General features: G+C 39.0%; 49 protein-coding genes (1 of these 49 running past the window's edge). 27 read left to right on the forward strand and 22 right to left on the reverse strand.

What is annotated here, in order from left to right; all coding sequences use genetic code 11:
• Window positions 1-26: 26 nt before the first annotated feature.
• Window positions 27-2,822 carry a bifunctional [glutamate--ammonia ligase]-adenylyl-L-tyrosine phosphorylase/[glutamate--ammonia-ligase] adenylyltransferase gene (glnE, locus tag H5087_RS05215; protein ID WP_182671385.1) on the reverse strand — a complete coding sequence of 932 codons (2,796 nt, stop codon included), beginning with the start codon at window positions 2,820-2,822 and terminating at the stop codon, window positions 27-29.
• Window positions 2,823-2,899: 77 nt separating this feature from the next.
• Between glnE and H5087_RS05220 the strand changes: the two genes are divergently transcribed.
• The 6 genes from H5087_RS05220 (at window position 2,900) to ruvX (ending at window position 7,328) form a co-directional block, all read left to right on the forward strand.
• Window positions 2,900-3,793 carry a hypothetical protein gene (locus H5087_RS05220; protein ID WP_002961952.1) on the forward strand — a complete coding sequence of 298 codons (894 nt, stop codon included), beginning with the start codon at window positions 2,900-2,902 and terminating at the stop codon, window positions 3,791-3,793.
• A 65-nt stretch (window positions 3,794-3,858) separates the two neighbouring features.
• Complete coding sequence (locus H5087_RS05225) at window positions 3,859-4,359, forward strand: hypothetical protein (protein WP_182671386.1); 501 nt, start codon at window positions 3,859-3,861, stop codon at window positions 4,357-4,359.
• Window positions 4,360-4,428: 69 nt separating this feature from the next.
• Window positions 4,429-5,163, forward strand: coding sequence for a 16S rRNA (uracil(1498)-N(3))-methyltransferase (gene rsmE, locus H5087_RS05230; protein WP_002961950.1), 735 nt, complete (start codon window positions 4,429-4,431; stop codon window positions 5,161-5,163).
• Between the two features lie 54 nt (window positions 5,164-5,217).
• Window positions 5,218-6,168 (forward strand): glutathione synthase, encoded by a 951-nt coding sequence (gene gshB / locus H5087_RS05235; protein WP_154903711.1) that lies wholly within the window; start codon window positions 5,218-5,220, stop codon window positions 6,166-6,168.
• 115 nt (window positions 6,169-6,283) lie between these two features.
• Complete coding sequence (locus H5087_RS05240) at window positions 6,284-6,841, forward strand: YqgE/AlgH family protein (protein ID WP_002961948.1); 558 nt, start codon at window positions 6,284-6,286, stop codon at window positions 6,839-6,841.
• Between the two features lie 37 nt (window positions 6,842-6,878).
• Window positions 6,879-7,328 (forward strand): Holliday junction resolvase RuvX, encoded by a 450-nt coding sequence (ruvX, locus tag H5087_RS05245; RefSeq protein WP_002961947.1) that lies wholly within the window; start codon window positions 6,879-6,881, stop codon window positions 7,326-7,328.
• Between the two features lie 236 nt (window positions 7,329-7,564).
• On the opposite strand, the gene H5087_RS05250 is transcribed toward ruvX, so the two are convergent.
• Together H5087_RS05250 and H5087_RS05255 are read right to left on the reverse strand one after the other, a co-directional pair.
• Entirely contained in the window at window positions 7,565-8,701 is a 1,137-nt protein-coding gene (locus tag H5087_RS05250) for a PilT/PilU family type 4a pilus ATPase (protein ID WP_002961946.1), read from the reverse strand.
• A 9-nt stretch (window positions 8,702-8,710) separates the two neighbouring features.
• Window positions 8,711-9,751: a type IV pilus twitching motility protein PilT gene (locus H5087_RS05255; protein WP_039488318.1), complete on the reverse strand. Its 1,041-nt coding sequence runs from the start codon at window positions 9,749-9,751 to the stop codon at window positions 8,711-8,713.
• A 2-nt stretch (window positions 9,752-9,753) separates the two neighbouring features.
• Between H5087_RS05255 and H5087_RS05260 the strand changes: the two genes are divergently transcribed.
• The 8 genes from H5087_RS05260 to H5087_RS05295 all read left to right on the forward strand — a co-directional run bounded on the left by H5087_RS05260 (window position 9,754) and on the right by H5087_RS05295 (window position 16,781).
• Window positions 9,754-10,467 carry a YggS family pyridoxal phosphate-dependent enzyme gene (locus H5087_RS05260; RefSeq protein ID WP_182671387.1) on the forward strand — a complete coding sequence of 238 codons (714 nt, stop codon included), beginning with the start codon at window positions 9,754-9,756 and terminating at the stop codon, window positions 10,465-10,467.
• 17 nt (window positions 10,468-10,484) lie between these two features.
• The gene (gene proC, locus H5087_RS05265) at window positions 10,485-11,306 is read left to right on the forward strand and encodes a pyrroline-5-carboxylate reductase (protein WP_039488316.1); all 822 of its coding nucleotides are present in this window, start codon (window positions 10,485-10,487) and stop codon (window positions 11,304-11,306) included.
• A gap of 26 nt (window positions 11,307-11,332) precedes the next feature.
• The gene (locus H5087_RS05270) at window positions 11,333-11,866 is read left to right on the forward strand and encodes a YggT family protein (RefSeq protein WP_002962568.1); all 534 of its coding nucleotides are present in this window, start codon (window positions 11,333-11,335) and stop codon (window positions 11,864-11,866) included.
• A gap of 60 nt (window positions 11,867-11,926) precedes the next feature.
• Complete coding sequence (locus tag H5087_RS05275; RefSeq protein WP_182671388.1) at window positions 11,927-12,370, forward strand: DUF4426 domain-containing protein; 444 nt, start codon at window positions 11,927-11,929, stop codon at window positions 12,368-12,370.
• Between the two features lie 4 nt (window positions 12,371-12,374).
• Window positions 12,375-12,974 (forward strand): XTP/dITP diphosphatase, encoded by a 600-nt coding sequence (locus H5087_RS05280; protein WP_182671389.1) that lies wholly within the window; start codon window positions 12,375-12,377, stop codon window positions 12,972-12,974.
• Entirely contained in the window at window positions 12,971-14,107 is a 1,137-nt protein-coding gene (gene hemW / locus H5087_RS05285; RefSeq protein ID WP_002962575.1) for a radical SAM family heme chaperone HemW, read from the forward strand. The genes H5087_RS05280 and hemW overlap by 4 nt, the downstream gene beginning before the upstream one ends.
• 79 nt (window positions 14,108-14,186) lie before the next feature.
• The gene (locus tag H5087_RS05290) at window positions 14,187-16,022 is read left to right on the forward strand and encodes a DUF885 family protein (protein WP_182671390.1); all 1,836 of its coding nucleotides are present in this window, start codon (window positions 14,187-14,189) and stop codon (window positions 16,020-16,022) included.
• 90 nt (window positions 16,023-16,112) lie between these two features.
• Window positions 16,113-16,781, forward strand: a complete 669-nt coding sequence (locus tag H5087_RS05295; protein ID WP_182671391.1) for a hypothetical protein — start codon at window positions 16,113-16,115, stop codon at window positions 16,779-16,781.
• Here the strand turns inward: H5087_RS05295 and H5087_RS05300 are convergent.
• On the reverse strand, window positions 16,764-17,207 hold the full coding sequence (locus tag H5087_RS05300; RefSeq protein WP_182671392.1) for a hypothetical protein: 444 nt from the start codon (window positions 17,205-17,207) through the stop codon (window positions 16,764-16,766). The two genes, H5087_RS05295 and H5087_RS05300, sit on opposite strands and share 18 nt — an antisense overlap.
• 8 nt (window positions 17,208-17,215) lie before the next feature.
• Window positions 17,216-17,932 (reverse strand): SIMPL domain-containing protein, encoded by a 717-nt coding sequence (locus H5087_RS05305; RefSeq protein ID WP_182671393.1) that lies wholly within the window; start codon window positions 17,930-17,932, stop codon window positions 17,216-17,218.
• A gap of 114 nt (window positions 17,933-18,046) precedes the next feature.
• Between H5087_RS05305 and H5087_RS05310 the strand changes: the two genes are divergently transcribed.
• Window positions 18,047-20,716, forward strand: a complete 2,670-nt coding sequence (locus H5087_RS05310) for a bifunctional acetate--CoA ligase family protein/GNAT family N-acetyltransferase (protein ID WP_182671394.1) — start codon at window positions 18,047-18,049, stop codon at window positions 20,714-20,716.
• Entirely contained in the window at window positions 20,716-21,669 is a 954-nt protein-coding gene (locus tag H5087_RS05315; RefSeq protein ID WP_182671395.1) for an ion transporter, read from the forward strand. The genes H5087_RS05310 and H5087_RS05315 overlap by 1 nt, the downstream gene beginning before the upstream one ends.
• Before the next feature lie 16 nt (window positions 21,670-21,685).
• Here H5087_RS05315 and H5087_RS05320 read toward each other — a convergent pair whose 3' ends face one another.
• The 3 genes from H5087_RS05320 to H5087_RS05330 are packed head-to-tail and all read right to left on the reverse strand — an operon-like array spanning window position 21,686 to window position 26,833.
• A complete protein-coding gene (locus H5087_RS05320; protein ID WP_182671396.1) occupies window positions 21,686-26,188 on the reverse strand; it encodes an EAL domain-containing protein in 4,503 nt (1,500 codons plus the stop codon).
• A 25-nt stretch (window positions 26,189-26,213) separates the two neighbouring features.
• Entirely contained in the window at window positions 26,214-26,615 is a 402-nt protein-coding gene (locus H5087_RS05325) for a GNAT family N-acetyltransferase (RefSeq protein WP_024596205.1), read from the reverse strand.
• A 14-nt stretch (window positions 26,616-26,629) separates the two neighbouring features.
• Window positions 26,630-26,833, reverse strand: a complete 204-nt coding sequence (locus H5087_RS05330) for a DUF3283 family protein (protein ID WP_002962585.1) — start codon at window positions 26,831-26,833, stop codon at window positions 26,630-26,632.
• Window positions 26,834-26,952: 119 nt separating this feature from the next.
• Here H5087_RS05330 and H5087_RS05335 point away from each other — a divergent pair, with 119 nt between their 5' ends.
• On the forward strand, window positions 26,953-27,651 hold the full coding sequence (locus tag H5087_RS05335; RefSeq protein ID WP_182671397.1) for an ABC transporter substrate-binding protein: 699 nt from the start codon (window positions 26,953-26,955) through the stop codon (window positions 27,649-27,651).
• Here the strand turns inward: H5087_RS05335 and H5087_RS05340 are convergent.
• Both H5087_RS05340 and H5087_RS05345 read right to left on the reverse strand, forming a co-directional pair.
• A complete protein-coding gene (locus H5087_RS05340; protein WP_008170756.1) occupies window positions 27,648-27,893 on the reverse strand; it encodes a DUF1289 domain-containing protein in 246 nt (81 codons plus the stop codon). The genes H5087_RS05335 and H5087_RS05340 overlap by 4 nt on opposite strands.
• Before the next feature lie 105 nt (window positions 27,894-27,998).
• Window positions 27,999-29,132: a 1-acyl-sn-glycerol-3-phosphate acyltransferase gene (locus H5087_RS05345; RefSeq protein ID WP_154903727.1), complete on the reverse strand. Its 1,134-nt coding sequence runs from the start codon at window positions 29,130-29,132 to the stop codon at window positions 27,999-28,001.
• 389 nt (window positions 29,133-29,521) lie between these two features.
• On the opposite strand from H5087_RS05345, the gene H5087_RS05350 reads away from it, so the two are divergent.
• A complete protein-coding gene (locus H5087_RS05350) occupies window positions 29,522-30,466 on the forward strand; it encodes a D-2-hydroxyacid dehydrogenase (RefSeq protein WP_182671398.1) in 945 nt (314 codons plus the stop codon).
• Window positions 30,467-30,651: 185 nt separating this feature from the next.
• Window positions 30,652-31,032 carry a DUF3192 domain-containing protein gene (locus tag H5087_RS05355; protein WP_024596200.1) on the forward strand — a complete coding sequence of 127 codons (381 nt, stop codon included), beginning with the start codon at window positions 30,652-30,654 and terminating at the stop codon, window positions 31,030-31,032.
• Window positions 31,033-31,099: 67 nt separating this feature from the next.
• Here H5087_RS05355 and H5087_RS05360 read toward each other — a convergent pair whose 3' ends face one another.
• Genes H5087_RS05360 through H5087_RS05370 form a run of 3 tightly spaced genes read right to left on the reverse strand, consistent with a single transcriptional unit; the run spans window position 31,100 to window position 37,241 of the window.
• Window positions 31,100-31,999: a diguanylate cyclase gene (locus tag H5087_RS05360; protein WP_039488304.1), complete on the reverse strand. Its 900-nt coding sequence runs from the start codon at window positions 31,997-31,999 to the stop codon at window positions 31,100-31,102.
• Window positions 31,983-35,792 carry a PAS domain-containing hybrid sensor histidine kinase/response regulator gene (locus tag H5087_RS05365; protein WP_182671399.1) on the reverse strand — a complete coding sequence of 1,270 codons (3,810 nt, stop codon included), beginning with the start codon at window positions 35,790-35,792 and terminating at the stop codon, window positions 31,983-31,985. The genes H5087_RS05360 and H5087_RS05365 overlap by 17 nt, the downstream gene beginning before the upstream one ends.
• A gap of 51 nt (window positions 35,793-35,843) precedes the next feature.
• Window positions 35,844-37,241, reverse strand: coding sequence for a PhoH family protein (locus tag H5087_RS05370; RefSeq protein WP_182671400.1), 1,398 nt, complete (start codon window positions 37,239-37,241; stop codon window positions 35,844-35,846).
• A gap of 305 nt (window positions 37,242-37,546) precedes the next feature.
• Here H5087_RS05370 and rapA point away from each other — a divergent pair, with 305 nt between their 5' ends.
• Complete coding sequence (gene rapA, locus H5087_RS05375) at window positions 37,547-40,441, forward strand: RNA polymerase-associated protein RapA (RefSeq protein ID WP_024595181.1); 2,895 nt, start codon at window positions 37,547-37,549, stop codon at window positions 40,439-40,441.
• A gap of 319 nt (window positions 40,442-40,760) precedes the next feature.
• Complete coding sequence (locus H5087_RS05380) at window positions 40,761-41,534, forward strand: YggN family protein (protein WP_024595182.1); 774 nt, start codon at window positions 40,761-40,763, stop codon at window positions 41,532-41,534.
• Window positions 41,535-41,632: 98 nt separating this feature from the next.
• On the opposite strand, the gene H5087_RS05385 is transcribed toward H5087_RS05380, so the two are convergent.
• Window positions 41,633-44,062 carry a zinc-dependent metalloprotease gene (locus H5087_RS05385; protein WP_182671401.1) on the reverse strand — a complete coding sequence of 810 codons (2,430 nt, stop codon included), beginning with the start codon at window positions 44,060-44,062 and terminating at the stop codon, window positions 41,633-41,635.
• 154 nt (window positions 44,063-44,216) lie between these two features.
• Between H5087_RS05385 and H5087_RS05390 the strand changes: the two genes are divergently transcribed.
• Window positions 44,217-45,185: a class 1 fructose-bisphosphatase gene (locus H5087_RS05390; RefSeq protein WP_154903726.1), complete on the forward strand. Its 969-nt coding sequence runs from the start codon at window positions 44,217-44,219 to the stop codon at window positions 45,183-45,185.
• A gap of 95 nt (window positions 45,186-45,280) precedes the next feature.
• Here H5087_RS05390 and H5087_RS05395 read toward each other — a convergent pair whose 3' ends face one another.
• Window positions 45,281-45,607 (reverse strand): hypothetical protein, encoded by a 327-nt coding sequence (locus tag H5087_RS05395; RefSeq protein WP_039488300.1) that lies wholly within the window; start codon window positions 45,605-45,607, stop codon window positions 45,281-45,283.
• Window positions 45,608-45,650: 43 nt separating this feature from the next.
• Between H5087_RS05395 and H5087_RS05400 the strand changes: the two genes are divergently transcribed.
• Window positions 45,651-46,010 carry a DUF5522 domain-containing protein gene (locus H5087_RS05400; protein ID WP_182671402.1) on the forward strand — a complete coding sequence of 120 codons (360 nt, stop codon included), beginning with the start codon at window positions 45,651-45,653 and terminating at the stop codon, window positions 46,008-46,010.
• A gap of 450 nt (window positions 46,011-46,460) precedes the next feature.
• Here H5087_RS05400 and H5087_RS05405 read toward each other — a convergent pair whose 3' ends face one another.
• The 7 genes from H5087_RS05405 to H5087_RS05435 all read right to left on the reverse strand — a co-directional run bounded on the left by H5087_RS05405 (window position 46,461) and on the right by H5087_RS05435 (window position 54,001).
• Window positions 46,461-47,294 (reverse strand): sulfurtransferase, encoded by an 834-nt coding sequence (locus H5087_RS05405; protein WP_182671403.1) that lies wholly within the window; start codon window positions 47,292-47,294, stop codon window positions 46,461-46,463.
• Window positions 47,294-48,388, reverse strand: a complete 1,095-nt coding sequence (locus H5087_RS05410; RefSeq protein WP_259397742.1) for a capsular biosynthesis protein — start codon at window positions 48,386-48,388, stop codon at window positions 47,294-47,296. Before H5087_RS05410 ends, H5087_RS05405 begins: the two co-directional genes overlap by 1 nt.
• A gap of 177 nt (window positions 48,389-48,565) precedes the next feature.
• Window positions 48,566-48,985, reverse strand: a complete 420-nt coding sequence (locus tag H5087_RS05415; protein ID WP_182671405.1) for a group 1 truncated hemoglobin — start codon at window positions 48,983-48,985, stop codon at window positions 48,566-48,568.
• Window positions 48,985-49,818 carry a DUF3034 family protein gene (locus H5087_RS05420; RefSeq protein WP_182671406.1) on the reverse strand — a complete coding sequence of 278 codons (834 nt, stop codon included), beginning with the start codon at window positions 49,816-49,818 and terminating at the stop codon, window positions 48,985-48,987. The genes H5087_RS05415 and H5087_RS05420 overlap by 1 nt, the downstream gene beginning before the upstream one ends.
• Window positions 49,805-52,120, reverse strand: a complete 2,316-nt coding sequence (locus tag H5087_RS05425; protein ID WP_182671407.1) for an EAL domain-containing protein — start codon at window positions 52,118-52,120, stop codon at window positions 49,805-49,807. Before H5087_RS05425 ends, H5087_RS05420 begins: the two co-directional genes overlap by 14 nt.
• The gene (locus tag H5087_RS05430) at window positions 52,113-52,775 is read right to left on the reverse strand and encodes a methylamine utilization protein (protein ID WP_154903584.1); all 663 of its coding nucleotides are present in this window, start codon (window positions 52,773-52,775) and stop codon (window positions 52,113-52,115) included. Before H5087_RS05430 ends, H5087_RS05425 begins: the two co-directional genes overlap by 8 nt.
• A 122-nt stretch (window positions 52,776-52,897) precedes the next feature.
• Window positions 52,898-54,001: a phosphoribosylaminoimidazolesuccinocarboxamide synthase gene (locus H5087_RS05435; RefSeq protein WP_182671408.1), complete on the reverse strand. Its 1,104-nt coding sequence runs from the start codon at window positions 53,999-54,001 to the stop codon at window positions 52,898-52,900.
• 178 nt (window positions 54,002-54,179) lie between these two features.
• Here H5087_RS05435 and H5087_RS05440 point away from each other — a divergent pair, with 178 nt between their 5' ends.
• The 4 genes in view from H5087_RS05440 to H5087_RS05455 are tightly spaced (at most 17 nt apart) and all read left to right on the forward strand, a layout consistent with a single transcriptional unit that may run on beyond the window.
• Window positions 54,180-55,250 (forward strand): CDP-glycerol glycerophosphotransferase family protein, encoded by a 1,071-nt coding sequence (locus H5087_RS05440; protein WP_154903586.1) that lies wholly within the window; start codon window positions 54,180-54,182, stop codon window positions 55,248-55,250.
• 7 nt (window positions 55,251-55,257) lie between these two features.
• Window positions 55,258-55,956, forward strand: coding sequence for an ABC transporter ATP-binding protein (locus tag H5087_RS05445; protein WP_182671409.1), 699 nt, complete (start codon window positions 55,258-55,260; stop codon window positions 55,954-55,956).
• On the forward strand, window positions 55,953-57,206 hold the full coding sequence (locus H5087_RS05450; protein WP_182671410.1) for an ABC transporter permease: 1,254 nt from the start codon (window positions 55,953-55,955) through the stop codon (window positions 57,204-57,206). The genes H5087_RS05445 and H5087_RS05450 overlap by 4 nt, the downstream gene beginning before the upstream one ends.
• A 17-nt stretch (window positions 57,207-57,223) precedes the next feature.
• Window positions 57,224-57,671, forward strand: partial view of a DUF3299 domain-containing protein gene (locus H5087_RS05455; protein WP_039488291.1) — the 5' portion only. 53 nt of this gene lie beyond the right edge of the window; only the first 448 of its 501 coding nucleotides appear in the window; the start codon lies at window positions 57,224-57,226; its stop codon lies off the right edge, out of view.

Raw genomic sequence — 57,671 nt, forward strand, 5'->3', positions numbered from 1 at the left:
GGTTTTTCAATTCAATTCAATTCAATTCAATTCAATTCAAAAATACTATTCCAAATATTAGTTACGTTAGTAATATCTTGTAAAAACGTTTCTCGCGGGATCAATTTGCCTTTTTGCTCCAAGCTCAACACGTGATAACACGAGCGGTAATCAATATACGCTTTTATCAACTGCTGCTTTTGCTCTTTAGTAATACAACCTATATTTGCCGCATCCGTTAATATTCTTACGTTGTCTGAGTAAACTGTAAGCTGTTCAAACTCGTTTGCGTGTTTAAGTACTAAATATTGCGTAATAAACTCAATATCAGCCATGCCACCAACATCTTGTTTTAAATCAAATTGATCAATATTTCCCTTCGCTAGATGGTCGCGCATTTTTTCGCGCATTTTTATTACATCAGCTTTTAGCACGGTATCATCGCGCTGCTGGCAAAGTATATTTTTACGAATTTGTGAAAAACGATCTATCAGATCGTTTTGACCTAAAATTAATCGAGCCCGAACAAGTGCTTGATGCTCCCACGTCCATGCTTGAGTTTGCTGATAGTGATTAAAGCTCTCTAAATTGATAGCCAATAAACCAGAGGCTCCTTCAGGACGTAATCGCGTATCAAGCTCGTATAAAATGCCCGATGCAGTACGGGTATTAAATAAATGCATTAAGCGCTGAGCGAGCTTTAAATAAAACTGACGAGAATCTATCGGTTTTTCACCATTAGTTAGGCTTGAGCCATCATGATTATGCACAAACACCAAATCTAGATCTGAGTCGTACCCGACTTCTAAACCACCTGTTTTACCATATGCAATAACAGCAAAACCTTTATTTTCATCATCGGTGCCTGGGGGCATCCCAAAGCGCTTAACAGTGTTATGCCATGCAATATTAACGGCTTGGTCAACAATCGCCTCTGCCAGTACGGTTAAATGATCGCTTACTTTCATTACGTCAAGAACACCGGTTGCATCGGCGGCAGCAATTCGTAATTGATGAGTTTGCTTAAATTGCCTAAGCGACTCCATTTGCAGTTCTAAATCGTCATGCTCTATTCGTAAAAAATACTGTCTTATTTCATCTTTATACGCTGTGAGCGGGGTCGGCTTATAAAGAACTGCGGGGTCTATTAGTTCATCAAGTAATATGGGGTAGCGAGAAATATGCTCCCCTATCCATTTGCTATGACAACACAGTAAAACAAGTTGCTTTAATGCACCTTGGTTTTCGTAAAGCAATTCTAAATAGGCAGTACGCGAAATTATCTTATTAAAAATTTGGCAAACCATTGTGAAAGCTGCTGCACTGGCATTAAAGTCATTTAATTGATTTAGTAAAACAGGCATTAACTTATCAAGAGTGTCACGCCCTCGGTTACCTATATTTACCTTAGACAGCCTTAATTTAAAATCGTTAAGGGGTGCTTGCCATTCATCTCTGGCCTCTTTTAAAAAGCTCACATCACCATGATCCCAAGCACTAATAAATGCGCCTTCACAGGTATCAAGTGGCACGGTTTCCTCGCCAATCACAAGTGCAAACTCACCGTTAACTTGTTTCATCACCTTTTCTATAGTGTTTAAAGTGGCAGAAAAATCAGCTTGTTCTAATAATAAATTTAAGCGTTGCTGATTCAATTCATCATCGGGGAGTGTTTGCGTTTGCTGATCGTCAAATATTTGAAGGTACTGCTCAACTTTACGTAAATAAAGGTAATTGCGCTTAAGCTCGCTTGCTTCTTGCTCATCTATAACTTGGTTAAGTGCCAACTCATTTAATGCTTTGAGTAAAGATTGGGTTTGTAAATTAGCCTCTCGCCCACCTCTTACCATTTGCAGGGCTTGCACTATAAATTCAACTTCACGAATACCACCAGCGCCTAGTTTTATATTATTAGTTAAGCGTTTACGGCGAACCTCTTGTGCAATCATTAACTTCATTTTACGCAAGGATTCAATCACCGAAAAATCTATATACCGGCGGTAAACAAACGGCTTTAAAAGCTTAATAAATTCATCCCAATACTTATTAGGAGTGCCAATTAAGCGCCCTTTTAACATGGCGTAGCGTTCCCAGTCGCGCCCTTGTTCTTGGTAGTAATCTTCAATGGCATTAAAGCTCATAACCAAAGGGCCGCTTTCGCCAAACGGGCGTAGGCGCATATCAACTCTAAATACTTGCCCATCACCGGTGGCTTGGTTAAGTGCTGCAATCAGTTTTTGTGCAACTTTGGTATAAAACACTTGGGCCTCAAGGCTTCTGCGGCCACCTTGGGTTTTTGTGCTGCGCGGATACGCAAAAATAAGATCAATATCAGAGGAATAATTTAGCTCCTGTCCGCCAAGCTTCCCCATCCCCAATACCATTAGCGGCATTGCTTGGTTTTGCTCATCAAGCGGTTCACCATTTACTTTTGCCACCTGTGCATGCGCCCATTGGTTGGCGCTATTAATTAGCATGTCAGCCAGTTGGCTTATATAATTAATACTATCGGCAATGGGGTTATTACAGCATAAATCTAAAAAGGCGACTTTAAGCCAGTACTTTTCACGATATTGACGAAGTACTTTATGGCACTGTGCTTCATCAAGGTCAGCTAAATTCAGGTTTTTAAAAGGAGAATCTATTACTCTATTTTGTATTTCGTCTTTGCATAATAGCCAGGTATTTAAATCAGGTTGTGACTCTAAACTGCGCCAAGCAAAGTCGCTTAATGCTAATAACCTTACAACTTCACTTTGTTTACTTTGCTGCGGGTATAACTGTTCAAAGCGCATCAAGCCAAGTTTTTGTAATTGAATAGGAAGTTGCTTTACGTTACTCATCAATCCTCTCTTTTATATCATCAATAACCGTACTAGAATGATTAAAACCTAGAAAGGTTAACTTAATTAGGATCACCATGTCATATTTGTCTTTATCTAACACTAGTTTTATTGCGATTGCCATTAGTTTTGCAGTTATTTGCATAACTATTTTTTGTTTACGAGTTGTCACTCAAATCAAAGCAAAACAAGCGCTTAAAGATGAGTTAGCGCAACACGACAACTTTGCCATGGGTATTAGTTTTGCATCTGAAATATCGGTTGTTATAGCCACTATAGCCTTTTTATTTGACGAAATAAGCGTAAGCACTGCACAGTCAAACCCGTTAAAAGTGTTAATTATTATTGTTCTCTTATTCACTTTTATAAAAGTGGGCCATTTAATTCACAGAAAATGGATACTCCACAGATTTAATGAAGAAGCTGCCATACTAAAACAAAATGTATGTGCTGCATTGGTAGACTCAGGAATGTTAATCGCTAACTGTATTATTGCTCTGGGCTTGTACACGTGGACGCACACCCAAGGGTTTAGCAACTTACTTATTGCTTGCGTTAGCTTTTTTACACTTCAGGGGATGTTTGCACTTGATAGCAAAATACGAGAACACCGTTTTGCAAAAGCAAACCAAGGTGCGTCACTACAAAGTAACTTTAACCTAGAAAATACATCTATTGGTATAAGATATGCTGGAAAATCAATTGGCTTAGCGTTGGCTGTATATGCTGGTTTATCTAGCGCAGCATTTCAAAACGGTAAAATGGTTGAAAACATATTTACACTTGTAATGCATTGCGGTGTAATGTGGATACTACTTTACGGCTTAACGTATGTGATAAAAGTTATCTCTTTACCAAATATTGATACGGCTCTTGAAATAGACCATCAAGATAATATTGGGGTAGCATGCATAGAATTTGCTGTTTTTTGTGCTATAGGTTATTTACTTATTAGTATGTTTTCTCTTTAGACCTTTTTTACTGAAAATACAGCAATTAAAACGTCTGCATTTAAGTAATAATGGTAATTACTTAGATGCAACAAGGTCCTAGCTCTATGCCGCCTGAAATAACGAACTATTTGTTAATTGACATAGACAACGAATTTAGCCGCGCATTTGCCGAATACTATGTAAATAGTAATGGCATAACAAAAGCGAGTACACTTATTGCTGCAGGGAGTAATACCGGCCAATTAGTAAAAATGATGTTTGACGAGCTTATTAAAGACTATAGTTATTGCGATCTTGAAAACGAAATAAGCGTTTCTGAGTTAATTAATTATTTAAAAGATCATCACGATTTACACGGAGTCCTTTTCAATAGCACCGATTATTTACTCGCAAGTGATAAGCAGCGCTTTATTTATAACTCCTTGCATAAAGAACGCTTTTTAATAAATCTTGATGATACAGGCTATACACTCAGCCGGGTTACCGACGAGACGTTAACGGAACCTTCGCAAAATTATCACGATATAGCGCACACCCCACAAGATTTAATAGATCTCGCCGAACAACTTAATAAAAATAAATAATTGCGCACAGCCCCCAGCTTACTTACCATAGCAATATATATTTTTACGCTATGTAGTAAGTGACGCCCTATGCGAGTTCCTCATATTTATCAAACATCGAGTATTGCCCTAAACACCCCTGTAACTTTAGATGACGATGCTGCAGGGCATATTGGCAGAGTGCTGCGCATGAAAGTAGGCGAGCATGTATCTATTTTTAATGGCGAAGGTGGCGAATACCTTAGTGAAATAATTGAGGTAACAAAAAAAACAGTCGTCGTAATGCCATTAGAACTTAACCCTCACGATGTAGAATCTCCACTTAAAATTCATTTAGGTCAGTGTGTATCCCGTGGTGATAAAATGGATTTTACAATTCAAAAGTCAGTTGAACTAGGTATTACCGAAATCACCCCTATTTTTAGTCAGCGCTGTGGGGTGAAACTAATGGGCGATCGTCTTGAGAAAAAACACCAACAATGGCAAAAAATTGCAATTGCAGCGGCTGAGCAGTCAGGGCGTAATTTTGTGCCAATTATTCACCCACCTATAGATTTAAAACAATGGCTTGCACAACAAACCGATGCAATTAAGCTCACTCTTCACCCTCGTGCTGAGCACAGCATTAAAACCATTACGGTACCTAAAGATGGCGTACGCTTTTTAGTAGGCCCAGAAGGTGGCTTTACCGACGATGAAATGGCACTAACCAAACAACTAGAATTTGTAGATATTCGCTTAGGCCCGCGCGTTTTACGAACGGAAACAGCCGCTTTAACGGTCTTAAGTGCATTACAACTTCAATTTGGCGATTTAGCTAATTGAAATAACTAAAAGCACCCTCATATAAACAGTAACATTTATAGTAAGGCACAGCGCATGGCAATTAAGTTAGGTATTATTTCAGATCCTATTAGTGGATTTAACATCAAAAAAGACACCGGTTTTGCAATGATGATGCAAGCGCAAGAACGTGGCTACGAAATTTATTATATGGAGATGGACGATTTATCTCTTCGTAAAGGCAAGTCGTACGCTACAGCGTCTAAAGCGCAAGTGTTTAATAATGCAGAAAAATGGTATGAGCTTGAAGAAAAAGCCACTATAGCCCTTGCCGATCTTGACGTAATTTTAATGCGTAAAGACCCTCCTTTTGATACTGAATACATTTACGCGACGTATATTTTAGAGCGTGCTGAACAAGAAGGTACGTTAATAATTAACAAGCCACAAAGCCTTCGCGATGCTAACGAAAAGCTGTTTACAGCATGGTTTAGCGAGCATACGCCTGACACACTTGTTACACGTAGCCAAAAACAAATTCGTGAATTTTTAGCACAGCATAAAGACATTATTTTAAAGCCGCTTGATGGCATGGGTGGCGCATCGATTTTTCGCATCAGAGAAGACGATGCCAACATTGGTGTAATTTGTGAAACGTTAACCGAGCACGGCAGCCGCTTCGCAATGGTGCAAAATTACATTCCAGAGATCAAACAAGGCGATAAGCGCGTACTAGTAGTTGATGGCGAAGTTATTCCATATTGTTTAGCGCGTATACCACAAAATGGTGAAACACGCGGTAATTTGGCTGCAGGCGGTCGAGGTGAAGCCCGTCCACTTAGCGAATCAGATTTAAAAATAGCGCAAGCTGTTGCACCAACGCTCAAAGAAAAAGGCTTAATATTTGTAGGTTTAGATATTATTGGCGATAAATTAACTGAAATTAACGTAACTGCACCAACGTGCGTACGCGAAATTGAAGCTGCTTATGATATTTCTATCACAGGTATTTTATTTGATGCAATTGAGCGTAAATTAGGTAAGTAATTACCACAATAAAAAGCCCATTAGTTTAAGCCTTTCATGCAATTAATGGGCTTTTTATGTCAATTTAAATAACTATGCCATACTCAAAGTTCATTAACTAAAAAGGGTGAAATCTATGCAGTCATTAGAAAATCATTTTTTAATCGCGATGCCGTCAATGCAAGACCCTTTTTTTAAACGTGCTGTTACCTATATTTGTGAGCACAATGAAGATGGGGCTATGGGCTTGGTAATAAACCAACCTATTGATGTTACTGTTGGCGAACTTTTAGATAAAATAGAAATTGATAACGACAAAACGCAAAACGCAGCAAAAGTAAGTGTGTTTGCAGGTGGACCCGTTAAAACTGACCGTGGTTTTGTACTGCACTCTCCCCAATCGGGTTATTCAGCAAGTCAAAAACTCAGTAGCGATATTATGATCACTACCTCAAAAGACGTTCTAGCAAACTTAACCACTGCACAAGCACCAGAGCAGTTTATTATTACACTTGGTTATTCAGGGTGGGAGCAAGGACAACTCGAACAAGAGTTACTTGATAACAGCTGGTTGATCATAGAAGCCGATCCGAAGATCATTTTTGATACCCCCGTTGAAAAACGATGGGAAAAAGCAGTTTCAATGTTGGGCTTTGATATTAGCCAACTCAGCCCTGAAGCTGGTCACGCATAATAGTAACTAACCCTTAGCAAACTTAAACAAGATACACATGACAAAAAAATCGCTTAAGCCGCAAGGCGAACGCACTGTAATGGGCTTTGACTTTGGCACCAAAAGTATTGGTATTGCTATTGGGCAAGAGTTAACCGGCAGTGCGTCTAGCCTTAAGGCTGTAAAAGCACAAGATGGTATTCCTAATTGGGACCATATCGCCGTACAAGTAGCCGAGTGGCAGCCTGACTTAATGGTTGTTGGTTTACCACTAAATATGGATGGAACATCACAAGAGGTTACCTTTAAAGCAAAAAAGTTTGCCAACAGATTGCATAATCATTATGGCATTCCTGTGCAAACACAAGATGAGCGTTTAACAACAGCGGACGCTAAAGCGCGACTTTTTGAAAGTGGCGGCTATAAAAACTTAGGTAAAGGTAACGTAGATAATATGTCTGCGGTTATTATTTTAGAAAGCTTTTTTGAATCTAGTTACGGTGAATAAGCCTGCTATATAATACCAATCTGCTTATATATGGGGTCTATTTAACGTTAAGAAAATTACGCTAGAACTAGGCAAAAGTTTTTATATCTAGTTGTTCTAAATAAAAAATTTTTAACGACGTTATAGTGCAATTTAATTCGTTAAATTGATCAAAGATTTATGCAGGTTGGTATAAACAACCCTTTATACAAATAAAAAAAGCGCCAATTGGCGCTTTTTCATTAATTACTTTTAAATTATTGATCGCTATTTTTATCATCAAGGCCATCAATAGTAACGCCCTGTAAAAAGCCCGCACCTTGTTGTTCGTTATTGCGCAGTTTTATCATTAAGCGTAAATCATTTGGCGAGTCAGCATGGTGCAGTGCATCAGCGTAGTTAATTCGCTGCTGTCTGTACAACTCAAATAACGCTTGGTCAAAGGTTTGCATGCCCATTTCTTTCGACTTAGCCATTGCCTCTTTAATTCCGCCAATATCACCATTTTTAATCAGCTCAGCGACCATTGGTGAGTTAAGCAATATTTCAATAGCTGCAACACGGCTTTCACCATCAGCAGTTGGCACTAGTTGCTGAGCAACAATGGCGCGTAAGTTAAGTGCTAAGTCGTACTTAAGCTTATCGTGTTTTTCTTTTGGTACTAAATGCATAATACGGTCAATCGCTTGGTTCGCATTATTAGCATGTAGTGTCGCAACACATAGGTGCCCGGTTTCAGCAAAGCTTAGGGCGTATTCCATGGTTTCTTGCGATCGAATTTCACCAATCAAAATAACATCTGGAGCTTGGCGTAATGAGCTTTTAAGTGCCGACTCAAAGCTTTCTGTATCAAGCCCTACTTCGCGCTGAGTAATAATACTTTTACGATGCTCATGAACGAACTCAATCGGATCTTCAATGGTCAGTATATGACCTCGTTGATTACGGTTTCGATAACCAATAAGTGCAGCTAGTGAGGTCGATTTACCCGTACCTGTACCACCTACAAATAAGACAAGACCGCGTTTAGACATAATTACATCTGTCAGTGTAGACGGCAGACCTAAATCACTCACATCAGGAATTTGCGTCACAATACGGCGAATAACCATACCTGCTCTATCGCGCTGCCAAAAAGCAGAAATACGAAAACGCCCTTCGTCGGTAGCAATCGCAAAGTTACATTCTTTCGTTGTATGAAACTCTGCTTTTTGCTTTTCGCTCATTGCAGATTCTACTAACTCAAGCGATTGCTCATCAGTCAGTCTATCGTCACTGAGAGCTATTAGCTCGCCGTTTATTTTTGCACTTACAGGTAACTGACTCGATACAAATAGGTCAGAACCCTTTTTCTCAATCATTATGAGTAAAAAGTCGTTTAAAGATAAAGCCATAATAATTTCTTACCCACCAAATTGTGTTTTGTCTTGCGCTTTTTCTTTCGCTGCCGCATTTGTAACAATACCGTGATTAACTAAATTAGTTAAACACTGATCCATTGTTTGCATGCCCACAGACGCACCGGTTTGAATAGACGAATACATTTGTGCAATTTTATCTTCACGAATTAAGTTACGAATAGCAGGAACTGCAATCATAATTTCGTGTGCTGCAACTCGCCCACCACCAATTTTTTTAAGCAGCGTTTGTGAAATTACCGCACGTAAAGATTCAGATAACATTGAGCGCACCATAGCTTTTTCTTCACCTGGGAATACATCAATAATACGGTCAATAGTTTTTGGTGCAGATGTTGTATGTAGCGTGCCAAACACTAAGTGACCCGTTTCGGCAGCGGTCATTGCAAGACGAATTGTTTCTAAATCTCGTAACTCACCCACAAGTATTACATCAGGGTCTTCACGCAATGCACTACGTAGCGCGTTTGAAAAGCTATGTGTATCGCGGTGAACTTCACGTTGGTTAATTAAACTTAATTTATTATCGTGAACAAACTCGATTGGATCTTCTATTGTTAGAATATGGTGATGTTTATTTTGATTTATATAATCGACCATAGCGGCAAGTGTTGTTGATTTACCAGAACCCGTTGGCCCTGTTACTAACACGAGTCCACGTGGGGTATCAGAGATTGTTTTAAAAATATCTGGCGCACCTAAATCATCAAGCGTTAACACTTCACTTGGTATGGTACGAAATACCGCAGCAGGCCCGCGATTAGAGTTAAACGCATTCACACGAAAACGTGCTAAATTAGGCACTTCAAACGAAAAATCCACTTCGAGGTTTTGTTCGTAGTCCTTGCGTTGATTATCGTTCATAATATCGTAAACCAGACTGTTTACGTCTTTGTCTGCAAGGGCTGGTATATTAATGCGGCGAACATCACCGTCTACGCGTATCATAGGTGAAACACCCGACGATAAATGTAAATCGGATGCTTTGTGTTGCACACTAAACGCTAATAATTCGGTAATATCCATTTATGACTCCACAACTAACTGATAAATATATGGTTACAATAGCAGAACGACTCACATCCGCCTACGCTAGAATTGCAGACGCGGCAAAAAACACACAGCGAAACACTAACGAAGTTACTCTACTAGCAGTGTCTAAAACTAAACCAAGCGAAGATATTATTGCAGCTTATGAGCATGGTCAGCGCGAATTTGGTGAATCTTATGTTCAAGAGGCTATAGATAAAATAGCTCAACTACAGTCATATAGCGACATCATTTGGCATTTCATTGGCCCTATTCAATCAAATAAAAGTGCATTAGTAGCTGCTAACTTTGATTGGGTGCAAAGTGTTGATCGCATAAAAATAGCAAAGCGATTAGATTCCCAGCGCCCAGACGATAAACCACCTCTTAATATACTTATTCAAGTAAATATAAGTAATGAGGAAGCAAAGTCAGGTTGCCGCCGTGATGAAATAGATGAACTTGCCAATTTTATTAACCAATGTGAGCACTTAACACTTCGAGGTTTAATGGCAATTCCCGCTAAAAGCGACAGACTGGATACGCAAATTCAATCTTTTGAGCAATTACAAACTTGCTTTGATAAACTAAAGACCCAATATCCTCAAGTAGATACTTTGTCGATGGGTATGAGTAACGATGTTGAAGCTGCCATTAGCGCAGGCTCAACCATGGTAAGGATCGGCACAGACATTTTTGGAACACGAACTTAAAAGGTGATAACAGATTTATGTCAGATAAAAAAATCGCATTTATAGGCACAGGTAATATGAGCTACGCCATTATTGGTGGCATGGTAAAAAACGGCTTTAACGCAAGTAACATAATTGCGACTAACCGCAACCAAGAAAAGCTTGAAAAGGTAGCATTTGATTTCAAGGTGCAAACCACCAGTGACAATAACGAAGCCCTGCGCGATGCTGATGTAATTGTTTTGTCTGTTAAACCACAAATGATGGGCGATTTATGTAAATCGTTTCAAGAGTCAGGCGTAGATTTTAGCGATAAACTGTTTATTTCTGTTGCTGCGGGCTTAACTGTAAAGCGTTTGCGTGAAATGCTAGGCCAAGACGTTAAAATGGTACGTTGCATGCCAAACACGCCATCTTTATTAGGTCGCGGAGTATCAGGTTTATATGGTGCGGGCGAAACACCAAGCGAACACGAATTTGTACAACAAGTTTTTGAATGTACGGGCATTGTTGTATGGGTGGAAAAAGAGTCACAAATTAACGATATTATTGCTGTAACCGGCTCATCACCTGCTTACTTTTTCTTATTTATGGAAGCCATAGAAGAAAAAGCTAAAGCGCTGGGCTTTAACGATGAAGACGCTCGTCGCCTGGTACAACAAACAGCCCTTGGCGCTGCCGAAATGGCACTTAGCCAGCCTGATATTAGTATTTCGCAACTACGTTCAAACGTAACATCTAAAGGCGGCACTACTCACGCAGCTGTTGAGCACTTAAAAGATGAAGGCTTAACTAAAACCGTTGGCGATGCAATGGATGCGTGTATTGCGCGTGCAGAGCAAATGGAAAAAGAACTTTAAAACCACTTTTTATTGAAGGTTACACTATGAATGCCATGCAATTTTTAATCAGTACCCTGTTTGATTTGTTTTTAATGGTGGTATTACTGCGCTTTTGGCTGCAGTGGGCAAAAGCCGACTTTTACAATCCAATGAGCCAGTTTGTGGTTAAAGCCACTTCGTTTGCGGTAAAACCACTGCGTAAAATCATTCCGGGGTTTGGCGGACTTGATCTAGCATCTCTGTTGCTGGCATTTATAGTGGCTGTAGCCAAAATTAGTACTTTAATGCTTGTTATATATAATGCGTGGGCAATACAGCCTGTGCTTATTCAAGCACTTATAACGGTACTAAAAGAAGGCCTTAATTTAGTATTTTGGGTACTTATTATTCGCGCTATTTTAAGTTGGGTTAGCCAAGGCTATAACCCTATAGAAGCGGTTTTCCACCAGCTTACTGAACCAATGCTAAAACCAATTCGTAAAATATTGCCATCAATGGGTGGCTTAGATTTATCAGTTTTAGTGCTTATTATTGGTATTCAGTTTTTGCAAATGCTGCTTATGGATTTTTTAGTCTAATATGGATTTTTTAATTAGAGGCCCAAAGGCCTCTTTTTTATATGTTTTGAGGAATACATAATGAACCGTTTAATTAAGTTTTGTTTTATTGCTTATTTAGCATTTGCATTTAACGCGCAAAGCGAAGAAATGCAGGGCGCACAATACAAGGAGCTTGGCCCTTGGCAAGTCCATTACATCGCCTTTCCTTCTACTTTTATTCAGCCAAAAATAGCAAAAGCATACAACCTTGAGCGCAGTGGCTACAAAGGGGTTGTAAACATTTCTATATTAAAAAATGATGCCGATAAAACAGCACAAACGGCAAAGCTTACAGGCACAGCTAAAAACCTACTTGGCAACAAACAAACACTTACTTTTAAAGAAGTAAAAGAAGGTGAGTCAATTTATTACCTTGCCCAAGTTGATTACACCAACGAAGAGATTTTACGCTTTGAGATTGAGATACAACAAAATAATCAATTTCAAAAATTACAGTTTCAGCAAAAATTTTACGTAGATTAATAACATGACCAAAACTTTAGTACTTGCTACAGATAACCCTGGCAAAGTAAAAGAGCTAGCTAACATGCTAAGCTCTCTGAATATTAATGTAGTTCCACAGAGCGATTTTAACGTAGGTGAAGTTGCCGAAACCGGCACTACCTTTGTTGAAAATGCCATTATTAAAGCGCGCCATGCCGCTAAAATTACTGGTATGCCTGCTATTGCCGATGACTCAGGTTTAGAAGTTGATGGCTTAAATGGCGCGCCCGGTGTTTACTCAGCCCGTTTTGCAGGCCCAGGTGCCAGCGATCAAGATAACATTGATAAGTTACTTGTAGATTTAGGTGATAACCCTATTCGCAGTGCACGCTTTTGGTGTGTACTGGTGTTAATGCGCCACGCAGACGACCCTACTCCGCTTATTTGTAGTGCTAGTTGGGAGGGCGAAATTACGCTCACTCAAAATGGCAATGGTGGATTTGGTTACGATCCTGTGTTTTTTGTAGCAGAGAAAAATTGTACGAGTGCTGAGCTTACAAAAGAGCAAAAAAATGCAGTGAGTCATCGCGGACAAGCGCTGCAAAAATTATTACTAGAACTACAGCAAAAAGGCGGCCTGTGAACCTTCCACCACTGAGCTTATATGTGCACGTGCCTTGGTGCGTACAAAAATGCCCGTACTGCGATTTTAATAGCCACGGACAAAAAGGTGAAATACCTGAAGCTGAATATGTTCAACACTTAATTGATGACTTAAAAGCAGATTTGCACTTAGTGCAAGGACGTAAAATTCACAGCATTTTTATTGGTGGCGGCACTCCGAGCCTATTAACTGGTGCAGCTTATACCCGTTTATTAAATGAAGTCGACAACCTAATTGGGCTTGAAGAACACTGCGAAATAACCCTTGAAGCCAACCCTGGTACAGTAGAAACAGGTCGCTTTAAAGATTACGTAAAAGCAGGCATTAACCGTATTTCTATTGGCGTGCAAAGCATGCAAAACGACAAGTTAAAAGCACTTGGTCGGATTCATGGCAGTGACGAGGCAAACTATGCAGCGCAACAAGCTAAGGAAGCCGGTTTAAATAGCTTTAACCTTGATTTAATGCATGGCTTACCTGGGCAAACACTTGATGATGCACTGAGTGATTTAAAACAAATAATAGCGCTCGATCCACCGCATATATCTTGGTATCAACTAACTATTGAACCCAATACTCAGTTTGCTTCAAAACCCCCTACCTTGCCACAAGATGAAACACTGTGGGACATTCAAGAACAAGGGGTTGAGCTACTCGCGCAAGCAGGTTACGTGCAATACGAAATATCAGGCTATGCAAAACCGGGCTATCAATGCCAACATAACTTAAATTATTGGCGTTTTGGCGATTATCTCGGTATTGGCTGCGGCGCACATGGTAAGGTTACTGATGCAAATACAGGGCTTATAACGCGTACCGAAAAGGTTAAACATCCACGCGGCTATATGGATTTAATTAAACCGTATATGTATAAAAGCTGGCATGTAGAGCAAGACGATTTAGCGTTTGAATTTTTTATGAATCGCTTTCGCCTTGTTGAGCCTTGCCCAATTAATGATTTTAATAAACTAACAACACTGCCGCTGCAAAGTCAGCAAAGTGCATTAAACCAGGCAATAAATAAAGGTTTATTGACTCAAACAGACAGCCATTGGCAGGTAACCTTAAAAGGTCATCGCTTTTTAAATGACCTGCTAGAATTGTTTGTGTAGCGCTAAGGCACTGCACAACAATATAAAACTAATAAATATAAATCACCCTAATGGGTTTCTAACAACAAAAGGGAAAACAATGCGTAAACTCACTTTTATTGCGGCCGCAGTAAGCGTTGCACTACTTGCTGGTTGCCAGCAAACAACACAACAATCTACTTCAGCCCCTATTGCACAAGCAGTTCAATCACAACAAAGTGAAATAGACAAAGCCAATGCATTTTTTGAAGATACATTTAACCGCGATGTAATGAGCAGCCCTGTATATCAAACATACATGGGGATTAAGCAAGATTACGATAAATGGGACGATGGCAGCGAAGAAAGAAAGCTTAAAGATTTAGCACAAACAAAAGCTGACCTAGTTGCATTAAAAGCAATTAATCGTGATCTATTAGATGATGCAACAAAAGTTAGCTACGACTTAAAAAAACAGGATCTTGAAAGCTCAATTGCTGACTTTAAATGGCGCTACCATAATTACCCTGTGAACCAGATGTTTGGTACGCATTCTATGATCCCTGCGTTTTTAATTAATCAGCACTCAATTAGTAATGTAAAAGAAGCTAAAGACTACATTTCACGCCTAAATGGTGTAACTGGTGTTATTGATCAGCTTATCGTTGATTTAACTGTACGTGCAGAAAAAGGCATCATAGCCCCTAAATTTGTATTCCCGCATGTTATTGATTCAAGCAAAAACATTATTCACGGTGCACCGTTTGAAAAAGGCGATGATTCTACATTGCTTGCTGACTTTAAACGCAAAGTAACAGCGCTTGAAATTAGCCAAGACGAAAAAGACTCGTTAATCAGCGATGCATCAGATGCATTAAAATCGGCTGTTAAACCATCTTACTCTAAGCTAATTAATTACCTAGCGCAGCTTGAGAAACGTGCTGATGATCGCGATGGCGCATGGAAATTACCAGATGGCGAAGCGTTTTATAACAACGCACTTAAGCGCACTACAACAACAGATTTAACGGCTAAAGAAATTCATGCAATTGGTTTATCTGAAGTGACACGTATTCATGATGAAATGCGTGAAATTAAAGATAAAGTAGGCTTTAAAGGCGACTTAAAAGCGTTTATGCAGTTTATGAAAACTGACAAACAATTTTACTACCCTAATGATGCACAAGGTAAGCAACGCTACCTTGATGAAGCCACTGGACTTATTGATACAATGAAAACACGCTTAGATGAGTTATTCATTGTTAAACCAAAAGCTGATTTAAAAGTAAAAGCAGTTGAAGCATTCCGTGAAAAAGCAGCGGGCAAAGCATTTTACCAACAGCCAGCTCCAGATGGTTCACGCCCAGGTATTTACTACGCTAACCTTTATGACATGGAAGCTATGCCAACATATCAAATGGAAGCACTTGCTTACCACGAAGGTATTCCGGGTCACCACATGCAAATCGCTATTTCGCAAGAGCTAGAAGGCGTTCCTAAGTTCCGTAAATTTGGTGGTTACACAGCGTATATTGAAGGTTGGGGTTTATACTCAGAGTTCATTCCTAAAGAAATGGGCATGTACTCAGACCCTTACTCAGATTTTGGTCGTCTTTCAATGGAGCTATGGCGCGCATGTCGTCTAGTGGTTGATACGGGTATTCACGCGATGAAGTGGACTCGTCAAGAAGGTATTGATTACTACGTAAATAACACGCCTAATGCAACATCTGACGGTGTTAAAATGGTTGAGCGTCACATTGTAATGCCTTCACAAGCAACGGCTTATAAAGTGGGTATGCTTAAGATTTTAGAGCTTCGTGAAGACGCTAAAAAGCAACTGGGTGATAAGTTTGATATTCGCCAGTTCCACGACGTAGTACTTAAAAATGGTCCTGTACCACTAAATGTACTAGAGAACTTTGTTAATGAATGGGTAGCAAGCAAAAAAGCTTAAAACCAATTTAAACAATTGCTTTAAATATGAAAGGTCGCATTTGCGGCCTTTTTTGTTTTATAGTAGTAAAAAAAATTTTTGGAAATAATAATGGATTTAAGCATACAACTACTTAACGCGCGTATTTCAAAGCAACAGTTAAATGAGCTCGATAACGACTTTAAGCAGTTAAGCCCTGCTCAGCAAACTTTGCAGCTTAACCATTTATATGACAGCGCCCAACGATTGAGTGTTAAGTATGACTTTATGCAAAACATAGCAACGCGGATATTAAGCTCTAACACAGCGCCTTCTCCATTTATTAATCAACTCACTAATATTGACGCATTGAGCTTTTTTACCCCTGCGCTGAAAGTAAATAAAGGCTTTTTAGTACAAGATACACAAGAAAATAACGTACTGCACAATGTGTTTAAGCATGCCGATGCTACAAAGCTGCCATTTAACTATGTGCGCTCTTTGATGTTGTTTGAATCAAATGATGAGTTAGCTAAAGCGCTGGCGCAGCCCAACTCTCATGGCTTAACACCGGTTGCCTGCTACATAGCCTATGCAAATAAACCTAGCACACCGGTAAAGCATGAATTTTCAGCTTTGTTAGCATTAATGGAAATAGAGCAAAAACAAAACCCTAACGCAAAACAACAGCTTGCCAACGTAATAAAAGGGCAAAAAGTTAACGAGACCACAATTTTACTGAGCGCCGCTTACTTGCAACGCTCAACGGCGCAAGTTGCTCACTTAATCAAGGCGCTTTAATTCACTCACAACTTCTGTACGCACACTGTCTATGGCATGTGTAATAGATTGCGCAGCACTTTCGTGATCAACCATATTTGGCCAATTTGTTTGCCAGACCTTTTGTAAGTCTTTTGTTTTTAAATGTGCTTTATCAACGGCTAAGTAGCTTAAGTCATGAATTAAGTTAACTTTGACCCAGCCTTTTCTGGGGCTGCCATCTATTTTGTTATTATCGTAATGTGCTGCAAATACAATAAGCTCAAGCTCGGCTAGTTCTTGTAAAATTTGAAAGCTAGCAATGCGTGTATTGTTGTTATCTTCACTTGCCTCCATCCGCCATGCATTATAACTAAAGCCTATAAACGCAAATACTACGCTCGCTATAGCAGTAAAAAAATACGAACGGGGCGCCAGCACAAACTGACCATATTTAGACTCTGACATATTATTTCCTAGTCATTTAAGTAATATTCAACACTGGTTACCACTCTTATATTTTTTATTTGCGGTGTGTTTGAATCTCGATTACTGATACTAAATTGCCCTTGGCGAGCTGTTTTTATTTTGCCTAATTTTGAATTAGAGTCTTTAGCAAATTTATTAGCGACTTCACGCGCTTTTTCAGTTGCTTCTTGCACCATCGCAGGCTTTACGTCATTGAGGCCAGTAAAGATGTATTCAACTTTTGTTTCGTAGCTATCTTGCACTATTGCGATATCTTGTTTAGCAAGCTGGCTTACTTTACTCAGCGCGTTTTGCACTTTATCTGGCGCAGCAGAATAAACAATAATATTTGAGCGCACTATGTATCTAAATTGTTGATTTTCATTACTGTATTCACGTGCTTGCTTATCAATAACTGACTGGCTACCTATTGTTATTTCATCGTCGTCAAAACCATGGAGTTTTAAAAAAGCAGTTACCGCATCATTTTTTTTCTCAACTCGGCTTACTAATTTTTCAAGGTTATTGTCGGCATCACTAAATTGCAGAGGCCAAATTACCGTATCGGCTATTACTTCTCGCTCGGCCAATCCCTTAACCTGCACAGTACGTTCCATCCCTTTCACACTCAAAGCGGTACTTTTTAAAATAAACCCTAAGCTAATTAAGCCTATACTTAAACAAATAGCCGCTATAACAATGTAAAAACCGGGGTTTTTATTCACAATAATCTCCTTGATTGATATCAATAATAAGCATCGAGACGCTCGAAATAACACAGTAAACAGGGTACATTGAGACAATAAATAACGCAAAATTTAATCAGCCTAGGAAAAACCATGAGCCTTAAGCGTATAACCCAATTTTTTAACCCAAGCTCAGTGGCCATTATTGGCGCCTCTAACATATCAACTCGGGCTGGTTTTGTGGTTATGCGCAACTTACTTCAGGGCGGTTTTAAAGGGCCGATAATGCCTGTTACTCCAAGCCATAGCGCAGTACATGGCGTACTTGCTTACCCCTCTATTGCTGACTTACCAAAAGTACCTGACCTTGCTGTTATTTGTACTAACAAAAACACCTTAATTGATATTATTGAGCAGCTTGGAGAGCTTGGCTGTAAAACAGCTATTGTTATTGCCGATGGGCTGTCTGGGGAGCAAAAAAGCGCGCTTAAAGCATGCGCTCAAGCCAAGCAAGTTACTTTGCTTGGACCCAATTGCTTAGGCTTGCTGATCCCTCATATTGGGTTAAATGCGAGCTTTTCACATACCGTGGCAAGCCCAGGTAAAATAGCATTTGTATCGCAATCAGCAGCAGTATGCTCAACCATTTTAGATTGGGCTAAAAACAAAGAAATTGGCTTTTCATATTTTGTATCAGTAGGCGATTGCCTTGATATAAACTTCAATGAGCTACTCGACTTTTTAGGTCGTGATGCTAAAACAAAAGCTATTTTACTCTACATAGATAACATTGAAGATATTCGTGGCTTTATATCAGCAGCAAGAGCCGCGGCCTTTAGTAAACCTGTAATTGCGATTAAAACAGGTAAAACAACTGCAGGCGCACTTGCAGCCGAAATTCACACCGGCGGAAAGCAAAGCTCTGACGCTGTTTACGATGCGTTATTTCAACGAGCGGGTATGCTGCGTGTAAATGATTTACGAGAGCTATTTGCAGCGACACAAACACTCGCCATGCATCCAAAATTATTAAAAGTAGAACAACTGACAATTTTAACTAATGGTGGCGGCCCGGGTGTTATGGCTGTTGATGAGCTTATTCAAAGCTCCGGTAAATTAGCAGAACTAAGCATTGAAACCCGAAATGCGCTAAATAAAGTTATTCCGCAATCAGAAACCACCTCAAACCCTGTGGATATTTTTGGCGACTCAGCACCTGCGCGTTATAAGCAAGCATTAGAAATTTTACTGCACGCAAAAGAAGTTAAAAACTTACTGATTATCCATACTCCCTCAGCGCTTGCGCCCAGCGAAGACTACGCCAACATTATTGTAGAAACCTTACAAACATTACCTAAAATGGCACGCCCTTACGTTATAACTAACTTTATGGGTGAAGACGCATCTTACGCTGCCAGAAAAGTGTGCTCAAACAACGCAATACCCACTTATCGTACGCCTGAAGGGGCTGTTGGCGCATTTATGCACTTGGTAACGTATCGTCGTAACCAAAAGCATTTAACGCAAACACCTGAGTCGAACACTGATGACGCTAAAATAAATAAGGTGGCAGCTAGAACCCTTATTAATGAGTTTTTAGATGATGGACAAAGCTACTTACCTACCCATCAGGCAAGCCAAGTATTAAACCACTATGGTATTAAATGCATTCAAACTGAGGTCGCTTACACCCCAACAGAAGCCAAAGAGCAAGCCATTGAGCTTGGTTTTCCGGTCGCGCTGAAACTTATTAGCCCAAGTATTGCTTCGAAGTCTGAAGTAGGTGGTGTGGTACTTAACTTAAACGACGCCAACGAGGTTGAACAAACTGCTTTTGCGATGCTTATCCGTATTAAAAACACTTATCCGGATGCTGTTATTGAAGGGTTTTCATTACAAAAAATGGCGCCGCGAGCAGGCGCTAATGAGCTGCGAATTGCTATTAAAACCGAGCCTAATTTTGGCCCTGTTATATTATTAGGTGAAGCAGGCACTGGCCTTGAATATGCACAAGCCGCCGTTGCTCTACCTCCACTGAATATGAACTTAGCAAAGTATTTAATTGCTGCAGCGCACGACAAAGGCGTATTAAAGGAGCGCATACTCCCCGAAAAAGTTGATAAGTATCGTTTATGTGCACTGCTAACGCGTATTTCTCAGTTAGTTATTGATCAACCCGATATAAGCTCAATGGAACTAAATCCTATACTTGCCAGCAATGGGCAGTTTTTAGTTCTCGATGCCACTATGACACTTAACCGCTATCAAGCTCAGAGCAATCGTAAGCGCTTATCTATTCGTCCTTACCCTATTGACCTTGTTGAAGTGGTAACACTTAAAAATAACACTCAAGCTACGCTCAGACCGATAAAACCGGAAGATGAACAAGCTCATAAAGTATTTGACGAGTCACTTAACAAAGAAGACAGATATAAACGCTTTTTTGGCGAACTACCACAATTTAACCACGATCAACTCGCTAAAATGACGCAAATTGATTACGACCGTGAAATGGCGTTTATTGTTTGCCAACGCTTTGAAGGTAAAACTCGCACATTAGGTGTGTCTCGCGTCATTATGGACCCCGATAACCTGCATGCTGAGTTTGCCATTGTAGTACGCTCAGATTGCCAAGGTTTAGGGCTTGGTCGCATACTAATGAGTGCAGCAATTAACCACTGTAAACGTCAAGGTGTGGAATCGATTGAAGGCATAACCTTACCAGAGAATACAGGGATGATTGAGCTTGCCCGTAAGTTAGGTTTTAAAATTAGTCGCGACTTTGAAGAAGGCAGTATTAACATGGTACTTAAACTTAAATAATGAATGAACCACACACTTTAAGACAAAAAATGGCTTGCCTGTTTGAAGGTACAGGTCAATATCAACGTTCAGGGCATATTCTTGATATTGCGCTCATTAGCTTAATAATGATTAACGTTGTAGCCATTGTTATTGAGTCAATCCCAAGTGTGGTAGAGCAGTATTACAACGAATTCTTAGTTTTAGAAATTGTATCGGTCGCTATTTTTGCTATTGAATACTTAGCCAGGCTTTGGGCCTGTGTAGATAAAACACAATATGTAGCAATGGAAGGCTCAAACAGTAAACGCAGATTAAAGTATTTTTTATCACCACTTGCGTTAATCGACTTAATAGCGATTTTGCCAAGCTTAATGATGTTTTTATTTCCTCTCGATTTACGTTTTTTACGCATACTCAGATTATTAAGAGTATTTAAACTCACTCGCTACTCACGCGCCATGCAGCTACTTTTAAAAGCCTTTAACGATGAAGGTAGTTCATTAATGGCTGCTTTTTTTATAATGGCCGTTGTGCTTATTTTAGCTTCATGCGGAATTTATTTAATTGAGCACGATATACAACCCGATAAATTTGGCTCTATTCCTGCGGCTATGTGGTGGGCAATGGCAACACTGACGACCGTTGGTTATGGCGATGTAGTACCTATAACACCATTGGGTAAATTTTTCGGTGGCGTTATCACGCTACTGAGTATGGGTATGGTCGCTATTCCTACCGGATTACTCGCGTCTAGTTTTTCAGAACAGATACGTAAACGCCGTCAGTTTTTTGAAGACGCTGTGCACGAGTCAATTCAAGGTGGCACACTTAATGACACTCAACAAATACACCTAGAAGAGCTACGTCATAAGTTAGGCTTGAGTAAGCTAGAAGCTAATAAGGCCATTAAAACGCAGTTAAATGAGCATAACAGCCATATGTTTTGCAGGCACTGCGGTAAAAGACCCTAAATCAGTACGACTATTCTCAATTGAATATGTCACTCCAATCGCGATTAATAAGCGCGAGTACGTCGGTATTAGGTACCGGTTTACTAAATAAATACCCTTGGAAATGCTTGCACCCTCTCGCCTTTAAAAAAGCAAGTTGATGCGAGCTTTCTACGCCTTCAGCTACACACTCTTTGCCTAAACTATCAGCAAGGGCAAGTGTTGATTGGATAATAGCTTCATCGTCAGAATCTATGCCTATGTCTTGTACAAAGCTTCTATCTATTTTTAGTACATCAATAGGAAAACGTTTTAAATACGTAAGTGATGCGTAACCTGTACCAAAATCATCCATGTACAATCTACAACCCAACTTTTTAAGTTGTTCCATGCTATGCAGCGCTTCTTTTGAATCACGCATTAATATTGATTCGGTTATTTCAAAAACAATTGCCTCAGACGATACACCCGCTTTACTTAACGCTCTTCTAATTTCAGGAACAAGGTCTTTAAACTCAAAATCTAGTGCTGATAAGTTAATAGATAAATACAGGTTAGGTGAGGCTTTTCGCCACTCTTTTAACTCGAATAAAGCGCGCGCAAAGGTCTGCAGCATAATTTTTGTAATTAAGCCTATCCCCTCTGCAGCCAGCGAAAACTCTTGAGTTTGTACTAGTTTATTTTCGGGCCAACGCAGCAGCACTTCAAAGCCTTCTGTTTTTTGGCTCTTAGCATTAATAATAGGCTGATAGTAATTACAAAACTCTTCTTCTCGATACGCTCTAGTAAGCTGAGATTCAAGATGCAGCGCTCTTTGAACATGCTGGTTCATCTCTTGCTTATAAAACTGGTAGCGCCCTTCTAAAGAGTCTTTTGCATGATATAACGCTATGCTCGCAGCTTTTAAAAGTGCGGGGCCTTGCTCTGCGTCATCTGGCGATATCGACACACCAATACTTAAATTAACGTTTACAACTTGACCATTAATCGCAATATTTTGATTCACGCAATCCATCAACTTAGTACATATTATAAGTACTTGCTCTATCTGATGAATATCCTCTACTAACACAACAAACTCATCGCCACCAAATCGCGCAACACTATCCGATGGTCGCAAAGAGCACTTTAAGCGCTCAGCAACTTCTTTAATTAGCTCATCAGCCGCTTCGTGCCCTAATGAGTCATTAAAGTATTTAAAACGTTTAATATTGATATGTAACAAAGCCACTTTGCATCCATGCAGTTTTGCTTGTTCAAGGGCATGTTCAACGCGGTCATTAAATAATGTACGATTTGGCAGCCCAGTTAAGGCATCATAGTTGGCCAATAAGTGCAGCTCATTTTCAGCTGATTTTTGTGCGTTTATATCGGTTAAAATAATGACATAACTATTAAGGCGCTGCTCGTTATCGGCCACTGCACTTATTTTCACAAGTACATGACGCGATTCACCATTAGCTAGAACCACACTGTCTTCACACGAAAAATGCTCCCCAACAGATAGCTTTTGCATAATACGTAAATAATCAAAACGATTGCTGCGCGATATACCTAAATTTAAAGTCCGGCTAGATAACGACTCTGCGGAGAAATTAAAGGCGGTTTGCAGTGATTTATTAGAAGCCCGAATATTTAAGTTTTTATCGAGTATAAACACCCAATCACGTGTTTGCTCAAATGCTGCCGTAAATAGTAAAGCGTGTTCTTCAAACACCATCTCACGGGTCATATTTGTATAAGTACCCGCTACTTTTTGTGGAGTTTTATCATCCCACTCAACTACTTTTCCAAAGTCCTTATACCAGCGCCAATAGCCTTTTGCATGGCGCAGGCGGTAGGTACAATTAAAGTAACCTTTATCGGTAGATAAAAACTCAAGCCACTCTAAGCGAAATAGCTGTTTGTCCTGCGGATGAATTTTAGATAAATATTCATCAAGGCTTACAGTTTCATTTTCGTAGCTTAACTCACTGGCTAAGCGGGGTTGGTAAATGCTTGGGTTGCTCGACTCCCAATCCCAGACACCCGATTCGCTGCCTTCAAGTGCTAATTTTAAACGCGCTTCGCTTTCTTTACTTTCTTTATTTGCTGCCAATAAAATACGCTGAATTTTATTACGGCGCATAACCCACATAGCAACAAAACCAATAAACAGCATGGCGTAAAGCACCATAAAATAAGGTGCACGCCAAAGCGGATACTTTACTTTTATTTTTAAAATAGCAGGCGAGGTATATTCGCCAGTCAGGGGGTCTTTAGCCCAAACTTTTAATTGGTAATTACCTGGATTCAATTTTGGAAACAATACGCGGTTGTTATTTCGAGTATAACTTTTTTGTCCGTTATCGAGTTGATACTCATAAATAATGCGTTCTTGATTACTAAATGCCATAGCCGAAAATGCCACTTCAAGCCCAATATCATCATGGTTTAACACAACCTCGTTAAGAGGCTGTTTTAAATCAAGCGATAGTTCTCGTGACATTAAATCAACTCGCGTAATATTTACGTGATCAATAAGTGACTGGTAATTTTGGTTTTCCATTGGGTGAAAATAAGTAAAACCTTTTAAGCTACCATACGCAATATGGCCATCTTTAAGCTGTGCCATGGCGTTACTATTAAACTCAGCAGAGAGTAGCCCTTCTGACGTAGAAAATTGTTGAAAATGAAGTGTTTCTGGGTTTAATCGCCAAATGCCTTTATGGCTACTCATCCAGATCATGCCATCATCATCTAGCACCATATCGTAAAGCAATGTGCCTAATTTATTCTTCTCTAAATCGATTGTATGTACTAATTGATAAGTAGATGCGTCAAGGCCTATCAAGCCAAAATTAGAAAGTGATATCCACAATATATTGTTGTTATCAATTAAATAAGAAAGCACGCTAATGGCTACGTTTTCGTGCTGCTTTGGCACTTTGTAAATCAGTTTAAGTGCTAAATCACTTGGGTTTACTTGATATAAAATTCCAGCATTAAAAAATAGTGGTGAGTCTGGCTTATTGCTCAACGCGGGTAAAAAGCCATGAGCTAAAAAGGGTTCAAATTGGTCAAACTGGCCACCCAGACGCGTTATTACTTGAGAATCAATATTGTATATAAATACCCCATGATCTGAGTGCACAAAGTATAGATCGCCATTTGGCATGAGTGTAACGCCATGCACTCTACCAGTAATCAGCTCTTGATCAGCAGGGTTATGCACTTTTGGTTCGCTAACTTGATGCGTTACAGGGTCAAAAATAAATAAACCACGGTTTGTATAAAGCCATAAATTATCTTTATAGGGCGTTATTTCATATACGGTAAACTCAGTGGTGAGTAAGTCGACTTTGTAGTCTTTTAAATAAGCTTTACCAATATTTGTTTTTAAATCAACCTCGGTAATACCGTTATGCGTTGCAAGCCAAAGCTTGTCTTTATATTCGGTAATCCCCCAGATAGAGTGATGTGATAAACCATCCCCTCCGAGCAAAGTGCCATCGACATTATTAAAATGATAGCTGTCGTGAGATAAGTAAAACGCTCCATCAGTCTTAGTCGCAACCCATGTACCACCCGATTTATCTTTAGCCATATCAATAATACTGGTATCGGCAAGTGTGTACTTACTTTTGGCTATTCGAGTATTTTTAATCATCTCTTTTGTGTTTAAATCAAATTTAAACAAGCCTTTGTCGGTAGCTAAATCTATTGTTCCGTGTTCGTTTACTATGCTCCAAACATTTAAGTCACTTAGTAATACTTTACTTTTAAAAGGTAAATCTGGGCGTTCAAACATTTTTGATAAGTTACTAATATCAACTTCGTATAAGCCTTGTACCGCCCCTACTAACAACTGTTTATTTTCACCTAATGCGAACGACTTAACATTATTTTGGTAAATATGTTCAGCTTCACCTTTTAAATGCTGTAGAGGTCTAACTTGCTCGGTGGCAATATCAAATACGTATGCACCATGGCTTGTACCTATAAATATATAACCATTGTAGGCAAACAGCTTTCTCACAAGAGTATTTTTATATTTAGCCGGAAGCTCAAAAATAGTTGTTATTTTTCCGGTTGCTATATCAAGCTTTGCAAAATCGCGGCCTCGCCCAATCCAAAGTGTTTTTTTATCAACGGCCACCATACTAAAAACAGACTGATTGATAATTTCTTCTTCACTGGTCGGTTTTTCTAGAAATTGCTGATATGAATCTGTTACGGGGTCGTATCTAAATAGGCCTGCAAGTAAAGAGGCTATCCAAATGTGCCCTTGAGGGTCTTGGTAAATACGATCGATGATCGCCTCTTCTAACTCACCATTAGGGCCGTTTATTGGAATAACTTGATAGCCATCATAACGATTAAGCCCGGCCTCTGTCGAAAGCCAAAGGTAACCGTTAGTGTCTATAAGCATTGTATTAACGTAGCTTTGCGATAAGCCTTCGCTAGGAGATAAACGTTTTACTTGTGCCCCTACTTGGCAACTTAGAATAGTTATTAAAACTACAAAGCAACTAATGATCCCATTAACGTATTTACTCATGCTTATTCCATATTATTATTTATTATTATGGGTACTCTAGAGCGACTATATTTCGATGTTTGTAAGTATCAAAAAGTACTTGTAAAGCAAGAGTATATGTTAACACCTGGTTAAAACCAATAGCACAATACAAATCAGCTACGTTTTCATATGCGAAGGTCTTTATCTCTCTATTTTGCGACTTTAAGAGTGTTGAAAGCAATTGTTTTGCAATCCCTTTACCGCGATGTTCCAGCGCAACAAACATGGTAGATAAAAATAAAAACTCTGTTTTATCTTGTAACCTACATGCTGCCACTATTTCATTATTATAGTAAGTAACCCATACCTTATCTTGTTTATTAGCACGCCCTCTTACGCTGTGCTTTTTGTAGAATTTATTCACAAGTGGGGTTTTTAGTTCATTTAACACTTCAACTTTATACATTTTTATATCGATATTTAGCTAAGCATTAGCGCTAAATACTGTTCAAATTTTTGTTTCAAAACCATTTGCTCTGCCATTGGGCGGCTGTGGATTGTGTTGTAAACTTGCTCTCTCGTTTTTTTATTACGCTTAATTTGATACGCCCAAAAAGACGCTTCATAATCTAACTGAATTTGATATTTTTCTTCACGTGGTAATAGGCATAAATTAAAACTCACAATACTTCCTCATTCGCTTTTAAGATTATTTGATTCCCCCTCTAAACTGGGCAAGAGGTAATCTCCTTGTTATTATACGCGTCTTATTTTATTTATTTCTGTAGTAATTGGAACTGATAATGAATAGACATTTTAGTATCTTGTTATTATTGGTAAATTTATTTTTTAGTGCCTCTTGTTTTAGTCATCAATACAACCTCACTTTTAATCGTCCGCAAAGTACACCTCAAGCTGATTATGCCTTAGAGCTATTAAAGTTAGCATACGCAGATATCGGTTTTAAAATACATATAATCGATTTTAGTCACCAAAATGCTTTGCTCGCTGCAAATAATGGCGTACTTGATGGGCAGTTAGGAAGGGATGCAAGCATTGAAGAAAATTACGAAAACTTAATTAGAGTCGATTATGAGCTATTTAAGTTTGACTTAGTATTATATAAAAACTGTTTACCTAACAGTTTAGAACAGCTCGATAGCGTCGCAATTGTTGATGGCTACCCTGTGCAAGAACATTATTTAGCAGGCACACAGTTTGCAGGGAATATTATTAAAGTTAAAAGCATGAATACCCAACTTAATTTGCTTGCTCAGAAAAAAGTACAGGGAGCTCTAATGATTAACTTTATAATGCAAAACAATGAGCTCCCGTCACCTCAAGGCTGTTTTGTAAAAGAAGTACTGAGTACTTATCCGCTTTATCATTATTTAAATAAACGTAATGAAAACTTAGTAGAAAAGCTTAAAATGTCATTAATTAACCTAACTAACAATGGCACTGTGTACGCACTAAGAGCCAAATATGGATTAAGCTTTTAAAAGTCGAACCCTTGCTGCTGCGCCTGCGTGCTTGGCACTGCATTTTGCTGCTTTTTTTGAAGGTAGCGCTTGTAGCGCTGCTGGCACAAACTAAGCACCTTCTTTTTTTGGTCGTTCGATAAGGTATTCCACGAAAAGCGTTCATCCCGACTACGATAACACCCTTTGCAATATCCTCTGTTGTTAACTAAGCAAATACTTTTGCAAGGACTTGGAATATCAAATATTTCAATTTGTTGCATGCATAAGTACCGCCCAGTTGAAGAGGAGGTATTAGTATAGCGTTATTTTTGAGCAAAAAAAAAGCAGCAATTAAATTGCTGCTTAGTTTTGTTGAGCTGGGATTATTAATACTCACAGCTATTGGTATTTATCTCTGTTTTACGGTGAAATGGCTTAGCGTACATGGCCAGCACTAACGGTTTTAACTCTTCTGGTACACAGGCTAAACGCTGTTCAAACGTCGCTGTATCTGGAGAGTCTATTACCGCCTCTTTACAGCCACCAGCAATGTAATTACCTGGGTGCAAGTAAAACGAATCTACAATTTGCCTATCAATTGTTTTAGCAAGCTCTTCAGCACTATCACATTTAGATTCGATTGGTTGTCCAAATGCTAAATGCACATGCCCTTTAGCTGAACTAAAACCTTCAACAATACTGGCAATATCTTCACCCGCTGACTTAATATATTCACCATGATGCTGTTTATGATAAAGCTCTTTAGCCTTAGCAATTGCACACGGTTCATATTGATAAGAAATAGAAACAGGCACTATTTTTAACTCTTTAATATAATCGCCAAATTCTTTCTTTTGTTTACGTCCATTTAATTGCAACATTTTTAAAAGGGCAGGATCTGTTTGATCAAAACCGTCTTTTGCACGCCCTTCTTTTTGTGCAATCCAAATAGAATTTCCACCGATTAAAGAGTCATAGATATATGACGATAACTGGGTTAATGCTTTTAACATTTCTTTTGGTGCTTTAGCAGAGCGCTTAACAATAAAACTTTTATTTAAACGCATAAGCTCAGTAATGTAAGGTATTTGCAATAAATTATCGCCAATAGCAATACGCACTGTTTTCATTTTATGCTGATATAAACCCCAATTAACTAATGCAGGATCAAGCACTATGTCTCTGTGGTTTGAAATAAATAAATAGGCCTGATTAGCGTCTAACTGATCTAGCCCAGAAAAGGTAACTTTTGATGTGGTGCGCTTCACTAGTTTATCTAAGTATTGCGCCACTTCATTTTGCACATCTTCAACGGTGCTTACTTTGCCCCATTTTTTGCGTAACTGACTTCTTACCATTGGACGTGCAATAAAAGGCACTGCCGATAAAAAGCGCGGTAAATTATACTTTGCTATTACATCAATAAACGCATCATCGTTAATCAAACGTGTAAGCGACGCCGCAACTTCGTCGTCGTTGTATGGGCGTATATCTGCGTATTTATCTTCTAATTCACTCATTACTACATCTACAATGTTAAAAAACGGCACGCTAAAGCGCACCGTTTATGTCTATATCCGATTATAACTCAGCCAATCTAAAATGCGAAATAACCAAAAAAACGATTTTTTATTTTAGCAACTTGCTTTAAAGCCGAGTTTAATTACCTTCTATGACCATAGGCTTGCTTATAAGTGCAAAAAAACTGATCAGTCTAGCAAAATACCATGTTCTCAATCTGCTAGTGGGCAGACCACTACTACATAGCCCTCTAATCATTTGGTAGTAATACCATTAACAAAGCCTTTCTTTCGTAGTACCTTAAGCCCATATTTTAGATTTTTGATGGATCGTAAGCCTCTTTTTTACGATTTTAACTCTTTCAGATCCACTTATTTTAGGGCTCATAATGAACATTACTATTCTTGATAACGCAACGTTAGCTAAAACATCTCTTTCGTGTATAGAACAACTTGGTAAATTAACGACTTATGAACTTACCAGCCCAGAGCAAGTTATTGAGCATTGCCAAGGCGCTGATGTATTAATCACTAATAAAGCAGTTTTGAGTCGCGATACGATTAGTCAGCTAACACAGCTGAAATTAATTTGCGTAAGTGCAACCGGTACTAATAATGTTGATTTAGAAGCCGCTAAAGAATTTGGTATTGCCGTCACTAATGTAGCTGGCTACTCAACCCCTTCAGTTGTTCAACATACGTTTTCTTTAATTACTAACTTACTGGGTAACACCCACCGCTATCAGGCAGATTGCCAGCAAGGCGCATGGCAAAAAAGTGAAATGTTTTGCATACTCGATTACAGCTTTAACGACTTACAAGGTAAAACATTTGCCATTATAGGCGGCGGTACGCTAGGCAAAGGCGTTGCTAAAGTGGCTGAGGCATTTGGCGCTAATGTTATTGTTGCAGAGCGTAAAGGGGTTAAATGTCGTGATGGTCGTACGCCTTTTGAAGACGTCATTAAAACAGCCGATATAATCAGCGTACACTGCCCGCTTACAGATGAAACACGTGATTTAATTGCACTTAATGAGCTTAAAATGATGAAGCCAAGCGCTATAATTATTAATACAGCACGTGGTGGTATTATTAACGAAGCCGACTTAGCAACAGCGCTTAAGCAAAACCTAATTGCTGGAGCGGGTGTTGATGTACTAACTAAAGAACCTGCTGAAGCTTCAAATCCACTTGCTAATTACACAGGCAATAACTTATTACTTACTCCACATATTGCATGGGCAAGTACTGAATCTATTGTGCGTTTAATTAATGAAGTAAGTTTAAATATTGCGGCATTTACTAAAGGTGAATCACGCAACCGCTTGGTTTAATCATTTTATTGTAGTAATCAAATAAGCTAAAAAATGGCTGTTTTTACTAATATATTTAATATTTTATTAGATAAAAACAGCTTAACTCACTTAACAAACTGATTCATAACAACTTATTAATATGGTCTACTCTTTGCTTTAATACAGTTAATAACCAATTAAAAATCTTATTAAGGTAAATAAAAATGAAAAAATCACTTTTAGCAGCCGCTTTAATCGCTCCATTTTTAACAGGCTGTGTTATTGCCGTGTCAGATGGCGAAGCTGAGACTCATTGGGCAGGGAAAAACTCATCAAGCTGGCAAGCACAGCATAAAAATAATCGTGAAGTGATATCAGAGCTAAAAATGGATAGCAGCTACCAGTCTGTTTTAACGCAATTAAAAACGCCTAATTTCACTGAGCTATTAAAAAAAGATGACGATGTATACCAAGTACTTTTTTATGTAACGCATAGCAAGCATTCAGATTCAAAAACAACAAAAGATGAATGTACGCCACTAGTATTTAAAAATGATAAGTTAGTGGGCATTGGTGACACCGCTTTAGGTATGATCACGCAGTAACCAATAAAAAATGTTTGATACAAAAACGCCAATATATGAATATTGGCGTTTTTTGTATATTAAGTTTTTAGCGTGCGACTATTCTATCTCGTCCTGCGTCTTTAGCGGCATATAAGCCTAAATCGGCCTCTTCTAATAATGCTTGCTCAGCATACACTTTACCACTTTGTGTAGTGGCAATACCTATACTTATAGTGATGTGGTCTGCATTTAATGAAGCTTTATGTTCTATATTCAAAGCATTTACAGCATTGCGTAATTTATTAGCAAACTCCATTGCTTCATGCCTATCAATTCCTGGTAGCACAGCAGCAAATTCTTCTCCGCCATAACGAGCAATAAAGTCACTGCCACGTTCACATTGAGCCGCAAGTGCTTGCGCAACATTCTTTAAACACTCATCGCCAGCACGGTGTCCGTAGCAATCGTTGTAACGTTTAAAGTGGTCTATATCCATAAGTAACACCGATAGCGGTGTTCCACTTCGCTTGCTGCGGCGCCATTCTCGAGATAAGTTTTCATCAAGGTAGCGTCTATTTGGTATTTCAGTTAAGCCATCTATCGAAGCTAGCATTTCTAGCAAATCATTTTTTTGCTTTATGAGGAGTTGGTTGCGCACTCTAACGCGAACAATAGAAGGACTAAATGGCTTGGTTATGTAGTCCATTGCACCGAGCTCTAAGCCCTTTGCTTCATCATCATGGCTACGATTGGCTGATATAAATATAATAGGAATAGACTGAGTTATTGGGTTTTCTTTAAGCTCCACAAGTACTTGATAGCCGTCAATTCCAGGCATAATTACATCAAGGATTATTAAATCAACTTGCGCTGTTTTTACAAAGGTCAGTGCTTTTTCACCACTTTCAACCAAGAACACGTCGTGTTCTGCTTTGAGTGTTTTTTCAAGTACTAATCTGTTGATTGGATCATCATCCACAATAAGTACTTTAGCTCTTTTCGACATCCCTAACCCCTAGCCCTTTTATAAAAACAATTACCTGTTCTAGCTGTATAATAAGCTCTTGTAGTGTAATCTCAATAGGCTTATTAGTTGTTTTAAGCGTTCTTTCACACAATAAAGCACAATGTGATAATCGTCTAAAACCTAAATTACCTGCTACACCCTTGATACTATGCACTAAACGTACCAAATCATCCTTATTGGTTGTTTCTTCTAGTTGCGATAGCTGGGTTTTACACAAGCTAGCAAACTTATCAATCATTGTATTAAGTAGCTTTTCATCCATACTAAACTGCGTTAAAGCAAATGATTTTTCAAAAAAGCTTGGTTTAACTAAGTTTAAATCAGCAATTGCATCAATAAGTACTTTAGCAACAACCGGTTTAGTTAAATGTTTATTCATGCCGCACTTTAAAGAACGTTCTACATCAGCAGGTTCACAATGAGCCGTTAAAGCAAAAATAGGCAGTTGCTTTGCGTCAAACTGTTGACGAATCAAAGCGGTTGCTTGACAGCCATCTATTTTCGGCATTTGCACATCCATCAATATTAAGTCAGGCTTCAAAACTTGCAATAATTCCATACCAATTGATGCGCTTAAAGCCGTAACAACATTTACGTTTGCTTGGCGCAGAACACTGCTAATTATTTCTAAGTTAAGCTGATTATCATCAATGGCTAATACAAGTAGACCCGATATATCAGCTTTACTTTGAGTTGCACTGTGTACTGCGGCACTTGTATTAACTATAGGCTTTTGCTGAGAGTTCAAACTAAATAGCCTTTGCCCTAATGCCGATGCTTTAACGTGATGCGCAGCTAAATGCTCGCTTGTCGGTAAATTAAGTGTGTGCTGATGATTAATAATAATTACCGATGTTTCTTTAGCTGATAACGAATCATTAATCGCTTCAACATTTAAAAGTGCAGGTAAGTCAGCTGCATCAATTATTATTTTTTGAGTATTAGAGAGCTTAATTGGGTATTTTAGTACCTCATCTAAATTAATATTAGCAAGTTCGTTATATGCATTTGTCACCTGCTTAAGCTCTTTACTTTGATCAGATAAAATAGCCAATGTATTAGTCGGTAACACTGTGTTTTTAGTGGTATCAACTAAAAAGCTAATACTGAAATAAAATTCGCTGCCGTGGCCTTTTTTACTCTTTAAAGCAATCTCCCCACCCATTAACGATACTGCATGTTTAACAATAGCTAAACCTAGCCCAACCCCTTGGTGTATGCGGGTTGAAGATTCATCACCTTGAGTAAAAGCATCAAATAAGCGACTTTGATCAGCTTCATCTATACCCATGCCAGTATCGATTACTTTAAAGCAAATATGCTGTTGCTCTAGGCTATCGCTTTCAATAAGTTCCATTTTTAAAGTAATGGAACCTGTTTTTGTAAACTTAACGGCATTAGTTAATAAGTTACCTAATATTTGCTGCAAACGTATACTGTCGCATATCAAATCAGGTGCTATTAGCGGGTCAATATCAATAACAAATTCAATACCTTTTCCTTCGCACAATGGAGCCGTTAAGCTTTCACAAATATCCACCAGCTCAACCATGCTAAAAGACGCTTGTTTTAAATCGGTTTGCGAACCTTCAATACGTGCAAAATCAAGCATTCTATTAAGCATTAATAACAAGCTTTGTGCTGCATGCTTAGCTTGATCTGTTTGTTGTAATTGCTTTTGCGTTAAGCCTTGCTCTATTAACATATCAAGCAACCCTAAAACAGCGTTCAAAGGGGTACGTATTTCATGACTTAAATTGGCTATAAAGCGGCTTTTAGCTAGGGTTGCTCGTTCGGCATCTAGTTTTGATTTAGTTAATGCACTCACATCCTGAATGTGTATAACATAATAAGCTGGATCGCGGTTTTCATCCCAGACAAGCGATACACTTAGTTGCAACCAGCTTGTTAAGCCCCCTTGAGCAAGCGTTAAATGGTATACGCGTTTTTTGTCATCTAGCAATTGCGCTAAAGTGCTTTTTATTTGCTTCCATTGGGAGTCATCAAATAATGCTTTCAACTGCTCCCCAACTAGTACTGGCTGATCAGAAAACTGCTTTCTTGCTGCTTTATTTACTTGCAATATGGTGTGTTCAAGCGAGAGTAAAACCACGCAGTTAGCCGCAAATTCAATTGCACTTCTAAATTTAGATTCAGATGATTTTAAGGCCAATAATGTTTGTTGCTGCTCGGTAATATCGCGACCAATGCCCATGGTTCCTAACAGGTGTTGGTGCTCGTTATAAAAAGGTGCAATAGTAAGTTGATACGATTTTGTATCGGTTTCTATTCGCTGTTCAACACTATTTCTGTTTTGTAATACTTGTTTTTCAAGCGCATTTATTTGCTGATCATTGTCACCTAAATCATCTACATATTTACCAACTAATGCAGTTTGATCTTTACCGATGTACGCCTCAAATGCTTTATTGCATCCTAAGAATGAACCATCAATATTTTTAAAGTAAATAAGGTCTGGCACACTGTTAAGCATAGTGTTGAGCAAAGCTAAGTGGCGCTCTTTCGCTTCGTAACTGCGGCTTAGTTTTTCTGATTGCAGCTGAACTAGGTCGTCCAGAGCTTTATTTGCACTTTGTAATGAATCAACTAACTGTTTGTTTTTAGTAAATACCCGCTTCACTTTAGAAAACCAAGGTTGCCAGCTCAGTGGTACTTTGTAATTTAGCTGCTCTTCTTGTTGTGTACCGTTACTCTCAAGATATGACATTAAGTGAGTCATCGGCTTTATAAAAATGCGCTGACTTAACCAAAAAAACACGCCAAACATAATACTTAAAAATAGCGTTAAAAAAGTAAACTCTAGTAATATCTCATACTTAATTGAGCTTATTAATTGGGGTTTGTGCTCGTAAAATGCTGCGTGAATAGGTAACTCATCCATAGGCTGCATAAAGTAATTACTATCACTAGTTAATACTGTTTTTTGACTCTGATAATTGGCCAAGTCTGGCCAATAATTTTTTAACGCAGTCGCTTGCTCTATTATCTGTTTAGAGCTGGCGATAATTTGATGCGATTGGTTCATAAAAACGTATTCACCACTGTTCGGTGACACCTTTTTTAACCACCCAGAAATTGCTTGAACATCATAAATTAAAATAATGTAATCGGCTGAGTCAGTGCTTCGTTGTCGACCAATAGCAAAATACGAATTGTCATTCACTTTAACAATAGGGCTTGAAGTAAGTTTGTTTTGCGCAAATTTTGGCTTAAATTTTCCATTTAAAATTTCAGTAAGCATTAAACTTTGGCTTTTGTTGTGCCTGCTTACATAAGCAAAACCATTATCATCAACATACGCTACAGCAGATAATGACTGCATTAACGCAAGCGTTGTATTAAACGAAGGCCCTAATGTAATAGCCTGCTGCCACTGCATTAATGCCTTAGCAGATAACGCAAACTCACCTTTACCTACAATTTCCGTACTTTGATCAATAAAATGACGATAATAGTAACCATCATATTGATTTATGCCTTCGAGCAAATCTTGATTTATTTTGGGATAAGTCACTTGCTCGTATAAGTTAAACATGGTGGTAAGTAGATTACTCACCGAGTCCATCCCGTGAGTAACCTGTGCTGAAACATTTGTAAAGTCAGCTTGGCGTTTTTCAACCGTCCGCTCAAGCTTTATATTATATAAGTGCAAGCACAGTAAAAAAGCGACAATCAATGGCACTAACAGCGCAATAAATAATGAACGATAATAATGCTTCAGAGGTAAAAAATTCAATGTACTGCCTGCCATTTGGCTCGAAAATCAATCGATAGACTATCGAGCCAATTTGTTAAGCGCAAGTTATAAATTTTCTTCTGCAAACGACGCTAAGCGACTACGCACAACACCGTTGAGGTTTATTGTTGCGCTGCCTTCAAAGTTTTTAAAGCGCTCTACTATGTACGTCAAGCCCGATGTTACTGGCGTTAAATAGTTACTATCTATTTGCGCCAAGTTACCTGTACAAATTAATTTAGTACCTTCGCCGCAGCGAGTAATAATCGTTTTAAGCTGAGATGCCGTTAAATTTTGGCTCTCATCTAAAATTACCACTGCATTTTGAATGCTACGCCCGCGCATAAAGTTAACCGATTTAAACTGTACATTAGCCTTCTCCATTATGTAATTTCGACTCGATATTGGATTTTCGTCGCCTTTGTGCAATACCTCCAGCGTATCAGTGATAGCTGCAAGCCATGGCGCCATTTTTTCCTCCTCCGTGCCTGGTAAAAAGCCTATAGACTCTGCTATTTCTGGCGTATTACGGGTAACTATTACTTTATCGTAAATACCTTTTTCGATGACCATTTCAAGGGCGCTGGCAAGTGCTAACAAGGTTTTACCACACCCTGCTGGTCCTGTTAAAATAACAAGCTCAATACTTGTATCCAGTAGTGCATCTAATGCCATCCCTTGATAAATATTTTTGGGCTTAACGCCCCATGCTTGTTGATGCATTAAACGCTCAACACCAATATCTTTGAGCGTTATGTGCTCGTCATCGTAGCATTTAACACGCGCCGCAAACTGATCCCCTCCATCAAGTAAATATTCATTACAAAATACATCAGGTATTAAGTTTTTAGGCACATGATGAAACGTATCGCGTCCGTGTTGCTGCGTATTACACTCCCCTACATGATCCCAAAAATCCCCTTCAATTTTTTTATAACCACTAGTGAGCAAGCTTATATCGTCAATAAGTTGATCGGTGCGGTAATCCTCAACATATTTAAGCCCGGCGCCTTTGGCCTTTAAACGCATGTTTATGTCTTTTGTAACAAGTATTACTTTTGAATCACTGTGCTGCTTTTGTAAGTACACGGCGCAATTGATAATACGATGGTCGTTTTCGTTACCAGGTAAACCAGAAATGGAGTCGGCAAATAAATGATCATTTACAATAATGAGGGTACCGGCAGAGCTCGCTTTTGCCTTTTTGTTACTCGGCAGCGCCACGCCTTGTAGCATTTGTTCGGGCGTTGCATTTTTAAGTACTTCATCTAATCCACGAATAGCGACGCGCGCATCACGGCTTACGTCGTGTTTTCTGTCTTTTATATGGTCAAGCTCTTCAAGCACCGTCATCGGAATTACAACGTCATGCTCTTGAAAAGACAAATAAGCGAGTGGTTCGTGAAGTAGTACGTTGGTATCTAGCACATACATTTTACTTTCAAGGTTCGAAGCTTTTTCCATAGCACTTTCCTTACGTTTTATGATTTTTATGCTATACCAAAATAACTAAGTAAAACGGGCAAAACTTAAACCTGCAATACTTAATTGCCAAGGCATAATGTAAGTTTAGTCTATTTGTCATAAAAGTCCGTTTTATTACAAACTGTAATTAGTTTTGATTTACCTAAAAAAGAGTCATAAACAAGCTGTTTTAATAGTAATAATTAACACTTACAAAATTAATTAAAAGTGAGCCAAATAGCGCCTTGCAGTGGTGTTAGCTTACAGGTAACATAGCCGCCTTTTTCATCATAGACGAGACATACATGAATTTTTCCTTAGGTCAGCGTTGGATCAGTGATACAGAGTCAGATTTAGGATTAGGCACCGTTGTTGCCATTGAAGGCCGTCAGGTCAGCATATTATTTCCTGCCAGTGGTGAAAACCGTGTTTATTCTAGTGCAGAAGCACCTGTTACCCGTGTGGCATTTAATCCTGGCGATGTGATCAAAAGCGTTGAAGAATGGGAATTAGAAGTAGAGTCTATTGAAGTACAAGGCGAGTTACTTTGTTATCATGGCACCCGTGTTGATAATGGCGAAACAGCCAAGTTAAAAGAGACCTTTTTAGATCATTTTATTAAGTTTAATAAACCACAAGATCGTTTATTTGCAGGCCAAGTAGATCGTTTTGATCGCTACACACTTCGCTACCAAACGTGGTTACATAAATTTGAACGTGAGCAATCGCCTATTAAAGGCTTAATTGGTCAGCGTGCTAATCTTATTCCGCACCAGCTTTATATTGCCCAAGAAGTGGGTAAACGTTTTGCCCCACGCGTACTTTTATCAGATGAAGTAGGCCTTGGTAAAACAATTGAAGCGGGCATGATACTACATCAACAAATTATCAGTGGCCGTGCGAGCCGCGTACTTATTGTGGTGCCTGAAAACTTACAGCACCAATGGTTAGTAGAAATGCTACGCCGCTTTAACTTACGTTTTTCTATTTTTGATGAAGAGCGCTGCGACGAAGCGTTTGCAGATTCTCCAAACGTGTTTGATACAGAGCAACTAGTACTTACCAGCCTTGAGTTTTTAACCAAGAAAAAACGTTGGTTTGAACAAGCAACACTTGCTGATTGGGATCTTTTAGTAATAGATGAAGCCCATCATCTAAGCATCAATAACGGCAAGCCAAGCTCAGAATACCAACGTATGGCAGAGCTTAGCCAAGATATTCCTGGCCTTATTTTGCTTACAGCAACGCCTGATCAACTTGGTCACAGCAGTCACTTTGCGCGTTTACAATTACTCGATCCGGATCGTTTTTACGACTACGACGTGTTTAAAGAAGAAGAAGCAAATTATAAAGACGTAGCGCAAGCGGCAAATCAATTACTGCAAGAGCAAGCTCTGGACGACGCAGCCAAAGCCACGCTAATTGAGTTATTAAAAGAAACCGACATTACTGATATTCTTGAAAAAGCACAGCAAGGTGATTTACCAGCGCGTAAAGAAATACTTAACATGCTACTCGATCGCCACGGCACAGGTCGTATATTATTCAGAAATAGCCGCAGCGGCATTGACGGCTACCCAAGCCGTAAATTACACGCCTACCCTATGGCACTGCCAAAACAGTATAAAACGGCTATGTCGGTTCTTGGTAACATGGGCGGCATTCAAAACCCTGAACTAAGTGCACACCGTGCTTTGTTTCCTGAAAAAATATTTCAAGAATTTGAAGGCGAAAGCGCAAGCTGGGGTTTATTCGATCCACGTGTAGATTGGTTAATCGACACCCTTAAAACACTTAAGCGCGAAAAAGTACTGCTTATATGTGCTAAAGCTGAAACAGCTATCAGCCTTGAGCAAATACTGCGTGAACGCGAAGCTATTAAAGCGTCGGTATTTCACGAAGGCATGTCGATTATTGAGCGTGACCGCGCTGCTGCATTTTTTGCAGACGAGTACGATAATGCACAAATATTACTGTGTTCAGAAATTGGCTCAGAAGGTCGTAACTTCCAGTTCTCGCATCACTTAGTGTTGTTTGATTTACCACTGAACCCAGATTTGCTCGAACAACGTATTGGTCGATTAGACCGTATAGGCCAAACACAAGATGTGAACATTCATGTGCCATATTTTGAAAACACCGCTCAAGAAGTACTGCTACGTTGGTATAACGAAGGTCTAGATGCATTCGAATCTACATCAACAACGGGGCAAATGCTTTATAAAGAGTTCCGTGATGACCTACTTGAGTATATTTCTGCGCATAACTGCGATGAAGACGAGCTCGATCCATTACTTGAGCAAGTAGCACAACAAAATGCGGTACTGCGTAAAAAAATGGAAAGCGGACGAGATCGTTTACTAGAGCTACATTCATCGGGTCAAGGTGCTGCCGACTCGCTTGTGACTGATATCGAAAAACTCGATAACCAGTTTGAATTGCCAAGCTACATGATCAATGTGTTTGACACATTTGGCGTAAGCCAAGAAGATAAAGGCGAAAACACCATTATCTTAAAGCCAACGGAACATATGTTAAATGCATCGTTCCCATCGCTTAAAGAAGACGGTATGACGGTTACCTTTGATCGCGATACGGCACTTTCGCAAGAAGATGTACACTTTATCAGCTGGGATCACCCTATGGTGCAAGGCACCATGGATATGATTTGTGACGACGACTTTGGTAGCGCATCGGTGGCTTTACTTAAAAACAAAAAGTTACCGCCTGGTACCTTTTTTGTTGAGCTTATTTTTGTTGCAGAAGCAATGGCACCAAAAGTATTACAAGTTGGTCGCTTTTTACCGCCTACACCAATTCGTATATTGCTCGATAAAGCAGGTAATAACCTAGGTGAAAACGTGGCATTTGAAGGCTTTAATCAGCAGTTATCAGCCGTAGGCCGCCAAACAGCAAGTAAACTTGCCGGTGCACTACAAAGCGCTGTTCACCCGATGATCACTACCGCTAAAGATATGGCACAAGAAAAACTTGAAGTTATTCGCGCAGCGTCACTTGCTAAAATGCAAACGTCACTCAGTGAAGAGCAAGAACGACTTGTTGCCCTTAAGCAAATTAATCCGAATATTCGCCAAGAAGAAATTACCTTCTACGATAAGCAACGTAACGACCTAACTACGTATATTGAAAAAACGCAGTTACAACTTGATGCAATTCGCTTAATAGTGGTTTCACACTAAATATTTAGTTTTTTGAGCCGACTCCAGAGTGAATTTAGAGTCGGCTATTAAGCTTAATTGATATAAATAACTGTACCTTTTTAAACTTCATTTAAAAACCACGTGTTCTTATTTTACTATGAGCCAATTCTACCCTCTCTAGCTATATATTAAGTCCTTTGTTGGACTGTTGATTTTGCCCAACATAACCGTATCTAAAAACTCAAGCTGCACTCTATACAACTATTCTGTGAGATAGTTGATAGGTTTATTTTCCCTTGCATAAAGTTGTTTTTTTGTTAACCTACTCGACTTCCATTTTAGTCTTTTTGAGGTGTTTATGGCGTTTCTATCTCGTTCGATATTGGCGTTATCCATGGCGCTCTCAAGCACTAGTGTCTTTGCTCAAGCCCAATGCGATGTTGAATTACGTCATGGTTTAATTATTACTGACGATGCAATTCGCATATTAGATAAAGGCCAGACTCGAGTCCAAATTAATAACAATAACCAACTGTTTATTCGCGGTTATTGGGTTGATTTAAGCGATGACGAAAGCAAAGTACTCGAACAGTTTAGTAATGGTATTCGCCACACAGTCCCCGAATTAGTAAACCTTGCTACCGATGGTGTTAACTTAGGTTTAAGCGCTATTGAACACGTAGTTGAAGGTATGTCAGACAAAGAACCTGAAGTACTTAAAACACAACTGCAGTATGTAGAGCGCGCGCTAATGGATAAGTTTAAGCGCGGAGATGACTTCTTTTTTATAGCCCCTCAATCACTTTCGCAAATAGATGACTTTTTTACTAAAGAGATCAGCCAACAAATTCACTCTGCTGTTCATGGATCGTTAGGTGCTATTTTGGTATCACTTGGAGATGCGTTTAAATCCCGTGAAGGTAATATAGAAGATCGCATTAACGACATGGGGCAACGCATGGATATTATCTCAAGAGAAATTGATAAGTCGCTACAAAAAAAGGCACATCAATTAGAGCTTAAGGCTTCTGAGTATTGTGAATGTTTAAATGCACTCGATGTAACCGAGTCTCGCTTACAGGCAATAGTACCTGGCATGGCTGATTACGATTTAGTGCAAATAAAGTCTTAGTGTACGTATTCGTTTTTAGAATAAAATAACACCGAGTATAAATATACTCGGTGTTTTGCTTTATGATTGATTAAAAATAAGTGCTTCTACTTTTTATTCTAAATTGGTGAGCCCGGTGGGATTGGCAGCACTTTAAAGTTGTTTGGCCATTGCCCTTTAATTAAAAACTGATTTACTTGCTCAGCTAAATATTGCTTAAACGCACTCTCGCCAGTACTTGTATGGCTCAGCATTGAGTTTTGGTTAAAGTCTTCACTCAACTTAACTAAGTAGTAACGTAACTGCGCCTGCACTTCAGGGCTTGCACTATCGCTTGCTACTAAATCAGCCATGGCTTTTGCAGTTAAAAATTGCACGCGCTGAGTTATTTTACCTGTCATCGTATTAGGTGATGACGCGTTAAACACTTGGCCATATAGCTCCTCAAGTAACTCATCTAAACTATAAAAGTCATTACTACGCGCTTGTTGCTGCGCTAAGCGATTTAAACGCTGTGCATTTAATAAAAGCGACAAGCTGTGCTGCACTGCAACCTCGGGTAATGCCATTGCATCGAGCGTTAACCCTGTGCGCCCAACTATGCTCTCGCGCGACTTAGACTCGCCATACGCTTTTGGCGGAATTAGCGATAGTACCGATTCAGGAAGTAATAAGTTACTTGGCTTAAGCGTTGCAAAAATAGCCTTTACCGCTTCTTGCTGTGTTTTTTTATTAACGACTTGTGCGCCTTTTACGGGTGAATCACCACGTGTTTCGTATTCGTAATCAACACCGGCTATAAGCTTAACCGCAGCCTCAACCTGAAAACGGTGAAACAGATAAAGCGGAACTAGTTTTTCCTCTAATTGCGATAATGAATCGCCCGTTTTAATATTATTAATACCAAACTGCGAAAGCGCTTTTTTACGCACGTTAAGTACTCGTAAAAGCTCCTGAGAAGGATTAGTGCCGTTATCCCATAAATGAGCTGTTGGATGCGCGCCACCTTTAGCACGAGCGTCGCTATCTGATATAAACTCAAGGCCTTTAGTTTTGTTCTCTTTTAAAATAGCAGCGAGTTCTGCGCTTTCATCTTGGTTAGTGAAATCGCTATAGCCATATTTAATTACTTGGGTATCCCATACGCCCATGCCTGTTGCATACCCGCGCGTTACATCTAGCTTACCTTGTTCATTAAAACTAAGTAGCGGATGTGGGTAATCCATTACAGAAGCTCTATCACCTACCGATGCCGCAAAGTTATGAGCAATACCTAACGTGTGACCAATTTCATGCGCACTTAATTGGCGAATACGATCAAGCGCCATTGCTTGCAAGTTTTTAGCAACTTCATTGCCTTTTAAATAAGGAGCAGCGAGTGCTTCGGCTATTAAAATATCTTGGCGAACACGCAATGAGCCAAGTGTTACGTGCCCTTTAAGTATTTCACCTGTACGTGGGTCAATTACAGAACTTCCGTATGACCAACCACGCGTTGCACGGTGTACCCATTGAATGACGTTGTAACGAATATCCATAGGGTCGGCGCTACTTGGCAGCACTTTTACTATAAATGCATTTTTATATCCTGCAGCAGTGAATGCGTCGTTCCACCATTTCCCACCTTCAAGCAAAGCGCTTTTAACGGGCTCTGGAACGCCAGGATCAAGGTAATAAACAATTGGTTTAACAGGTTCACTAATAGGTAAACTTGAGTCCTTTTTAGTTAGACGATGACGCGGTATATAACGCACATACATTGATTCGCCAAGCGGCGCTGCGTAATCTTTATGTTCTATACTCCAAAAACCTGATTGCGGATTAAACTTACGGGGCGTGTAGTTATCATCTGGTAATTGAATAAGTGAATGATGCATATGAACAGTAAGCGCATAAGGGACGGCACTTACTTGGCGAACAAATTCACCTGGTTTTGTGCCCTTAAATGTAAGTACAGCTTCAAGCTCGGTGTTTTTTACAAATGCTTTTGAGCGATTCATATAAACGGCGCTGCGTGATTCATCAAGGCTAAAGTTGCCTTGCTTTCGTGCAGCAAGCGTCCGGCTTACGCCGTGTACATCACTTAATAAGTAAGGCGTGTAATCAATAAGTGCTGTAGCTTTATCTTCTGCGACTACTTTAAAACCAGCAAGTATACTTGATGCAAACGCTTCTTTAATACTTTGCTGTTCAGCGTTGTTACTTGTATTAGCACGATAGTAAGTATTTACAGCGCGCAGCATTACTTTGTCGCCAAAACGCTCAAACTGCACAAGGTGAGTATTACCAAGCTGACCTCTATCAAGGCCTATGTCGTTAGAGCCAATACCGTAAGGCAAGCTTTGCTGCAGTAAAAATTGCTGTTCAAACTTATCAACTTTTAAATATACTTTTGCGTTTTGGGTATCGTAAAAAAACGAATAATAGCCCGGAAAATGATTCATTTGCGTAGTAAATTCATCAATTGACTTAATTGCTGCGTGCGCTTGAGTTATGATAGAGCACAGCACAGTAAAGAATATGTAACTTAGTAGTGGTATTTTTTTCATAATCTTATCTTTGTTATTTGTGTTTTAAGTACGATTAGGTGGTCCCATTATAGGGTGCTATTTAAACAATACAGTTATTTAAGACGAATTTCAGCGCTCTAAGCTAATCTCTCTCACATTATGATTGGTTTTAACACGTTATCAGGAAAATATAATGCGTAGACTCCCTCCAGTATTACTAGAAGACGGTTGTTCAAGAGAACTTTTATCATTAATTCGAACAGTTCTAGCGGCATGTAAAGAAATTTCGTTTCGCGTTGGTCAAGGCGCGCTTTCTGGCGTATTAGGCTCAACCCTTGATGAGAATATTCAAGGTGAAACTCAAAAAAAGCTCGATGTATTATCTAATCAGCTGTTAAAAGATATTTTACTGGAATCAGGTACGGTTAAAGCAATCGCGTCTGAAGAAGAAGACTACACAGTAGCAGGTAACCCAGACGCTAAATTTATAGTGGCATTTGATCCACTCGATGGCTCGTCAAATACGGATATTAACTCACTTGTGGGTACTATATTTTCTATTATGGAAGCGCCTGAAGGCTCTGACGCTGCTGATCAAAGCATATTTATGCAGCCCGGCCATAAGCAAGTTGCTGCAGGTTACGTACTTTACGGGCCATCAACAATGCTTGCGCTGACTACAGGTAAAGGCACGCGCATGTTTACCCTTGATAAAACACAAGGCAGCTTTTTACTTACACAAGATTTTGCCGAAATCCCTGCTGATACAAACGAATTTGCCATTAATACGTCTAACCAACGCCATTGGCAGCCAGCTATGCAAAACTACATCAATGATTTGCTAGCAGGCGATACAGGCCCGCGCGCTAAAAACTTTAATATGCGCTGGATTGCAGCAATGGTGGGCGATGTACATCGCGTACTTAGCCGTGGCGGTTTATTTACTTACCCTACAGACACCAAAGATCCTAAAAAGCCAAATAAATTACGCCTACTTTATGAAGCAAATCCAATGGCTATGTTAGTAGAGCAAGCTGGCGGTATCGCATCGACCGGTACTGAGCGTATTATGGATATTCAGCCTGATGCAATCCACCAGCGAGTAGCCGTTATTTTAGGTTCTAAAAACGAAGTAGAAACGTGCTTGGGATATCATAAATAATCGCTTAAAACGATCGTCTTCAATTTAAAAAACCGCATTCAATTGAAGTGCGGTTTTTTTGTAGGTGAGGTTTTAAACCTCGCTTTTTAAACAAATCAAACTTTTACTAACGCAACTATTTGAGCAAGCTTTTGATGATTAAGCTCTCCCATTTGCTCGCTATTACTGAGCGCATAAATAAAACCTTCATGCTCAGCACAATCAATGTCATCTCGCGATTCAATTACGTTTGCCCAAAGCTCTAAATCATCTAAGTCTATTTCGTTACTTAAACAGCGTTTAAGCACATCAATTAAAACCTCGGTTGAGAGAGTATAATGAGTTTTATTGCTATCAGCAGGGCTTGAAACGATAACCGATATAGCTTCGTCCCTTTGCTCACCAAATGTAATAAATTCAGCTAATGCTTTTTGTGTATTCATAATATTTGTTATTCTTGGCTCACTGTTACTAAAAAGAATTATAATGACTGAACTTAACTGCACTCAATGCCACAGTACTTTAACGTGTAATGTAGACGATATATCAGCATGTTGGTGCAATCAGCTGCCGGCTATTTTACCGCTTGATATCACAGCAACAAGTTGTTTATGCCGCAAGTGCACGCTTAATAAAATAAATACTTTTTTAGAGGGTGTTTATACACAACCTATTAAAACCCAAATAGACTTTGCAAAGCAATTTAGAGGTAACGACAATTTAATTGAAGGGCTCGACTACACCATGCAAAGTGGTTACATGATATTTAGTAAGTGGTTTTTTTTAAAGCGTGGTTCGTGCTGCAAAAATGGTTGTAAAAACTGCCCTTATGATTTTAAAAAGTAAAAGCTATTTAATACAACTACGAGCAAACATTGGTTTTTACCTTCTCATTTTCTTCTCTTTCACTTCTCCTTGTGAGTAATATTTTTAAATGCAATTATTCACAAAGAGGTTTAGAGACGCTGCGTTTTTAGAGTAAGTGATTGTATAAAAATAGTATTCAAATACGAGTAAGCACTGGTTTTTACCTTCTCATTTTCTTCTCTTTCACTTCTCCATGTGAGTAATATTTTTAAGTACCGTTATTCAGAAAGAGGTTCAGAGGCGCTGCGCTTTTAGTGTAAGTGATTGTATAAAAATAGTATTCAACTACGAGCAAACATTGGTTTTTACCTTCTCATTTTCTTCTCTTTCACTTCTCCTTGTGAGCAATATTTTTAAATGCTGTTATTCACAAAGAGGTTTAGAGGCGCTGCGTTTTTAACGTGAGCAAGCTTTACATATCCAACACATCTATTTTTCTCCCGTGGCGATGGGTAATGAATCACTTGCACCCCACTCACTCCACGAGCCATCATAAACGCTTAAATTACTGTAACCACATTCAGTAGCAAATAACGCTAAAACACAGGCTGTAATACCTGATCCACAGCTAAATTGTAGCTGCTGTGCATCCCCGACCACGTCATTAAATATCGCTTTAATTTCAGTAAGTGGTTTGGCTTCACCTTTATTAAGTAAATCCATAAAAGGTAACGAGCGACTATTTGGGATATGCCCGCTACGCATGCCTTTTCGGGGTTCACTTTCTTCGCCTGTAAAACGCTTATAAGCACGTGCATCTAGCAATACAGTGCTGGGCTCATCAATTGCGTCAACCACTTGTTGGCTATTGATAAAATACTCAGAATTATAGCTTGCCGTAAAATCACCTTTACCTAACGATTTGCTATAACCTTGCTGTGTGGCGTAACCACTCTCTAACCACTTTTTAAGGCCACCACTGAATACTTTTACGTTGTGATGCCCCATAGCTTTAAACATCCACCACGCCCTTGCCGCGCTAAATAAACCGCCATCTTCGTATACAACTATAAACGAATCGTTATTTACTCCTGCATTTTGCATCACGTGGGTAAACTGCTGCTCGCTGCATACCGTACTTGGTAAGGGATTTGATCTATCGGCCAACTCGTTTTTTATGTCAAAACGTTTAGCGTTGGGCAGCATTGCTTGCGGCGAATAAGTACCCAAAACACCTGGGCGCAGCATACCTGCATCAAATATCACTAATGCAGGATTATTAAGTTGCTCGTGTAATTGCTGACAGCTAATTAGGTTTTTCACTACGATTCCTTATCACCATGATACTTAGCAAACTCGTCATTACCCGTAAAACGCGCTTCAATCGCTTTAATGTGTTTATCTTCAGTGTGTTTCCAAACGCCAGGAATACAATATACATGTTCAATAAAGCTAAAAAACTTATCCTTTAATAATGTATTTGGTTGCCAGCCCTGCATTACTTCGTTCAGATTTGCTGCAAGTTGCTCTGCAGTGCTTGCATGCTTTACCAAACCCTCAATGTTGTAACAGGCTTGTCCAAGAGTTAAAACTCGTTTATTTAGCAGTAATGCTTCTAAGCCGACCGTTGAATTAATCGTTAATACGGCTTCAGCGCACTTAATCAAATCACTCGTTTGATTTCCATTAGCAAAAATTGCAATCGGATCTTTTTCATAAAGATGAGCGTAATGTTTATGCCATGACGGATGCTCTTTAAAAACCACTTTTAAACTTGGATCATTTAAGCTTTTGACTGCTTTAATCACCTCGTCGTAAAACATATCCATAGAGTTTATCCACGGAGAAAAGCTAGCTAATTGAGTATCATGAGGTACTTGAAAAGGCGCAAATATATAGCGTTCTGGCACATCGGCGCACTCAAATTCACAGCGTTTTTTATGATCAGCTCTTGGAATTAAATCCGGCGCAGAAAAGTTTAACTTATTTTGTGGGTCAAAATTTAGGTAAAAAGAAGGGTTACGGCTTAACGACGCATTATAGTTAATACCATTAGGGTCTAAACTGCTTGTACCGGGTAGTAAACCATTTTCATAATAAAACTGCTTAACACCTAATGCTTTTGCAGCCATAGCAACGGTCGTATTTGGAAGTTTATTGCCGTTCCAAATAACAATGCAGTCAGGATTAGTCTCGGTTAATAAGGCTAAATACTTAGCGTATCGTAATCGTTCAAATAAAACTAACCCAGCACTGTAAACAGCAGTAATAATAGGACTATTCCAGATAGCATTACGTGCTCTTTTGCGTTTTAGCTGAGAGTTAACTACATCAGTAAAATTAACTTGAAACGCATCTTTTAAATACTTAACAGCAGAAAGCTTAGGGGCTCCCATGATATGTAATTGGCAATCCATCGACAATTTTTTGATTATTTTTCTATAGTATTTTGCGTGTACATTTTTGCGAGAAATAAATAGATAAGCCATACAAGCTATATTTGCCAATTATTGTTTTTATGAAATAATTCTAAGTGGACAATGCAATCAAAGCAAGGTTCCCTTTACTTAATAATTACTTTAAAGCCTTTATGGCTACATTTTTATAATTTCACCACGAAGTGGTGCCATTCTAGAGAGAATATCGTTTTGCAAACTATGGCTAATGTTCTGCTCATTCATTGCATTTATAAGTAAATCAACCACATGATTAAAGTCTTTCTCTGTAATATGCATACCAGTATGAATTGCCACCATAGAGTCACCATCGTATGTACACGGGCCTTCTACTAACATACACATATGATTAATAAATCCTTGGCGGAAATGCGCTATATTACTGTGTTCAAAGTAATGAATTATCTGCTCGTCATTGCCTATTTGATAGATAAAGCTATCAACAATTCTGCCTATCCCGGCTTTACCATCCAGCTTTTGATAAAGTGAGAGCTTAGTAGAATTTGCACACCCACTAAGCAACCCTAAACACATCAAAAAAATACCAACGCTTTTCATTACCAATACCCTGTTACCGATAAATACCAACCTGTTTGATCGTCAGCCCCTGCAATGCTTCCTAAATCAAGGTAAGCCGCTGTCACACTCACATGCTTGTTAGGCATCCACGCTACAAATAAGTCTTTCCAATCTTGTTCGCCTAAGTTTAAGTTATTTGATTTTTGACGATACTCAACACCTACGGCTATTCCGCGACTAAAAAATATAGCTGTGCTGCCTTCAAATAATACTTTTCCGCTAGCATTTCCTCCACCGTAACCAAGTAAACCAAGTTGATTAGCTTTACTGTATCGTGTAGTTACGTTCCAAAACCAGTTATAGCCAGCAATAGCCCCTAAATGTAATTTACTAGCAGCGAGGTAGTAGTCAGTACCGCTAGTATCTTCTGCGCCTACAAGTGTTGCTATACTGCCATCATCTAGTGATTTATGCTGAATCCCTAAGCTAAGCTGTGGCCAATCACTGTAAACAATATCGCCGTACAAACGTATTTTAGCACCTGTAATTGATTGCTCTATTTCAGCATCAAGTGCTGGTACATCAAAGCGCTGTTGGGCATAACTAAGCTCAACACGATTAAATAAATTAAGTTGTGCACCACATACGTCAAGTGTGTAGTCGGTTACATCTGCGCGACTACAAAAGCCATTTACCGAAAATTCATCATCACTTGCGTACCCAGCAAGTTGTGCCCAAGGTACAATCCCCCCGCCGCCACTGCCTTCAATTTGAGAAACTCCCGGCGTAGCTAGCAGTTTTCCATTACTTGCAATGCTCGGCACACTAACTATTAAAAACAAACTTGCTAATAAGTATTTAATTTTTTTCATAGTATTCCTCCAGCCATTCTTCTAATAGCTCTGCTTTTAAAGGCCTACTTAAGTAATAGCCTTGTGCATGGTCGCACTGCATGCCTCTAAGTAAATTTAATGAGCCAAGCGTTTCAACCCCTTCAGCTACAACCGAGAAACCTAGCTGATGTCCCAACGTAATTGATGATTGCACTATAAATTGATCTTTTTGCGATTCATCAAGTTTTAGGATAAAGCACTTATCTAGCTTAAGCTCATCAATAGGCAGCATTTTTAATCTACCAAGTGATGTTTGCCCTACACCATAATCATCTAATGATATTTTAACGCCAATTGCCTTTAGGTTTTCGAGCGCTTTAATACCTTTTTCTTCGTTTTCGATCATATCGCGCTCAGTAAGCTCAATAGTGATCAGCTTAGAATCTACTTTGTACTTTTTAAGCGTACGAACTAATGCTGCATGAAAGCCCTGAAATGCTATGTCTTGCGCAGATACATTTATTGCAGCCTGTAAGTTTATATTTTTAGACTGCCAATCAGCTACTTGTGCTACAACCGTATTAACAACCCACCCAGTAAGTTCAACAATAAGCCCCGACTGCTCAGCTAAGTCAATAAACAGTTCAGGATTGACCCAGCTACCATCTTTTCGCTGCCAGCGAATAAGCGACTCAACTTTATCTATTTTTTGCGATTTCAAATGTAATTTTGGCTGATAAGTCATAAACAATTGACCATCGTCATCACTAATAGCCTGCTTTAATTCATCAAGCATTATTAAGCGATCTAAGTGCGCTTCGTCTTCGCCATTTTGATAGTAATGTATGCTCTCTTGTGTGTTTGCAGCACTTTCAACTGCAATTAGTACACGGCGCATTAAGTCATCACTTGCAATACCTTGTGTAGGATACTGCACAATGCCTGCACTAAAGCGCAAATTAATTTTTAGTTTTTGAATGGTGTAGCACGCTTGTAATTGTGCCATTAAGCCAACAATACCGCTTTTGTGTTCACGTGCTGCCGCAGTCGGAAACACAGTTAAAAACTCATCGCCGCCAATACGGGCATTAAAGCCCCCTAACTCATCCGAAAACTCACTTATTCTGCAAGCAACGGCCTTTAGGCAGTCATCACCAATACGCGGACCGAGCTTATCGTTTATATGGCGAAGTCCTTTTATATCTATTGCAACGAGCGTGTACTCGGATGATGAATCTAACTCATCATCAAGTACCTCAAGCATGGCTGAGCGGTTATAAAAGCCTGTTAGGGAGTCGTGATGGGCTTGAAAGCTAATTTGTTGCTCGCGCTGATTAATATCATTACCCATGCTATCAAACGCTGCGACTAGCGTGTCTATTTCGGTACTTTGCCTTTGGCCTTTAAATTCAAAGGTATAATTACCTTGTGCAAATTGCCTTGCTATTACAGCTAGTTGGGTAAGTGGCGTAGTTAAATTATTTGCAAATATGCTGCTTGTAATAACACCCACGAACATAGTTAAAATAGCTAAAATAATAAGTGTAAAAAGAAGTTTTTCGAAGTCACTATAACTTTGTGTTAAATCGGCACTCAGTAAAATAATTATGGGATGGGTCAACAACGATGGTAAATCTATATCTCGGTTACGATACACTAAATACTCACCAAAAAACCGCGATGTGGTTACGGTACTAAAATAGCTAACAGGTTCAAATTGCTCAGGGCGGTTAGCTAATGAGCTAATAACAATATCGTCAGCGCTGCCTATAAAGCTTACATCCATGCCTGTTAAGCTTTTTAGTTCATGGGCTACATTGTCATCAATTTTAAAGCCCACCAAGCTATAGGCTACTGTACGTGGCGCTTTTACAGGTAATAAAATAATTTGATACAGTTCGTTATTAAGCACCACAAAGCTAGACTCTTCTGGCGCACTTAAAAGCTCTTCCATCAAGGGCTTTAAGTTGTGTGCAAAAACGTCTTCGTCAGTATTAGCGGAAATTAGCTTACCCGATAAATCAAGTAACAACATTAATTCGGCATCAATACGCTGACTGTGATTAAACAACACGCTGCTGATTGTACCTGCATCTCGCGTTGCTACAGCTTGCTTAAAACCAAAATCGGAGGTGAGTACTTTTGCAGCGGTTAACAGTAGGCTTTCTTTTGACTTTAAATATTGCTTATAAACATTTTGCGCTACGGTAATATCTTGATTTACTTTTTCTTCTTGAAATTTACTCGTAGACCACCAAAAACTAAACAAGCTGACCATAGTGGTTAATAACACTAAGCCAACACATAAAATGGTTATGCGATTTCGTAAACTATTAGTCATTACCAGCCTTAAACTTACTACCAAAGGTATTTCTAGGTGCTGGAGTTGATGTGTTTACTGTTATCTGTAACTGTTTTTGAGAATTAATTGTTATCATTTTTTTATTCTCCAATGGTGCTGTTTGTAATGGATGCCACACACTCACTTGTGCAGGCAGTGTATTAATAGGCAAATTTACATAGCCTTTTTTATCTGTTTTATATACGAATTCGTTGTTAGCTACATAAATATAGCCAACCATAGAGTCATGTATATTACACCCCAAAACAACAACTCCTTGTTGCTCAAACGTAATGGGCTCTTTTGGTTGGCCTGAATATAATCTTAGTTGAAAAGGCTTAGCTTGTGAAAAAGAATAAACATGATGGCGAATATTATCGCTGTTAGGAAAGTTAACTTTTTGACCCTGTTGTACAACTAATAATTCGGGTAAAAACTGCTTATGGACTTGATCCATTATAGCAATGGGCAAATTTGATGGTGTGGCTTGTTTACCAGCAATATTAAGCTCAACCACTGCACCTGATAACTTTTGGCCGTGTTGATCTTCTATTACTAATTCAATATTTGCACTTAAAGCAAACTGACTAAAAAACAAACCTATAGCTAAAAAGTAATGACTTTTAGCAAACTTTTGCAATGCCCGTTCAAACATAACAATACCTAAACATTAATGTTAGGTTAAGTTAATTAGAGACGAGCACTAATTGCAAGAATTATAGCCCAGTAACTAAAAATAAAGATTTAGTTACTGGCTTTATTAGCACTTAAGTGCTGTTATTTAACAATTAATCCGTAATCGTTATCTAAAATAGTAATAACTTCTTGGCGAGGTTCTTCAGGGATCACTATATCTCTGCCAACAATTTTACTCGCTATGCCAACATAGGTATTTGACACTTCAAGCATTACTGATTCTGGTAAAATATAATCTTTAGCTAACTGCTCACGCTCACTCATGCGATCTTTATTTAATAATACGTCGCTCTCTGGCACGTTATTAATCAGTAATTGACGAAAGCCTTCTTTAGAATTTTCAACAATTTTACCGCCTTTGTAAGCTGCTTCATCCCAAATACGTGACGAATCAGGCGTGCCTACTTCATCAATATATATAAGCTGTTGCGCGCCATTTAAATCCTCTACATAACCAAACTCAAATTTAGTATCTACAAAAATTTGGTCAAGCTTCGCTAGTTCATCACTAATTAATTTAAAACCTTCAACTAACAGTTTTTCGTATTTGGTTACATCATCTGCCGATTTAAAGTTAAATACATCTAAGTTATTAGTAATGTTAGCGCGAGTAATATTTACATCATCAACTGGCGGAATATCAGCAACGCCTTCAATAATACCTTTTGTTGATGGCGTAATTAAAACGTTATCAAGCTTTTGGTTCGCTTTTAAACCCTCTGGTAATTCAATACCACAAAAGTTACGTATGCCTTTAGCGTAATCCCGCCACATGCTACCCGTAATATATTGGCGAGCAATTGCCTCTACTTTTACGGTACTGGCTTTACGTACAATCCACACATACGGATGCGGAATATCTACAATATGATTGCCCGCAAGACCCGCTTTATCAAATAACTTAAACCAATGGGCTGCCACTGAGTTTAAAGCTATACCTTTACCTGGTACGCCATTTAAACCGTTTTCGCCTTGCCAAATGCAATCAAATGCAGAAATTCGGTCTGAAATAACCATAATCGCAAGCTCAGTACCTGTCGGTACTTGGTAGCCTTTATCTTTAATTAATCGAGCGCTGTCTTCATCAGTCAACCAATAAACTGAACGAACTTTACCGCTATGTACTTCACCTTTGGTACGAATGGGTAAATCATCGTTTACGTCTAAAACTTTATAGCTAGTCATGCTATCTCCGGGGTTAGGGATGCTCTTTGAGCAAAGTATGGTATGGGGTTATATGGGCTGTATAATAATCTAGCCAACCTCAAAGCTCAATCGGATGCTTAAAACAAATAAAGGCATATATTTATAAGCAAGTCGCAATGGGGTAAACTTAATGTGCTAACCAGCCTGAGGAGATAGCTTGAACTACTTAACTGCCACTAAAAATAAAAAATACTTAATGTATATTTCTCAGAATTATTCATACGCTATCTTGAGACCTTTGCAGGCGCAAATATTGGCACATGGTGGTGAAGTACGCTGGTTTTTAGCGGGTAGCGAAGTAAACCCTGATTTTTTAACCACAGACGAGCCACGTTTACATACCATAAAAGATGTAAAAAGCTGGGCTCCAAACATTACATTTATACCGGGTAATATAGTACCTAGCTTTATTCCAGGTAAAAAAGTAGCTGTATTTCATGGTTTTAATTCTGAAAAGCGCAGCTCTGAAGGTAATCGTGGTCATTTTACTATTCGTGGTTGTTACGATTTATATTGTACGCAAGGCCCAAATACAACAACCCGATTTAAAGAGCTAGCTAAGCAGCATGGTTTCTTTAAAGTAACTGAAACTGGCTGGCCAACACTCGATCCACTTTTTAGTAATACTTCAAATAATCCTTATGTAAGCGACGACCCTCGCCCTACTTTACTTATATGCTCTACTTTCTCACGAAAGCTATCACTTGCTCCTAAATTATATGAGCAAATAAAACATTTTAGTGAACAAGGTAAGTGGCGTATTTTGATGCAGTTTCATCCTAAAATGCCTGCCGAATGGGTTAATAAATATAAAGCGCTGAGTAACGAAAATCTAACATTTATTGAAACCGATAACGTTTTGCCGTTACTGAAAGCTGCTGATGTTATGCTGTGCGATACATCGTCAGTTCTTTTAATGTTTTTACTACTACGTAAACCGGTAGTCACGTTTTGTAATCAAAAACCACTTCCTCATTTACTTGATATTACCGACGCAGATGAAGTAGAAGCAGCTATTGAACACGCGCTTACTAAACCTAGTGATTTAATGCAAAATATTGAAAGCTATTGCCAGGAACTTCATCCGTATACTGATGGCCAATCTAGCCAACGCGTATTAAATGCAGCTAATGAATTTTTACAAAGTAACGAAAAACTAAAACCCAAGCCATTAAATATAATAAGACAGCTAAAAATGCGTAAAGATCTAAACTACTGGGGTTGGTAATCGGATAATGATAAACCTGAAAAACGTAACTTTTAAGTGGCATAACAGCGATAGCTCACCCACGCTCAACATAAAAGAGTTAGTTATAGAAAAAGGTGAGCATATTTTTTTACACGGTCCTAGTGGCTCAGGTAAATCGACCTTATTAGCGATTCTTGCTGGCATTAATACAGCCACTAGCGGTGAGGTATCAATTTTAAACCAAAACCTAACTAAATTAAGCAATACCACCCGTGATGTTTTTAGAGCGGATCACATTGGTTACATTTTTCAAAACTTTAACCTGCTTCCTTATTTAACTCCTATTGAAAATATAACGCTTGGGTGTGAGTTTTCAAAAAGCCGAAAACAAAAAATATTAAAGCAATCATCAAATAAAAACTCTGCCTTACAAAAAGAAGCGATACGGTTATTAAATGCTTTAGGCCTTACTGCCCAGTATCACCATAAAGATGTAGCGACATTGAGTATTGGACAGCAACAGCGCGTTGCTGCCGCTCGCGCATTTATAGGCAGCCCTGAACTAATAATTGCTGATGAGCCCACATCAGCACTCGATACAAATAACCGTGAAAGCTTTATAAAGCTACTGTTTGAACAAGCAAAGTTATCTAATAGTACGTTGGTATTTGTGAGCCACGATGAAACACTAAAGCCTTTATTTAACCGCTCCATTGACCTTATAAATTTGCAGGGGCAGGTATGATCATCGCTAAACTTGCTTACAAAAGCTTATTAAATCGCCGTGCAAGTGTACTGCTTACATTATTTACTATCGCAATTAGTGTAATGCTACTTTTGAGTATTGAACGCGTACGAATTGATGCTAAAAGTAGTTTTAGTAATACTATTTCGGGCACTGATTTAATTGTTGGTGCGCGTACCGGCGATATACAGTTGCTGCTTTCGTCAGTATTTAGAATTGGCCATACTAATAACGGCGTAAGTTGGAAAAGTTATCAATACATAACAAGTCAGCGAGGCGTAAAATGGAGCATACCTATAAGCCTAGGCGACAGCCATAAAGGCCAAGCGGTACTAGGCACAACACTTGATTACTTTAGCCATTATCGCTTTGCAAAAAAACAAAACCTAACCTTTAACAAAGGCCACCCTTTTGCCGCAATTAACGAAGTAGTGCTAGGTAGTGAAGTCGCTAATAAATTAGGTTATAAACTTAACGACTCTATTGTTATATCGCACGGCATGGGAAACACCAGTTTTCATCATCATGACGATAACCCATTTAAAGTCGTCGGCATTTTAAACCCAACAGGCACGCCAGTTGATAAAACGCTGCACATTCCTTTGGCTGCAATCGATTTAATTCACGGCGGTAAAGCGAGCCATGAGCATGAGCATGAGCATGAGCATGACGAACATAACAACCTAGTCGGTCACCCAAAGCAAATTACAGCATTTTTAATGGGATTTAATTCGCCTTTGTACACATTACAAATTAGGCGCAATATAAATCAATATAAGCCAGAAGCCCTGCTTGGCATTATGCCAACCGTAACACTTAAAGAGTTATGGGAAATGCTCGCCATAGTAGAAAAAATACTATTACTATTCTCAACTGTTGTCGTGTTAGTTAGCTTACTTGGTATGTTAACGACATTGCTTGCAAATCTGAGCCAGCGACGTCGCGAACTTGCTATATTGCGCTCAGTAGGCGCTCGCCCTTGGCATTTATTTACACTTATAAGTATTGAATCATTACTGACAACTTTACTTGGTTGCCTAGTGGGTAGTGCGCTTTACTATTTAGTTATTTTTTCAGCCGGCGGTTACTTACAAAGCCATGCCGGTATAAGTGTAAATATCACAATGCTCTCTTACTATGAACTGGGCTTAATCGGGGTTATTATGGCCGCAGGTTTTGTTATTGGCTTAATACCCGCTACTCGCGCTTATTTTTATTCACTCAGCGATGGCATGAGTATAAAAGCATAAATAATTTTAGGTATTTTATGACATTTTTTAAAACAGCTTTTCAATACATTGCTGCTATTAGCTTATTATTTATAAGCGTAGCGAGCTGTGCCAATCCACCAAAAGAAATTTTTTGGGAAGACTTAATTCCCAAAGGTCATATGCAAATAGACACTCAAGCACAAGCTAATCACGAAGGCAGCGATCAAAACTGGGTGCAACCCGATTTAGATGCTCCAGTGGTAAAAGCGCTTGATGGTCAATCGGTAAGTTTGCCAGGTTTTGTTGTGCCACTTGAGGGCGATAGCGAAGTCATTACTGAGTTTTTACTCGTGCCTTATTTTGGCGCCTGTATACACGTACCACCACCACCGCCAAATCAAATAGTCCATGTAACGATTAAAGGTGGTGTGCCTATAGATAGTCTGTACGACGCAATCGTTGTAACCGGAATAATAAGCACAGAAACATGGTCAGGCGAAATCG

This window comes from Pseudoalteromonas sp. SR43-7, assembly GCF_014163785.1.
Classification (GTDB): domain Bacteria; phylum Pseudomonadota; class Gammaproteobacteria; order Enterobacterales; family Alteromonadaceae; genus Pseudoalteromonas; species Pseudoalteromonas distincta.

What these genes read in the sequence shown, in the direction of transcription:
- glnE (WP_182671385.1), bottom strand. Translation starts at nt 2,822, where the DNA reads ATGAGTAACGTAAAGCAACTTCCTATTCAATTACAAAAACTTGGCTTG.
- H5087_RS05220 (WP_002961952.1), top strand. Translation starts at nt 2,900, where the DNA reads ATGTCATATTTGTCTTTATCTAACACTAGTTTTATTGCGATTGCCATT.
- H5087_RS05225 (WP_182671386.1), top strand. Translation starts at nt 3,859, where the DNA reads ATGCAACAAGGTCCTAGCTCTATGCCGCCTGAAATAACGAACTATTTG.
- rsmE (WP_002961950.1), top strand. Translation starts at nt 4,429, where the DNA reads ATGCGAGTTCCTCATATTTATCAAACATCGAGTATTGCCCTAAACACC.
- gshB (WP_154903711.1), top strand. Translation starts at nt 5,218, where the DNA reads ATGGCAATTAAGTTAGGTATTATTTCAGATCCTATTAGTGGATTTAAC.
- H5087_RS05240 (WP_002961948.1), top strand. Translation starts at nt 6,284, where the DNA reads ATGCAGTCATTAGAAAATCATTTTTTAATCGCGATGCCGTCAATGCAA.
- ruvX (WP_002961947.1), top strand. Translation starts at nt 6,879, where the DNA reads ATGACAAAAAAATCGCTTAAGCCGCAAGGCGAACGCACTGTAATGGGC.
- H5087_RS05250 (WP_002961946.1), bottom strand. Translation starts at nt 8,701, where the DNA reads ATGGCTTTATCTTTAAACGACTTTTTACTCATAATGATTGAGAAAAAG.
- H5087_RS05255 (WP_039488318.1), bottom strand. Translation starts at nt 9,751, where the DNA reads ATGGATATTACCGAATTATTAGCGTTTAGTGTGCAACACAAAGCATCC.
- H5087_RS05260 (WP_182671387.1), top strand. Translation starts at nt 9,754, where the DNA reads ATGACTCCACAACTAACTGATAAATATATGGTTACAATAGCAGAACGA.
- proC (WP_039488316.1), top strand. Translation starts at nt 10,485, where the DNA reads ATGTCAGATAAAAAAATCGCATTTATAGGCACAGGTAATATGAGCTAC.
- H5087_RS05270 (WP_002962568.1), top strand. Translation starts at nt 11,333, where the DNA reads ATGAATGCCATGCAATTTTTAATCAGTACCCTGTTTGATTTGTTTTTA.
- H5087_RS05275 (WP_182671388.1), top strand. Translation starts at nt 11,927, where the DNA reads ATGAACCGTTTAATTAAGTTTTGTTTTATTGCTTATTTAGCATTTGCA.
- H5087_RS05280 (WP_182671389.1), top strand. Translation starts at nt 12,375, where the DNA reads ATGACCAAAACTTTAGTACTTGCTACAGATAACCCTGGCAAAGTAAAA.
- H5087_RS05290 (WP_182671390.1), top strand. Translation starts at nt 14,187, where the DNA reads ATGCGTAAACTCACTTTTATTGCGGCCGCAGTAAGCGTTGCACTACTT.
- H5087_RS05295 (WP_182671391.1), top strand. Translation starts at nt 16,113, where the DNA reads ATGGATTTAAGCATACAACTACTTAACGCGCGTATTTCAAAGCAACAG.
- H5087_RS05300 (WP_182671392.1), bottom strand. Translation starts at nt 17,207, where the DNA reads ATGTCAGAGTCTAAATATGGTCAGTTTGTGCTGGCGCCCCGTTCGTAT.
- H5087_RS05310 (WP_182671394.1), top strand. Translation starts at nt 18,047, where the DNA reads ATGAGCCTTAAGCGTATAACCCAATTTTTTAACCCAAGCTCAGTGGCC.
- H5087_RS05315 (WP_182671395.1), top strand. Translation starts at nt 20,716, where the DNA reads ATGAATGAACCACACACTTTAAGACAAAAAATGGCTTGCCTGTTTGAA.
- H5087_RS05320 (WP_182671396.1), bottom strand. Translation starts at nt 26,188, where the DNA reads ATGAGTAAATACGTTAATGGGATCATTAGTTGCTTTGTAGTTTTAATA.
- H5087_RS05325 (WP_024596205.1), bottom strand. Translation starts at nt 26,615, where the DNA reads ATGTATAAAGTTGAAGTGTTAAATGAACTAAAAACCCCACTTGTGAAT.
- H5087_RS05335 (WP_182671397.1), top strand. Translation starts at nt 26,953, where the DNA reads ATGAATAGACATTTTAGTATCTTGTTATTATTGGTAAATTTATTTTTT.
- H5087_RS05340 (WP_008170756.1), bottom strand. Translation starts at nt 27,893, where the DNA reads ATGCAACAAATTGAAATATTTGATATTCCAAGTCCTTGCAAAAGTATT.
- H5087_RS05345 (WP_154903727.1), bottom strand. Translation starts at nt 29,132, where the DNA reads ATGAGTGAATTAGAAGATAAATACGCAGATATACGCCCATACAACGAC.
- H5087_RS05350 (WP_182671398.1), top strand. Translation starts at nt 29,522, where the DNA reads ATGAACATTACTATTCTTGATAACGCAACGTTAGCTAAAACATCTCTT.
- H5087_RS05355 (WP_024596200.1), top strand. Translation starts at nt 30,652, where the DNA reads ATGAAAAAATCACTTTTAGCAGCCGCTTTAATCGCTCCATTTTTAACA.
- H5087_RS05360 (WP_039488304.1), bottom strand. Translation starts at nt 31,999, where the DNA reads ATGTCGAAAAGAGCTAAAGTACTTATTGTGGATGATGATCCAATCAAC.
- H5087_RS05365 (WP_182671399.1), bottom strand. Translation starts at nt 35,792, where the DNA reads ATGGCAGGCAGTACATTGAATTTTTTACCTCTGAAGCATTATTATCGT.
- H5087_RS05370 (WP_182671400.1), bottom strand. Translation starts at nt 37,241, where the DNA reads ATGGAAAAAGCTTCGAACCTTGAAAGTAAAATGTATGTGCTAGATACC.
- rapA (WP_024595181.1), top strand. Translation starts at nt 37,547, where the DNA reads ATGAATTTTTCCTTAGGTCAGCGTTGGATCAGTGATACAGAGTCAGAT.
- H5087_RS05380 (WP_024595182.1), top strand. Translation starts at nt 40,761, where the DNA reads ATGGCGTTTCTATCTCGTTCGATATTGGCGTTATCCATGGCGCTCTCA.
- H5087_RS05385 (WP_182671401.1), bottom strand. Translation starts at nt 44,062, where the DNA reads ATGAAAAAAATACCACTACTAAGTTACATATTCTTTACTGTGCTGTGC.
- H5087_RS05390 (WP_154903726.1), top strand. Translation starts at nt 44,217, where the DNA reads ATGCGTAGACTCCCTCCAGTATTACTAGAAGACGGTTGTTCAAGAGAA.
- H5087_RS05395 (WP_039488300.1), bottom strand. Translation starts at nt 45,607, where the DNA reads ATGAATACACAAAAAGCATTAGCTGAATTTATTACATTTGGTGAGCAA.
- H5087_RS05400 (WP_182671402.1), top strand. Translation starts at nt 45,651, where the DNA reads ATGACTGAACTTAACTGCACTCAATGCCACAGTACTTTAACGTGTAAT.
- H5087_RS05410 (WP_259397742.1), bottom strand. Translation starts at nt 48,388, where the DNA reads ATGGATTGCCAATTACATATCATGGGAGCCCCTAAGCTTTCTGCTGTT.
- H5087_RS05415 (WP_182671405.1), bottom strand. Translation starts at nt 48,985, where the DNA reads ATGAAAAGCGTTGGTATTTTTTTGATGTGTTTAGGGTTGCTTAGTGGG.
- H5087_RS05420 (WP_182671406.1), bottom strand. Translation starts at nt 49,818, where the DNA reads ATGAAAAAAATTAAATACTTATTAGCAAGTTTGTTTTTAATAGTTAGT.
- H5087_RS05425 (WP_182671407.1), bottom strand. Translation starts at nt 52,120, where the DNA reads ATGACTAATAGTTTACGAAATCGCATAACCATTTTATGTGTTGGCTTA.
- H5087_RS05430 (WP_154903584.1), bottom strand. Translation starts at nt 52,775, where the DNA reads ATGTTTGAACGGGCATTGCAAAAGTTTGCTAAAAGTCATTACTTTTTA.
- H5087_RS05435 (WP_182671408.1), bottom strand. Translation starts at nt 54,001, where the DNA reads ATGACTAGCTATAAAGTTTTAGACGTAAACGATGATTTACCCATTCGT.
- H5087_RS05445 (WP_182671409.1), top strand. Translation starts at nt 55,258, where the DNA reads ATGATAAACCTGAAAAACGTAACTTTTAAGTGGCATAACAGCGATAGC.
- H5087_RS05450 (WP_182671410.1), top strand. Translation starts at nt 55,953, where the DNA reads ATGATCATCGCTAAACTTGCTTACAAAAGCTTATTAAATCGCCGTGCA.